Here is a 47,654-nt window from a genome sequence, read left to right as displayed (position 1 = left end):
CCAAGCCGTGCTGGGTGTGGCCTTCTCATTTCTTTATTTTTTGTTTTTTTTTTATTTGTGCCGGGCGCGCGTCCTTCGCCGGGGCGGCCCCCGCGCCCCCCCCCCCCCCCCCCCCCCCCCCCGGGAGGGGTGGGATCGATGAACCGTCGGTCGTGATGGACCGAGCTAGAGTATGATCGCCCCTCTCTTTTCCATGAGGCCTGAACGGATAGCCGGGCATAACGGCCCGGATGACAAGCACGGGACACGGAAAAGATGACGGCAATCATAGCACGAACGCTCGGAATCGACATCTCGAAAGATCGCCTCGACGTCCATCTCCTGCCGGAAGGGACGGAGCGGCAATTCGCCAATGACGCAAACGGCCTGCGCGAGCTGCTGCGCTGGCTGGCTCCGCTTGCCCCCAACCGCATTGTCTACGAAGCGACGGGCGCCTACCACCGGCTGCTCGAGTGCACGTTGGGTGCCAAGGGCCTGCCGCTGGTCAAGATGAACCCGCAGCACACGCGCGCTTTCGCGAAGGCCGCCGGCCGACTGTCCAAGACCGATCGCATCGGCGCCGCCATGCTCGCCCGCTTCGGCGAACTGATGACGCCGCAAATCCGACCAATCCGCGGCGACACCCTTGATACGCTTTGCGAACTCGTCGCAGCGCGCCGCGCATTGGTCAAGGACCGTACCGCCGCCCAGAACAGGCAGAAGAACCTGACCATCCCGCTTTTGAAGCGCCAGGCCGAGCAGCGGCTCAGGCAAATCACCACCCAGATCAATGCGATCGACGCCGAATGTCGTACGCTGGTCGCCCGCGAGCCAGATCTTGTCCGTCGCTTCGACATCCTCACCAGTATCCCAGGCCTTGGCGAAGTCACAGCCTTCGCCATCATCGCCGACATGCCGGAGTTGGGAACCCTTGCCAACAAACAGGTCGCAAGCCTCGCCGGCCTCGCACCGGTCGATCGCCAGTCGGGGCAGTGGAAGGGCAAGTGCTTCATCCGGGGAGGAAGATCGTCGGTCAGGCAGGCGCTCTACATGCCAGCCCTCGTCGCGGTCCGTTTCAATCAGTCACTCAAGACAAAATACCAAGACCTCCGAGACGGCGGAAAACCTGCAAAACTCGCCATAACCGCCATCATGAGAAAGCTCGTCGTTCTCGCTAACGCCCTCATCAGGGACGACCGGAAATGGTCGCCATCCCTTCCTTGACCAAGACGGATACTCTAGCCGAGCCTGAGCGCAACCACCCCGGCAATGATGCTGAACACCGCCGCACCGCGCCAAGCCGTCATCTTCTCGCCGAGCGCGAACACCGAGATCATCATGGCGAACAGGATCGACGTTTCGCGCAACGACGCTACCGAGGCAATCGGCGCCTTGGTCATCGCCCACATCACGATCCAGTAGGCGCCGCCGCTGAGCACGCCGGTGTAAATGCCTGCCTTCCAGTCGCGCGCCAGCACCGGCAGCGCCTGCGGCCCGCGAAAGACGACGCACAACACCAGCGCCCACAGCGCATCGCAGACGAACAGCCACGCCGCATAGCTCGACGCGGTGGCGGCCAGCCGCGCGCCGCTGCCGTCCGACAGCGTATAGCTGGCGATGAAGATCGATGTGCCCAGCGCGAAGCCGACCGCGCGCAGGTTCAATCTCTCCAGATGCGCGCCGCCGCGAAATGACAGCACCAGCGTGCCCGCCGACAACAAAACGATGCCGAGGATGGCGAGCGGGGCCGGCATCTCGGCAACCACCACAATGCCTCCCAAAGCGGCCAGCAATGGCGCGGTGCCGCGCGCCAGCGGATAGGTCTGGGCGAAATCGCCGGCCTTGTAGGCGCCGACCAGGAACGTCCTGTAGCCCATGTGGAAGACAACCGAGGCGAGGATGTATGGCCACACGTCCGCCTTCGGCACCTCGACAAAGGGCAATGCCACCAGCGCAGCGACGCCCATGCCGAGTGTCATCAGCGTGATCGAGAGGAAACGGTCGAGGTGGACCTTGACCAGCGCGTTCCAGATCGCATGCATGGCCGCGGCGGCAAGCACGGCGAAAAAGACAAACAGGCTCATCGGCGGCTCATCCGCCGCCGGTGCCGGTGGCGAGGGCTGTTTCCAGATCGATATCGACCCTTAGCGGAAAATGGTCGGAGGCGATTTGAACGGTATCGGCACTGACCGAGCGCACACGCCCGGCAAACATGCCGCCGACGAAGCAATGGTCGAGCCGGCGCTTTGCCACTTTGCCGTCGATGGTCTTCACATGGGTATGAAAGTCCGCTGTCGGTTTACCGGCGACAATGGCGGCATCGACAAAACCGTCGAGATAGGCGGCACCGCGATGGTAGGGCGTGCTGCCGACGATGCGGCGATATTCGGCGCTGTCCGGCTCCATGTTGAAGTCGCCCATCCAGATCGCCGCCAGCGGGTTTTCCGGCTCCGTCCCATCATTGCTCCAGTTGCGCGCCGGCTCGTCGTCGGCGCCGCTCCACGGGCCGCCCTCGGATAGGGCGCGGCGATGCTCGGCTAGCAGGTAGTCGATCTGCTCCAGCCGCTCCTCGGCCGCGATATGTGCCAGATGCAGCGAGAAGAATCGCACCGGGCCGGCGGGGGTGCGGATCATGCATTCGAGTGCCGCGTTGCGCGTGTTGAGCGGCCGCAGCGTGCGCCTGAGCGGCAGCGTGTGCAGCCGCGACCAGACGATCGGCAGCTTCGACAGCACCATGGTGCCGAATTGCCGCCGCCGGTTGATGACGCGGCCGTCACGCCGTTCGCCGGCATCCATGTCGAAGGCCGGGCCATAGACCCAATGATAATCGGGCAGCAATTGCGAAAGAAGTTCCGGCTGGTCGTCCTCGTTACTGCGCAGCCAGTGTCGTTCCACCTCCTGCAAGGCGATGATGTCGGCGCCGTCAACGACCTTGGCACAGCGCTCAAGGTCGTAGCGGCCATCGCTGCCGAAGCCGTATTGGATGTTGTAGCTGACCAGCTTCATTGCTTATCCGGCTCAATTTTTGTGATGGCTGTAGCGGTTAGGCGATAGCGACGCAATGTACCGGGCAAATGACCGGGGCTAGGCCAGGCGGCAGCTTGCCTGCGCCCTGCCTAAGTCGTCAGCGGCTGGAACCGCCCCGCCGGCGATGCCGCCAGTTCCGACCAGTCGATCTCTTCCTCCAGCCGGTGATAGGCTTCGTCACCGATCGTCCCGTCGCGGCGCAGTTCCTCCAGCGCATCGCGCTGACGCTTGATGGCATAAAGGCGCAACCTGTCATACTCGGTCGCTGCCTGCGCATCCTCTGGATTTTCGGCGATCGCGCGCTGGGCGGCATATTGCTCGCGCACCGCCGCCGCGGCGCTCGATGTCTTGCCGCTCAACACGTCCAGGGCAGCCTGCATGATGGCGACGCGCGCTTGCGCAACCTCACGGTCGATCGTCTCGTCCGGATCGAGGTCAAGCCAGCGCAGCAACGGCTTCAGGCTGATGCCTTGCAGCACCAGCGTGCCGAGGACAACTGTGAAGGCTGCGAGCACGATCGGGTCGCGGCCGGGAAAATCCTGCGGCAAGGCAAACGCCGCGACAAGGGTGACGAGGCCGCGCATGCCGCACCAGCCAATCAGCACGCCACCGCGAAACGAAGGCGCTTCTCTTTGCCGTTCCGCGTCGCCGAAGCGGGCAAACCACCTGATGATTGCGCCGCAGCCCAACACCCAAACCAAACGCGAAACGATGACGACGGCGAGAACCGCTGCGGCAAACACGAACGCTGCGGCTTGCCCCTCCCCCGCAAGTCGGCCGACGATCGATCGGGCCTGCAGGCCCATCAGCACGAAGGCCAGCACGTTGAGCACGAACACCGCCGACTCCCAGACCGAATAGGTGCTGACCCGCCTCCTCGCCGACATCAGGCGCGGTGCGGTGCGCGCGATGGTCATGGCATAGACGACGATGGTGATGATGGCGGAAAGGCCCAGCCTGTCGGCCAGGATCCAGACGCCGAATGTCCCGGCAAATTGCACCACGGTGCTGCTTGCCGCATCCTCGATTCGGGTGAGCGTCAGCAGCGAGAAGCGGCCAAGCAGATAACCGGCGACAAGGCTGCCGATCGTCGACAGCAGGATCGTTGGAACGGCGCTGCTCAGCAGCACCGGGCCGAGCGCTGCCGTCACCGCGATCCGGTAGATCAAAAGCGCGGTGGCGTCGTTGAGCAGGCTTTCGCCTTGCAGGATGGCGGTGATGCGGTGCGGCACCTTGAACTGCCCGAGCACGGCACTCGCCGCGACCGCGTCCGGCGGCGCCACGATGGCGCCAAGGGCGATGGCCGCAGCGATCGGCAGGCCCGCCATTTTCCAGCCGACCAGCGCAACAGTCACGGTGGTGAAGACGACGGCGCCGAGCGCCAGCAACGCAAGCGGAAGCCTGTATCGGTTGAGGTCGCGCAGCGATGTGTCATAGGCAGCATCCAGAAGCACGGGCGCGATGAACAGGGCAAGCGCCAGTTCCGGGTCGATCTCGATCGTCGGCGCGCCAGGCAGGAAGGCAATCCCCGCCCCGACCAGTGCCAGCAGCGAGGGATAAGGAACCTGCAAGCGTCGCGACAGCCCCGTCAGCGCGACGGCTATCAACAGCAGAACAAGGGTCAGTTCGAAAAGCGCCATGCCCTATCGTAGCGGTGAAGCAGGATTATTGGCAGTGGCAAAGTCGCGCCGTATCGAGGCTGTCCCACAGCTTTTCAGCGCCTATTATGCGTCTGTGGCGCAGCCCGGAAATCGGCCGCGCTGACCTCGCTAGGCGCCCGTCCTTAATGCAGCACCAGCATGTCGCCCGACGAGAAGGAAATCTCGGCCTTTTCGCCAACGGCCGGCGGCGGCGTGGCCGGGCTGTTGAACGTGTCGAGCGAGACCGTGCTGCCGCCGATGCCGACGCGCACCCGGATGACCGAGCCGAGGAAATGCACCTCCGCGATCTCGCCCGAAAGGCTGGAATCGCGGCCGGGATGGCGGCCTAGCGAAATCGCCTCGGGCCGCAGCGCCAACGACAGCGTGTCACCCGACTTCGAACCGTTGAGCTTGCCCTTGAGCGAGACCTCTTGCGAGTTGACGCGCACCTTGCCCGAAGCCGCGTCGGTGACCGTGCCTTCCAGCACGTTCAGCGTGCCGACGAAATTGGCGACGAATTTGGTTGCCGGCCGGTTGTAGATCTCGAACGGCGTGCCGACTTGCTCGGCCTTGCCGCCATACATCACAGCGATGCGGTCGGAAATCGACAGCGCCTCTTCCTGGTCGTGGGTGACGAAGATGGTGGTGATGCCGAGCTTCTTCTGGATCGAGCGGATTTCCTCGCGCAGCGACACGCGCACCTTGGCATCGAGCGCCGACAACGGCTCGTCGAGCAGCAGGAGCTTCGGCTTCGGCGCGATGGCCCGCGCCAGCGCGATACGCTGCTGCTGGCCGCCGGAGAGCTGATAGGGATAGCGATCGCCCATCTGCGGCAGCTTGATGAGGTCGAGCATCTCGGCAACGCGCCTGTCGGCATCGGGCTTGGGCATGCCCGCGACCTTCAGCCCGAAGCCGATGTTCTGCGCCACGGTCAGATTCGGAAACAGCGCGTAAGCCTGGAACACCATGCCGACATTGCGCTGGTTGGGCTTGAGCCTTGTGATGTCCTTGCCGGCCACCACGATCTTGCCGGCGCTCGGCTCCTCGAAGCCGGCGACCATGCGCAGCACCGTCGTCTTGCCGCAGCCCGATGGCCCGAGGAAGGAGACGAATTCGCCCGGCTCGACGTCGAGGTTGAAATCCTGCACCACGGTGGTGGCGCCGAAGGATTTTTGCACCTGCTGTATTGAGAGGAATGGCTCGGCCATGACTTTTTCTTTCGATCAGTTCGGGCGGTTTGCCGATTTCGGCGCGAAGCGCGACAGGATCTGGATCAGCGACATGCAGCCCCAGGTGATGGCGAACGAAATGATCGCCAGTGCCGACGGCTCATAGGCACTGTTGGCGCCGATGTTCTGCAGATAGGGGCCGAAGGCTGGGCGATTCAACAGCGAGGCCATGGTGAACTCGCCGATGACGATGGCAAAACTCAGGAACGCGCCGGATAAGACGGCGATCAGTACGTTCGGCAGGATGATGCGGGCGATGATGGTGGTCCAGCCGGCGCCGAGGATTTGTGCGGCTTCGGTGAGCGTTCTGACGTCGATGGTCCTGAGACCGGTATCGACCGCCCGGTACATATAAGGCAGCGCCAGCACTGCATAGCCGATGACCAGCAGAACATCGGTGCCGCGCGCTGTCGCCAGGAAAGGCAGCGTTGAATTCGAACCGAACATTCTGATGTAGCCGAAGACGATGACGATAGCGGGAATAACCAGCGGCAGCAGAGTGATGAACTCTACGAGCGGCCGCAGATTCGGTAGCCGCAGCCGAATCCAGTAGGCCGTCGGGACAACGAGGAGCACGCCTAAAAGAATGGTGAAAACCGCCACAACGACGGAGTAGGTAAATGTCGTCTGGAAATTCGGATCTTCGAAGACTGAGCGGTAGGCGTCAAAGGAGTATTCCCCGCGCCGCTTACGCAAGGAGAATTCAAAGGTCGCCAAAAGCGGCAGGACAAAATAGGCGGTTCCCACGCCAAAAACGAGCCAAGCCCAAAAGCGGCTGCCTTGCTTCATTTCAGCCACCGCTCGGCTCGCCGTTGGAACAAGATATAGAAGAGGTTGGCCAAGCCGGTGATGACTATCATGCCGAATGCAAGCGCGTAGCCTAGATTCGGATTGTAAAGCACGTCGCCGCGAATCTGCGCGAACAGCTGGATGGGCACGATGTTGAGTGACGGCCCCGTCAGTGCATAGGCTGTTGCGACCGCCCCGAACGCGTTGGCAAAGAGGAGGACCGTCGTACCGAGAAAACTCGGCCATAAGACCGGGATGACCACCATGCGCCAATATTGCCAATTGCTTGCGCCGAGCGTGGCGGCAGCTTCACCCCATTCCTTCTTCAGCCCATCGACCGCCGGCGTGATGATGACAATCATCAATGGAATCTGGAAATAAAGGTAGGTGAGGATTAGGCCCCAAAACGAAAAGATACTGAAGCCGAGCGAATAGATGTTGATGCCGAAAATGTCTCGCAACAGGATTGTCGCCACTCCGAGCCGACCTAGCGTCGCGATGAACGAGAATGCCAGCGGCACGCCGGCGAAATTCGAGGCGACGCCCGAGAAGGTCAAGGTCGCCGAGCGTAACCACGACGGCAAACCTCCGCGAACGACTGCCACGGCCATTGCCAGGCCGATCAAGGCGCCAAGGATCGCAGAAACAAAGCTGATCTGAATGGATACCCAATAGGCCGCCGCGAGCTTGGGTTGCGACAACGCTATGATGTTATCGAGCGTATAGTCGCCAGCTGCATTTTTGAACGCGCCCGCGACCAGCCCTACCGTGGGCAAGATCAGAAAGAGCAGCGCGAAAATGAAGAACGGAGTTACGCCTAACCAATGCAGTGGCAGCCGAAGGCGGCTGATCTCCGGCGCGCCAGGACTGACGCTGGCTGTCTGGGACATTGTGGAATCTGCCATGGAGTTCCCGAAGTTGGCATAGGGTGCCGGGCGGCGAACCGCCCAGCGCCCTATGAATTACTTCACGACGGCGCCAACGATGGCATCCCAGTTCGTGCTGATTTCCTTCTTGGCAGCGTTCTGTTCGTCCAAAGTAGGGAAGACCGCGTTTTCATAGTTCTCGGCGGCCGGCAGCTTGTCCAGCATCTCCTTCGGGATCACGCCCTTCTTGGCGAGATCGTTGAAGCGGATCGGGTGGCAGTAGCCCTTCAGCCAACCGAGCTGGCCTTCGTCCGAATAGAGATACTCCATCCACAACTTGGCGGCATTCGGGTGCGGCGCATAGGCACTGATCGCCTGAACGTAGACGCCTGCGACCACCGCTCCCTTTGGCACGACGATTTCAATTTCCGGATTGCCGGCCATCTTGTCGCGCATGGCAAGCAGGTTGTAGTCCCAGTTCATCACGATCGGCGTCGTGCCCTGGGCGACAGCTGCCGCTTCAGCGTCGACCGGCACGAAGTTGCCGGCATCGTTGAGCTGCTTGAAGAATTGCAGACCCTTGGCGGCGGCGTCCTGGCCGCCGGTACCACCAGCCGCGAGGCCCGAGGCGTAGACCGACATGACGGCGTTGTTCGACGTGCGCGGGTCACCGGCGAGCGCCACCGAGTTGGCATATTCCGGCTTCTGCAGGTCAGCCCAGTCCTGTGGCGCGTTCTGCACGACGGCTTTGTTCACGCCGAAGGCGAGCACGCCGTAGTAGTCGCCGGTCCAGAAGCCATCGGCATCCTTGGCGCTGTCAGGGATCGTATCCCAGGTCGACACCTTGTAGGGTTGGATCAGGTTATCTGCCTTGGCGGACGGGCCGAAAGACAGGCCGACGTCGATGACATCAGGCGCCTGCGGGCCTTTATTGTCCTTGTTGGCCTTGATCGCCTCGATCTCGTCGCCGGAGCCGGCATCGGGATTGAGTTCGTTGACGGTGATCCCCGGATATTTTGCCTTGAAGCCGGCGATGACGTCGCCATAGCCGCACCAGCTGTGCGGCAGCGCGATCGTGGTGAGCTGGCCTTCCGCCTTGGCTGCGGCGACCAGTTCATCCATGGACTGGGCCGACGAGATGGCAGAGGTCGCCATCAGGGCGACGGCCGAAAGGGAAAGCAGTTTTCCCGTGAATTTGAACATGTGTTCTCTCCGTTGAACTGACGCCGTTGGACGCCTGCGATGCGGTATCGTTTTCGTGTGACAGCCAGATGAAAGCTTTGTGAAAGCGATGCCCTGCAGTACGAAAAAGTAAACTCTTTTTAACCGGCTGTAGCAATCGCTACGCCGTTATTTTTCCGGCTAACTAGTTTCGGCCTTGCCTTTCATCCTTTCCCCCTTTCTTCGCCTCGTTTTTCCCAAATGGATTTGCAATGCTGAAGTTGCCTCAGACGGCGCCGGCGATGGCGTTTTCCAGCAGCGTCAGCGCCGCCTTCTTGGTCAGCTTGACCGGGTTGCCGCCGGCGGTCGGATCGACCACCGCCATGTCGGCGATCAGGCCCTTGCGCTTCTTGTCCATGTCGAGCCCCTTGATCAGGCCGGGCAGCGCGTGCGGCACCTTGAGCTCCTTGCGCAGCTTGACGATCGCCTTGGCAAAGCCGTTGAAGCCGCCCTTGATGCCGCAATAGGCGGCGAGCCGGGCGATGCGCGGCTCGATCGCCTCGCGGTTGAAGGCCAGCACATAGGGCATGAACACGGCGTTGGTCATGCCGTGGTGGGTGTCGTAAAGCGCGCCGATCGGATGCGACAGCGAATGAATGGCGCCAAGCCCTTTCTGGAAGGCGGCGGCCCCCATGGCGGCGGCACTCATCATATTGGCGCGGGCAACCAGATCCTTACCATTGGCATAGGCTTTCGGCAGGTTTTCGAAGACCAGCCTGATGCCTTCCACGGCGATGCCGTCGGCCATCGGGTGATAGCCCGGCGCGCAATAGGCTTCGAGGCAGTGGGCGAGCGCATCCATGCCGGTGCCGGCGGTGATGAAGCCCGGCATGCCGACCGACAGCTCCGGATCGGCGATGACGATCGCCGGCAAAAGCTTCGGATGGAAGATGACCTTCTTGGTGTGGGTCGCTTCATTGGTGATGACGCCGGCGCGGCCGACCTCCGAACCGGTGCCGGCCGTGGTCGGCACGGCGATGATCGGCGCGATCGCATCGGCATCGGCGCGCGTCCACCAGTCGCCGACATCCTCGAAATCCCAGACCGGTCGCGTCTGCCCTGCCTGGAAGGCGATCAGCTTGCCGAGGTCGAGCGCCGAGCCGCCGCCAAAGGCGATGACGCCGTCATGCTTGCCCTTCTTGAACACGGCAATGCCGGCGGTCAGGTTGGAATCGACCGGGTTCGGCTTGACCTCGGAAAACACGCCATACGGCACCTTGGCGTCGTCGAGGATCTTCAGCGTCGAGGCCACCACCGGCAGCTTGGCCAGTCCCGGGTCGGTGACGAACAGCGGCCGCTTGATGCCGGTCGCCGCCAGCACCTCCGGCAGTTCCTTGATGCGTCCGGCGCCGAAGCGGACGGTCGTAGGGTAATTCCATTTAGAAACGAGTTTTGTCATTTCGACCTTCTGACTGCTTTCATGCTCTCGGATGTCGTTAATTCACAAAGGTATTGGCCACACGGTCTGACCGCATCATGTACGGAATCCAGATGGCTGCGGCCCAGACCGAACGGTAAATGTCGCGCATCGTTTCTTTATCGAACGCATCATCCAGCGTTGGAAAGCTGTCGGGAAAAGCCAGATACCCGGCCCATGAATCGACAACGGAATATATCGGCATCGCGAATGCCCAAATCATGTACCAGCCGGGGAATATCTGCCAGCGCTTGAACATGAAGAACAATAATAGGGCCGGGGCTGTAAGGTTTAGTATGCCGGATATCACCAATTCGGCAACAATCAGCACACCTTGGGACAAACTGAAGGCCTGCCAGTTCTGTAACATGCCGAGATAGTCGGTATTGTGCAATTGTACCAACCCTAGTATCGGGGTGAGCATCAACCCGAGCATCGGCAGGACAAGCCAGCCGCCGATACCCTCGGGACCTTCACGATCCGGCAGCGCCGATTGTTGCGTATCCGCCATTACTCCCTCTCAACAGCGATCGTTGGCTTGCCGATCGCCACCTTAGATCACCTCGCGCAGATGGTATGATTTCGGCCTGGTCAGATTGTCGTAGCCGATGGCCGACAGTGCCGCACCCTTGCCGGTGTCCTTGACGCCGGTCCAGACCAGCGCCGGATCGAGATAGTCGCAGCGGTTCATGAACACGGTGCCGGTCTCGACGCGGTCGCCGATCGCCGCCGCATGGTCCGTGTCGCGCGTCCAGATCGAGGCCGTCAGCCCATAGGGGCTGTCGTTCATCAGCGCGATCGCCTCCTCATCGTTGCGCACCTTCATGATACCGACGATCGGGCCAAAGCTTTCCTCGCGCATCACGCTCATCTGGTGGTCGACCTGGGTAAGCACTTCCGGCGCCAGATAGGGCGAGCCTTGCCTGTCGTTAGCCACCTTCATGTCGATGTGCGCCTTGGCGCCCTTGCGTAGCGCCTCCGCCTTTTGCTCGCGGATCAGGTCGGCGAAGCGCGCCTGCGCCATCGGCCCCATGGTGGTCGCCTGGTCGAGTGGATTGCCGACGACGTAGTTCCTGGTCTCGGCGATGAAGCCTTCGACGAATTCGTCGTAGACCTTCTCGTGGACATAGACGCGCTCGATGCCGCAGCAGCACTGGCCGGAATTGAAGAAGGCGCCGTCGACCAGATTGGCAACGGCATGGTCCATCTTGGCGTCCGGCAGCACATAGGCCGGATCCTTGCCGCCAAGCTCGAGGCCGAGCGTCATGAAGGTGCCCGCCGCCGCCTTTTCGATGGCGCGGCCGCCGGCGACCGAGCCGGTAAAGTTGACATGGTCGATCTTGCCGGAGCCGAGCAGCCTTTCGGTCTGCGCATGGTTCAGAACGAGGTTCTGGAACAGGCCCTTGGGCAGGCCGGCTCTGTCGAACGCCTGCTGAAACCGTTCGCCGACCAACAATGTCTGTGCCGCGTGCTTGAGGATGACGGCGCTGCCCGCCATCAGCGCCGGCACGATCGTGTTGACGGCAGTGAGATAGGGATAGTTCCACGGCGCGATCACCATGACCACGCCGAGCGGCACCTTCTTCACATAGCGGCGAAAGCCGTCCTTCGGGTTGGAGGCCATGACCGGCTTCAGTGCCGCCTCGGCGATCTCGACCATGTAGCTGACGCGTTCCCTGACGCCGCCGAACTCACCGCCATAGCGCACCGGCCGGCCCATCTGCCAGGCGATCTCCGGCACGATCTCGTCGCTCATGGCGACCAGCGCTTCCAGCATGGCAAGCATGTACTTGCCGCGCTCGACGACCGGCGTCTGCGCCCACTTCTCCTGCGCCGCCTTGGCGCGCTCGACCGCGGCACCGATCGCCTGGTCCGTGGCCAGAGGCCGTTCGGCATAGATCGAACCGTCGATGGGGGATTTTATCTTGACCGTTTCGGTCATGCCTTGGGTCCTCGCATTCTACAATAATTCTCGTTGGTCACGCCGCTCTGGAAGGGACGAAACACCGGCGTTGGCCCCGTTCTTCACAGCGAGCGGGTAAAGGTGAGGGACGGGCGGCGCCGACATTGCCAGGTCATTTAATACCGCTCGAACCCCCTGTGCAGTTCCCAGTCCGTAATCCGGCGGTCGTATTCGAACTGTTCCCAGTGTGCCGTGTGGACGTAGTGTTCCAGCACATCGTCGCCGAGTGCCTGCCTCAGCATCTTCGATTCCACCAGCGTCGCGGTAGCGTCGCGCAATGTCTTTGGAATTTCAGGCAACTGCGAGGCCTGGTAGGCGTCGCCGACGAAGGGCTTCTGCAGTTCAAGCTTTTCATCGATGCCGGCAAGCCCGGCCGCGATCAGCGCGGCGAAAGCCAGATAGGGGTTCAAATCGGCACCGCCGATGCGGCATTCCATGCGGATGCCCTTGGTGCCCTCGCCGCAAAGACGGAAACCGGCGGTGCGGTTGTCCTCGCTCCACATGATCTTGGTCGGCGCAAAGGTGCCGGCCTGGAAGCGCTTGTAGGAGTTGATGTAGGGCGCCAGGAACCAGGTGAATTCCTTGGCATATTTGAGCTGGCCGGCTGCCCATTGCTGGCCGAGCGTCGACAGCGTCCACTCGGCATTTTTGTCGTAGAACAACGGCGTCTTGCCGTCGGCGCTCCACAGCGAATTGTGGATGTGGCTGGAATTGCCGGCGAGCCCGTAATTGTACTTGGCCATGAACGAGATCGCCTTGCCTTCGGACTCGGCGATTTCCTTGGCGCCGTTCTTCAGGATGACGTGGCGGTCGGCCATGTCGAGCGCTTCAGCATAGCGAACATTGATCTCTTCCTGGCCGGGACCCCACTCGCCCTTGGAATTCTCGATCGGAATGCCGGCCGCCTCCATTTCGTTGCGCAGCCGGCGCATGACGCCTTCTTCCTTGGTGGTGATGCCGATCTGGTAGTCGCCGATATAGGGCGATGCCGTCTCGAGGCCCTGCCAGTGCTTCCTGCGGGCGGAATCGTAGGTCTCGCTGAACAGGTAGAATTCGAGCTCGGACGCGAAATAGCCGATATAGCCGCGCTCCTGCAGCCGCTTGACCTGCTTCTTCAGCATGGCGCGCGGCGAATGCGCCAGGTCGTCATGGGTGTGGTGGTCGAGCACGTCGCAGATCACCAGCGCCGTCTTCTCCAGCCACGGAATGCGCCGCAGCGTCGCAAAGTCCGGCTTCATGACGAAATCGCCATAACCCTTCGACCAGCTCGCCGCCTTGTAGCCGGGCACCGGTTCCATATCGATATCGGCGGCCAGCAGGTAGTTGCAACCATGCGTCTCGTCATGCGCGGAATCGACGAAGTACCGGGCCAGGAACCGCTTTCCCACAAGCCGCCCCTGCATGTCGACGATGCAGGCCAGCACGGTGTCGACCTCACCGCTGGAAACCGCTTGCTTCAACTGATCGAACGAGAAATTTCCGGCCATTCTTACGGCACTCCAGCGCTTGTCGTTTTGAAAAGGGAATGAAACCATGGCCGGCGCGATGCCGGCCATGGTCATGAGAGAGCGTCAGGCGCCGGCTTCGCCGACAGCTATCTCGGCTGCCTTGATCGCCGCCTGGCGCTTCGCGATCTGGTCGCCGATGGGCGGACCCTGGAAGCGGCGGTTCTCGAAACCGAACCAAAGCACCGCAGTCAGTACAATGAAGCCCAGGGTGATATAGAGCACTTTGTCGTTCGGCGGCTGGATGGCGATGTAGAAGATGATCGCCATGCCGATGACCGACAGGATGCAAAACAGCTTGAACAGGCCGGCACCGAGATTCCATGGGCCGGGATTCGGCCATTTCGCCGTTCCGAAAGCCATCATGCCGAGCGCGATCGGAATGGTGAAGGACAGGAACAGGAACACCAGCGTCGAATTGACGACGATGGTGTAGATGTTGGTGCCGCCGATCGAAATGAACTGGGCAAGAAAGACATAGATGATCTCGAGGATCGCAGCTGTCCAGATGGCATTGACCGGCGTGCGCCAGGTTGGGCTGACTTTGGCGAGCCCGGCCGAACCGACCGGCATGCCGCCGTCGCGAGAGAAGGCAAACAGCATGCGCGAGGCCGAGGTCACCGTAGCGAGGCCGCAGAGGAACTGCGAGATCAGGATGGCCAGATAGAGCAGTGTCTTTAACCATCCTGGCAAGATCGCGTTCATGGTTTCGAAGAACACGGCCCACCCTTGCTTGGCGCCTGCCGCCATATCCGGAATTGCCAGCACGATCGCGCACAGCATCACCCAGCCGATCAGCGACGACCAGAGCACGGATGAAACGATTGCCCGCGGAACCGAGTGCGCCGCCCTCAACGTTTCTTCCGAGGTATGCGCCGACGCATCATAGCCAGTAATGGTGTAAACCGGCAGCAGCAGGCAGAGCAGGAAGAGATACGTCATGGAATCGGACTGCGGGAAAACACCGCCGCCCGCATCGCCCGAATAGTTCGTGAACGTCCACAACCGGGTGATGTCGATCGCTGGAGCAAACACCAGGCAGGCGACGATCAGCACCGCCGTCGCTCCGAGAATCAGGAAGCCGGACGCATCCGTCAGCATGGCGGTCAGCTTGATGCCGAAATGGTTGAACAGCGCCTGAAGGACCGTGATAATGGCAACAAAACCAACGACTTGAGCCGGAGACGCAACACCGTCGGTGGTAAGCCCTGCGCCGAAGGTCCCGTAGAAAAACAAAGACGTTCCGATGTTGATCGCGCCGAGCACGGTGATCAGGCCGAGCAAATTGAGCCATGCGGTAAGCCAGCCAGTGAAACGGTTCCCCAGAATGGATGCCCAGTGATAGAGGCCGCCGGCGGTCGGAAATGCCGAGGCGATCTGGGCCATGGCGAGCGCGAAAAATCCCGAAACCATGCACCCGACGATCCAGCCGATACCAGCGCCGGCGCCACCGATGGACGATGTCGCCTGCGCGAAGGAATTGATGCCGCCTGAGAGGATGCAGATGATCGAGAACGAGATCGCGAAATTCGAGAAGCGGCTCATGCTTCGCGACAGTTCCTGAGCATAGCCCATTCCGTGGAGAACTTTCAGGTCCTCCTTCTTGTCACCTTCGCTGTAACCCGGTGCTACCATTTTGAAGTCCCCTTTTGGTTTCTTAGCTGGCCGATTGAACTGACTTTCCGACTGCGCTTGGTCTGGAGGCCTTGGCCGCTTCGGGCTCCAGATTGAGAAAAATACCCGTGAGCAGATCCGCCCATTTCCGCTGCCCGGCTGCGCCGGAGATCTCGTCGTTGCGGATTTCGATCATTGCGCAGGGCAGCCCGCGCGAGCGGGCATGGCGTTCCAGCGTGAAATAGACGCGGTCGGCCGGCGAATAGGGTTCGTTGACGCCGACGGTGACGCCGGCGACCCGCTGCAGCGCCGCGATCAGCGGCGCCGCCAGCCGGCGGTCCTCGTCGTGGATAACGCCGATATGCCAGGGCCGGCTGCTGCCCTTGTAGACCGGGGTGAAAGAATGGACCGAGACCAGCCGCGTCTCCCGTCCGGCCGCCAGGCGCTCGTCGATGATCGTCGCGATCCGGTCGTGGAACGGCCGCCAAGCGAGCGCGATGCGCGCCTCCCGCTGATCGGCCGAAAGCCCCTGATTGGCCGGGACCACGGTTTTTTCGCTGGCGCTGACCGTCACTATCAGGTCCGGTGCATCGAGCGGGCGGTTGCAGTCGATGACGAGCCGCGAAATGCAGGTCTCGACCAGCGTCGCATCGAGTGCCTCGGCCATGCGGCGCGCCACCGGCAAGGCGCCGGGATCCCAGGCGATGTGGCGGGAAAGCTCCTCGGCGGCAAGTCCGAGCGTTCCGAATTCCGGCGGCAGGAATTTGGAGGCGTGGTCGCAGGTTAGCACGAAAGGACTCAATCCGCCGGGGTTCGTCACCCTTACGGTTTCAGGCGATGCAAGGCTGGCGGGCCGTGCTGTCTCCATTGTCTGCCGTCCCCGGGGAGCGCTGTACCGTATGTTACGTATTTTGCCTCATTGCGTCCCTACGGATGATTTCATACAGTTTGGCCGGCTTTGTCAAACGCGATTTCGATAATGCGGTAACGGCCCGGCCAGGGTGGGGAAAAACATGGTTTCCAGCATTGCCGAACTGATCTCCGACCGCATCGGCACCATGCCGGCCGGCGAGCGGCGCGCAGCGCAAACGCTGATCGCCAGCTATCCGCTGATCGGGCTGAAGACGGTCGCCGAATTCTCGGCTGCCGCCGGCGTATCGTCGCCGACGATCCTGCGTTTCGTCGCCCGGCTCGGCTTCCAGAACTATCCGGAATTCCAGTCGGCGCTGCAGGACGAACTGGCGGCGCAATTGCAGTCGCCGGCCTCGCGCACGCTCAATCCGCCATCGCCGGGCAGCAGCGCCGTGTCGCCGATGCTGGAAGCGACGCTCGACAATATGCGCGAGACCTTCCGGCACCTTTCGGATAAGCAGCTTGCCGACATCGTCGCCAAGCTGGCCGACCGGCGCGGCAAGACATTCCTGATCGGTGGCCGCTTCACCGACCCGCTGGCGCGCTACATGGCCGCCCACCTCGCCATCATCCAGCCCAACGTTTTTCACCTCGGCGGGCAGGAAAGCGTCTGGCGCGACCGGCTGATCGACATGGGTAAACGCGACGTGCTGGTGATCTTCGACATCAGGCGCTACCAGGACAGCCTTGTCCGCTTCGCCGAGACGGCCAACCAGCGTGGCGTGCAGATCGTGCTGTTTACCGACCAGTGGCTGTCGCCGATCGCCCGCTTCGCCCGCCACGTCATCGCCGGGCGCACCGCCGTGCCTTCGGCCTGGGACTCATCCGCCGCACTTTTCGTCGTCGTCGAAACGCTGATCGGCGCCGTCACAAGGCAGCTCGAGGCCGACGGCACCAAACGCATCCGCGAGTTGGAAAGCCTACGGTAGAGCGGCCCTTCGGGCGAACGGTCTTCGTTGGGGTCTAGTCAACCAAAAGGCTGACCATCTGCAGGATCAGGATCAGCAAAAAGACGCCAAAGACAGACGCAAAGACCGCTGCCAACAGGACGATGCGTTGTTTCTTACCCACAGCTCCCTCGGGAAGGCATAGCTCCCCCACGATCACGAACGTCAGTCCTGCCTATCGCTCGGCTACCGTCCCAAGTCCTCAAGATCTGCCTGCGGCTTGGGCGGAGGAGTAATGACGAGTTGCTTCACGCGCGAAATGAACCGCTGGCCAAGGTGCTCGCTTAGGGGGACGGCTGCATCATTCATCCGACCCATGTCACGGCCGAATGACCACCTTGCTGCTGGGGCTTAACCATTTCAGCCGCAAGGCGTGCCATCGCCCCACTCCAGCTACTTTACCCGTGGCAAGGGTGATCGAAGTTCGGCTAGCCTTGGCGACGCGAAGCCGCTCATTGACCCACCATCAAACAGCGGTGAACTGCGCGGAGGAATTCGATGAGCTATCTGGACGAGCTGTTCTCAGTCGCCGGCAAGACGGCGCTGGTCACCGGCGCCGCCACCGGCATCGGCCGCATGGCGGCGACCGCTCTGGTCAGGGCCGGCGCCTCGGTGATGATTGCCTCGCGCAAGGGCGAGGATTGCGCCAAGGTAGCGGACGAGCTGAACGGGCTTGGGGCATCCGGCCGGGCCGAGGGTTTCGCCGGCGACGTCTCCAGCGAGGCCGGCATTGCAGCGCTTGTCGCCGAGGTCAGGGCGCGGACCGAACGGCTGCATATCCTGGTCAACAATGCCGGCATCTCCTGGGGCGCGCCGCTGGAAAGCTTTCCCTATCATGCCTGGGCCAAGGTGTTCGGCGTCAACGTCACTGCGGTCTTCTATGTGACGCGCGAATTGCTGCCTCTGCTCGAGGCTGCTGCCAGCGAGGCCGACCCGGCCCGGGTGATCAATCTCGGATCGGTGATGGGCACGCAGCCTTTGGCCGAAGACGCTTACTCCTACTCGGCCTCGAAGGCTGCGGTTCACCACCTGACACGCATCCTGGCGATCGAGTTGGCCGCCCGACGCATCACCGTCAACGCCTTTGCGCCCGGCCCTTTCCAGAGCCGGATGACGGCCTTCGCCACCGGCACCGAAGACCAGGCAAGACATGTCGGCAACCACGTTCCGATCGGCCGCATCGGCGCGCCGGATGACATTGCCGGCGCAACGCTCTATTTGTGCAGCCGTGCCGGCAGCTATGTCACCGGCGCCATCCTGCCGATCGATGGCGGGCAGTCGGTGCAACACGGGCTGACATTGTTCAAGGAATGAGACGCACGCCATCCGGCGAGTGAAATGCCGGGGGTGAAGATGGAGGACATCAGCGTGGAACCGATCAGTCTCGATGTGCTTCTGGCCAACGTCGGCAAGGAAGTCGGCGTGTCGCCATGGCGGGTGGTCACGCAGCGCATGATCGACCAGTTCGCCGATGCCACCGACGACCATCAGTTCATCCATTGCGATCCGGAGCGCGCCAGGCGCGAGACGCCGTTCGGCGGCACCATCGCGCACGGCTTCCTGTCGCTTTCGCTGTTGTCGGCAATGACCTTCGAAACCATGCCGCCGCTGGAAAACAGCAAGATGGGCGTCAATCACGGCTTCGATTCGCTGCGCTTCCTGGCGCCGGTGAAAACCGGCTCGCGCATCCGCACCCGCTTCGTGCTGGCCGATGTCAAGGTCAGGCCGTCGGGCTGGGTGCAGACTGCGCACGACGTGACGATCGAGATCGAGGGCTCGAAAAAACCGGCGCTGACCGCGCGCTGGCTGACGCTGACGCTGATCGAACGCCAGCCGGAAGCGGTTTGACTGGCATCCGGGCCTGGGAACCTAAATCTATTTGGGTTCGGCCGCGACGTACTTCATGTGGCGGCTCACCTGCAGCGCAATGTAGACGACCAATGAGCAACCGATTGGGAACACGATCTCGTTGAGGCCGGTTGCGATAGCCTGTGGCAGTGCCAGAGCAGCGTCGTTCGCCGCGGCCGTCTCAATCGTCAGCACCGTGATGCCGCCACCGAATACCGCGCCTATCAGGGCGCCTGCCAGCGCGAAATGAAGCGGTCGGGGTTCTTCCTTCGATGCCAGCGACGCCAGTATCCAGCCGAGCAGCCCGTATTCGATCGCCCGCAGGACGCCCAGCGTCGTGAGCGACAGGATGGCCGGCTTTGCCGCCGCGTCGAGCGCGCTGACCATGACCTTTTGCGTCCCCTTGGCGATGCCCATGGCCAGCGGTGCCGAGATCGCGGCGATCAGGCCGCCGAGCGAGGCTCGCACTTTGGCGAGCGCCGTGCCGAGGCTGACGCCGGCGCAGACGAAGAACGACCAGGTCACGCCTTGCGCCAGTTCGATCAGGATCAGCGTCGTCGCCGGGTAGGAACCTGCCGCAAATCTGACGGTCAGAATGAGAGCCTCCATGGCGAAGCCGAGCGCGATCGCCAGCCATGCGACCATGACGACGCGCCTGAGCGCCATCCTGGCGCGATGGGAAAGCGGGTTCACGTCCGGCACGCCGGACGAAAGCTCAGTCAGGGCCATGTTGGCCTCCCAGATCACAATTCTTGCAGAGCCGCGAATTAGCGTTTGTCTGTAACAGTCCGATGTTGCCGGCTTTATTGCCGGGTTACATCGTTTTGTGACGTCAAGCTTCTGCTTCGTGCCACCCTTGCCCGACGTCGTACAGCGTATATATGCTGCATCCAGCCATCAGTTATTAAAGGCAGTCGAACAATTGCAGCTAAGCGTCCAGGAGCGCCGCGAAAAACAAAAGGCCGAACTGCGTTCCGAACTTGTCGACGCCGCGCACAAGCTTGTCCAGGAAGAAGGCTATGACGGCCTCACCATCCGCAAGCTCGCCAAGCGCGTCGGCTATGCGCCGATGTCGGTCTATTCCTATTTCGCCGACAAGCAGGACATCCTGTTCGCGTTGGCCGAAAACGCCTTCGAGACCCTGGCCAGGCACATCGAAAATCATACGGCCGACGACCCGATCGAGGCGCTCAAGGCGGTGCTGGTCGAATATGCCGCCTTCGGGCTCGAGAATCCCAACGAATACCGCACCGTCTTCATGACCGAAAAAGTCAGGCCGCCGGCCGGCAAGACGTTCGCCGAAATGCAGAGCGGCAACCCGGCGATGAAAGTGCTGATCGAGAGGGTCGAGGCCTGCGTTGCCGCCGGCAGGCTCAAGGGCGATCCGCGCGCCATCGCCACCATGCTGTGGGCGGTCGGCCACGGCGCCATCTCGCTGCTGATCACCTTCCCGTTCTACCCGTTCGGCGACCAGACGACGTTCATCACACGGATCGGCAACATCATGCTCGAAGCGATCGCCGCGCACGAGATTGCGCCCCTCGGCCCGCCGGTCAACTGCTGAGGAGCGGCGCTCCTCCCGATCTGTAAAATCTTTCTCCGAACGATCCGCGCTCCGGTGCCGAGCGTCCGGCAATTCCTGCGCCTAATTTCTCCGTACGTGTACGATTTTTGCTTGAACTCCCTCAGCCTTGGGCGTATCTGTACGCAATACCGTACATGTACGAATTCACTAGCTGGAACCGGAGACCGATCATGAAGAAGGCAATTCTCACGCTCGCCGCCCTGCTGGCGCTCTCTGGCGCCGCAATTGCCGGCAGCAATCAGACAGGCAAGCAAGAAGCGGCCTGCATCGACACCAAGACCGATGTGAAGCTCGATTGCGCGCCGACCGGATCGCTTGAAAATGCCGATACCGAGACCCACAAGGCCGGCAGCAAGGGCCCGAGGCTCGGCATCGGCATCGACCCGTGGATCGTGCCCAGCAGCTTCTGAGCCGACCGGCGATAATATGCGGCGATGAACCGAAAGGGCGGCAGCAATTTCCGGCCGCCTATCTTGCCGGCCTCAGCCCTGCTTTATCGCGCCGTGCAGATCACTTCTTACGCTTCTGTCCCGCCACCCTCTTCGCCTTGCCGGGTCTTGCCGGCGCGCCGGGAATGGCCGTTCCGGTGATCGACACCGGATCGCTGGCCGGAAACGTATCCTCGAGGCCTTCCTCGAGTTCCTCTTCGACATCCGCCTCAGTGCGCTGCTCGTGTTCGAAAGAGCGCACGGCCGGCGTCTTGGCCGGCAACTTCGGCGCGGAGTTCGACGGCATTTGCATTCTCCCTCGGCTCGCTGTCGCAGAACTGCTGGGCGCGGCGAACATTGCTATGCTGCCGCGTCGCGCGCTGCCTCCGACAGAAAAGTAAAGACATAGTCGGAGAAGGAACGCCAGCATTCGACGCGGAACGCGTCGGCCGCCGTGCGCAACAGCACGATTTCGACCTTGCCGAGAATGGTGCGCGATGCCGCCCCGATCGGAAAGGCGTCGAGCGACAAATCCTGCGGGCAGCCGGCATTGATCGTCGTCGCGGCAGCCGGTCCGGTGACCGATACGGCGACGTTGCGGTGCGAGATGCCGACCGCCGAATGCAGCGCGGAAATCTTGGCGCAATCGGCGAGTGGATCTTTGCCGCTTTCATCGATGACCAGCCATTCGTCCGGCCCGAGCCACAAGGCGGTCCGTCCAGCCTTTGCCGCCGAGGTTTTCGGCCTTAGCGGCAGGGCGATGCCAAGTGCTTTCGAAAGTGCCGCGATCGAGGCGTCCGGCGCGCGCAGCGATATGCGTTCGGCCGGCGGCAGCACGACAAGTGTGACGCCGGTGGCGGAAAGCGACTGGCCGGCGACAGCCGGACGGCGTTCGACCGACGGCCCGGCGACGGCGGTTTTCACAGCGGCCTTAGCCATTGAGGCGCTCCCCCTTCTCGTCGAAGAACACCATACCGGTGACCTCCACCTCAATCACCCCGTTCGGCATCGGTACATAGAGCGTCTCGCCCATGCGATCGCGGCCGCCGGCGACCAGCCCCAGTGCGATCGAGCGGCCGCAATTTTGCGACCAATAGCTCGACGTGACATGGCCGATCATCTTCATCGGGATTGCCTGCTTCGGGTCCGCGACGATCTGCGCTCCCTCCTCCAGCACCACCTTGGGATCCCTGGTCTTCAGGCCGACAAGCTGCTTGCGGCCCTTGGCGACCAGATCCGGCCGCGCCATGCCGCGAATGCCGACGAAGTCGGCCTTCTTCTTGCCGACCGCCCAGTCGAGCCCGGCGTCGTTCGGCGTCACTGTGCCGTCGGTATCCTGGCCGACGATGATGTAGCCCTTTTCGGCGCGCAGCACATGCATCGACTCGGTGCCGTAGGCACAGGCGCCATGCTTCTGGCCCTCGGCCCATAGCGCTTCCCAGACCGCCTCGCCGTAATCGGCCGGCACATTGACCTCGAAGCCGCGCTCGCCGCTGAACGACATGCGAAACAGCCTGGTCGGTACGCCGCAGATCCGGCCTTCGCGCACCGACATATGCGGCAGCGCCTCATCCGACATGTCGATGCCCTCGACCAGCGGTGCGATGATGTCGCGAGACTTCGGCCCCTGCACGGCAATGACCGCCCACTGCTCGGTGATCGAGGTCAGCCAGACGTTGAGATGCGGGAACTCGGTTTGGAGATAGTCCTCCATATGGTTCATGACGCGCGGCGCGCCGCCGGTCGTCGTCGTCACGTGGAAACGGTCCGCAGCGAGTCTTCCCACCACGCCATCGTCATAGATGAAACCGTCCTCGCGCAGCATGATGCCGTAGCGGCAGCGGCCGGGCTCGAGCTTCTCCCATGGATTGGTGTAGAGCAGTTCCATGAATTTGGCCGCATCCGGCCCGACCACCTCGATCTTGCCCAGCGTTGACGCGTCGAACAGGCCGGCCGTCTTGCGCACCGTGACGCATTCGCGGTCGACGGCCGCATGTATGTCCTCGCCCGGCTTCGGGAAATACCAGGCGCGCTTCCACTGGCCGACATCCTCGAACATCGCGCCTTGACGCTCGGCCCAGGGATGGATCGCCGTCTTGCGGGTCGGGTCGAACAGGGGACCCCGCGCGAGCCCGACGATCGAGCCGAACGTCACCGGCGTATAGGGCGCACGGAACGTCGTCAGCCCTACCTGCGGGATCGGCTTGCCCAACGTCTCGGCGGCAATCGCCAGGCCGTGCATGTTGGAGGTCTTGCCCTGGTCGGTCGCCATGCCGTTGGTGGTGAAGCGCTTGACGTGCTCGATCGAGCGCATGCCCTCATGCACCGCCTGGCGGATGTCCTTGGCGGTGACGTCGTTCTGGAAGTCGACGAACGCCTTTACCGTCGTTTCTGCCCCGGCGCCGGGCGCCGCACCCAGCATGCCGCGCGACCAGCTCTCGCCGGCATCGACTTTCGGCTTGGTGCCCTTGGCTGGCTTGCTGCCGGCTTCCTTGGCCGCCTTGACGCCCGCTGCATAGGCCTCGTCGATCGTCGCCGACAGCCCGTCCGTGCCGTTGCAGGCGCCGACCGAGACGCAATCCTGTGCATAAATGCCGGGCACGAAGCGCTTGGTCTCGTCGTTGAAGGCGACCTTGCCGCGCGATTGCGAGAACAGATGCACCGACGGCGTCCAGCCGGCCGACATCAGGATTGCGTCAACCGGGATGGTGCGTTCGCCGCCGCCATTCTTCGGCTGCACAGTCATCGACGACACCCGCAGCTTGCCGCCGGCGCGGATCACCGCGCGACCGAAATTAACCTCGATGCCAAGCGCCCTCGCCTCGTCGATCGCCGGCCCGGTCGGATTGTCGCGCAGATCGACGATCGCCGCCACGTTGATGCCGGCCTTCTTCAGGTCGATCGCCGCCGCATAGGCGGAATCGTTCGCCGTATAGACGCCGATATTCCTGCCGACCGCGACGCCGTAATGGTTGAGATAGGTGCGCGCCGCCGACGCCAGCATGACGCCGGGACGGTCGTTGTCGGCAAACACCATGTGGCGCTCGATGGCGCCGGTCGCCAACACCACGCGTTTGGCGCGAACCTGCCACTGCCGCTCGCGCGGCAGGTCGCGGCCGGGGCTCTGCAGATGGTCGCTGACGCGCTCAACCAGTCCGACGAAATTCTGCGCGTAATAACCGAAGGCCGTGGTGCGCGGCAGTACGCGGACATTGTCCATCGCGCTCAACTTGGCGAGAGCGGATTGCGCCCAGGAAAAGCCGTCCTGGCCTTCGATCTTCGCCCCGCTCTCGAAGCGAAGGCTGCCGCCGAATTCCGCCTGCTCGTCGGCAAGGATGACGCGCACGCCGGTTTCGGCGGCAGCCAATGCCGCGGCAATACCCGCCGCACCACCGCCAAGCACCAGCACCTCGCAATGGGCGAAGCGCGCCGAATAATGGTCGGGATCCGGCTGGTCGGGGGCGACGCCGAGACCGGCCGCGGCCCGGATCTTAGGCTCGTAGAGGTTCTTCCACGCAGCCTTCGGCCACATGAAGGTCTTGTAGTAGAAGCCGGCCGAAAGCATCGGCGAGGCGATGCTGCTGACCGCACCGATGTCGAAGGCGAGCGACGGCCAGCGGTTCTGCGACTGTGCCGTCAGCCCGTCATAGAGTTCCTGCACCGTGGCGCGGACGTTCGGCGTCTTGCGTGCCGCGTCGCGCTTGATCTCGACCAGCGCGTTCGGCTCTTCGGCGCCGGCCGACAGGAAGCCGCGCGGCCGGTGGTATTTGAACGAGCGGCCGACGAGATGGACGCCATTGGCAAGCAGCGCCGAGGCCAGCGTGTCGCCCTCGATGCCGGTATAGGGGCGGCCGTCGAAGCTGAAGCCAGCTATCTTTGCCTGCTTGAGCCGCCCGGCGCCGGCAATGCGGAACGTCGCGCTCATTTGGCGGCTCCCGGCAGCTTCGCCGGCTTTGGCTCGCCGGCCTTGTAGGTCATCAGGAACCTGTCGCTGACGGTGTCGCGCACGGCGTTGAAGAAGCGCGCGCAGCCATGCATGTGCCGCCACCGCTCATAGATGATCCCCTTGGGATTGGAGCGGATGAAGAAGAACTTTTCGAAGTCGTCGTCGCTCTCGCCGGCGATGTTTGGGGAACGCGCAATATGCGCCTCACCGGCGTTGCGGAATTCGAGCTCGGGACGCTCTTCCTCGCAATAGGGGCAGCGGATGAGAAGCATGGTTGGTCCTACAGTTCGCCGTGGCCGACGCGAGCGCCGGCAGGTTGGTCGCAAAGCCTCTGACCCATCGTGACGAAAGGCGCGACGAGCCGGATGCGCTCCTCGATGCTTGCCGCAGGGCGAAACAGAGCGCGATTGGCCATGTTGCCGATGGTCAGTTGGATTGGATCGGTGGTGACGATGACGCCGCGCGGTTGGAAAGGCTCGTCCGGATCCAGATCGGAAGGACGGGCCTCGAAGAAGAAGACGATCTTTCGCCCGCCGCTCCAGACGCAGGTCAGCATGCCGTCATCGATGGAAAACGGCCAGTCGGCCTCGTTCCCGGCGCGACTGATCGGCTGCGTGCGCACCTCGTCCGGTGACGGAAAATGAAACAGGCCTTGCTCGCCGGCGAGCATCAGCGGCATGGCGACGGCCATCTCGGTCATCATCAGTGCGCCACCGCCGCCGCCGCCGCCTCGTCGATGAGGCGGCCGGTGCGGAAGCGCTCGATGGTGAAGGGTGCGTTGATCGGGTGCGGATCGTCCCTGGCGATCGTATGGGCAAAGACGTGGCCCGAACCCGGCGTCGCCTTGAAGCCGCCCGTGCCCCAGCCGCAATTGACGTAGAGGCCGGGCACCGGCGTCTTGGCCAGGATCGGCGAACGGTCCGGCGTCACGTCGACAATGCCGCCCCATGAGCGCAGCATCTTCATGCGGGTGAAGATCGGGAACATCTCGCAGATCGCGTCGAGCGTGTGCTGCAGGATGTGCAGCCCGCCGGTCTGCGAATAGGAGACATATTGGTCGGTGCCGGCGCCGATGACCAGCTCGCCTTTGTCGGATTGCGAGATATAGGCATGCACCGTGTTCGACATCACCACGCAAGGCACCACCGGCTTGACCGGCTCCGACACCAGCGCCTGCAGCGGATAGCTTTCCAGCGGCATGCGCACGCCGGCCATGTTCATAATCACCGAGGAGTGGCCGGCGGCGACCACGCCGACCTTCCTGGCGCCAATGAAGCCGCGCGTCGTCTCGACACCGGTAACCGCGCCGTTCGGCGCCCGTTTGACGCCGGTGACCTCGCAATTCTGGATGATGTGGACGCCGCGCGCCGAGGCGCCGCGCGCATAGCCCCAGGCGACAGCATCGTGCCGCGCCGTGCCGCCACGGCGCTGCAGCGCGGCACCCATCACGGGATAACGGGCATCGCGCGAAATGTTGAGCGGCGGGCAGAATTCCTTGGCCTGTTCCGGCGTCAGCCATTCATTGTCGATGCCGTTCAGCCGGTTAGCATGGACGTGGCGCTTCAGGACCTGAATGTCGTGGATGTTGTGGGCGAGCATCATGACGCCGCGCGGCGAATACATGACGTTGTAGTTGAGCTCCTGGCTGAGCCCGTCCCACAGCTTCAGCGCATGGTCGTAGATGCTGGCGCTCTCGTCATAGAGATAGTTCGAGCGGATGATGGTGGTATTGCGGCCGGTATTGCCGCCGCCGAGCCAGCCTTTTTCCAATACCGCGACGTTGGTGATGCCATGCACGGTGGCGAGGTAATAGGCTGTGGCCAGGCCGTGGCCGCCGGCGCCGACGATGACGACGTCATACTCCTTCTTCGGCTCCGGCGAGGACCACTGTTCCTCCCAGCCCTTGTGGCCGCGCATGGCCTCGCGGGCGATAGCGAATACCGAGTATTTCTTCAACGTTGCAGGCCTCGCAAATGGCGGCCGGGCAGATCAGCCAACCCCGGCGCGCGAGCTGTATCACTAGCGAAACCGCACTGCCAGCCTTGCACTGTTTGCGACGGCGCTTGCCGTTTTGCGCCGTGCCTTCAACGGCCGCTGTTATGAGTTTCGCCTTTTGACGTTTCAGACGAAGCACGCTTGAAGATGGACGGCCCGATTGCATAGGTCGGCCGCAAATAACCCTCACGGCAATCGCTGGCGATTTTACGAACTTCCGCGTCGTCCGACTGCTCCGCCATGGCCACGAAGCGCTCGATGATCACGTCGCGTGGCCTGATAGCCACTGCCGCTGCAAAGCGCCGCAACACCGCATCCGGATCCTCGAGCAGTCGCCGCCGGTCCTTGGCGCTCGGCATGAAATACCTGCCGTAAGCGTTAACCAGCATCGCGAAAGCAGGGTCTGGACGCAGTGCGGCGGCATTTTCACCCCCGAGCCGCAACTGCCAGCGCTGCGCAAAGCAGATGAACTTGACGACGGACCACCGAACGCCCGCATGCTCATCATCCAGTCGCAGCATCACGCGACCTAGAAAGGCGCCATCTGCAGGTGTGGTACAACTTCTGAGCGTTTGGATCGCATCGAAGCGTATCGTTGAACTTTTGCTGTCGAGCAGGTTGGCTATTTCCGCCACTACACAATTCAGCTCGAAGCCCAACCTAAAGACCGTTTCGACCGTTATAAAGACGGCCGCGGCCTGGGTCTGGACATTGCTGGACACCAACAATTGCCGCAGGTTTTCGAGCGGAAAACCCTTGAGGAATTCCGAACGAAGCGCATTCGCCAATTCGCCGTCGCCCTCGTAGCCGGGCTCCAGCAACTTGCTCATCATGTCTTGGGGGGTCATTGCAAATGGGTGGCGCGTCCACCCGCGATTTTGGATGAGGACCCGTAGCTTGGTGGCCAGCGGGCGTCAAGAAGCGCTGTTGAAAACAGCGCAGGTATCGGGTGGCTCGCGCCGCCCTGATTTGCGACCAAGGATCCCGATTGCCGGCAAGGGCCGGCGCGAAAAAGGATGCAAAAATGTTCGCACTTGCCAACAAAGTTGCCATCGTCACCGGCGCCAGCTCCGGCATCGGCCGCGCCACGGCCAAGGTGTTTGCGGAGGAAGGCGCCAAGGTGGTCGTCGCAGCCCGCCGCCAGGCGGAGCTCGATGCGCTGGTTGCCGAAATCGAAGACGCCGACGGCACCGCCGTCGCTCTTGCCGGCGATGTCCGCGACGAAGCCTACGCAAAAGCCCTCGTCGACCTGGCGGTCGGGAAATTCGGCGGGCTCGACATCGCCTTCAACAATGCCGGCTCGGTCGGTAGGATGGGGCCGGTTTCGGAGCTGTCGCTGGAGGGCTGGCGCGAGACGCTCGATACCAATCTGACCAGCGCCTTTCTCGGCGCGAAATACCAGGTGCCGGCGATGATCGATCGCGGCGGCGGCTCGCTGATCTTCACCTCCACCTTCGTCGGCCACACCGTCGGCATGCCGGGCATGACCAGCTATGCCGCAAGCAAGGCCGGACTGATCGGGTTGACGCAGGTGCTGGCCGCCGAATATGGCGCCAAGGGCATTCGAGTCAACGCGCTGCTGCCGGGCGGCACCGACACGCCTTCGGCGACGTTCAAGACACCTGAATCGCGAGCCTTCGTCGAAAACCTGCATGCCTTGAAGCGCGTCGCCGAGCCTGAGGAGATCGCCCGCTCGGCGCTCTACCTGGCGTCCGACGCATCGAGCTTCACCACCGGCGCGGCGCTGTTCGCCGACGGCGGCGTCTCGATCACCCGGACGTGAGGGTTCGGAGGGCGCAACGCATGCCCGCCAGCCGAAATGTCGCGAACCGGCCCTTGATTTTTTCGGCGATTTGACGATTCCGTCTTCTCCTCGAAGACGGGTTGGAAACATGTTGCTGATCAGGACCTATATCGCTGCAAGCGCAATCGAAGGCGTCGGTGTGTTTGCCGCCGAGCCGATCCGGAAAGGCGCGCAGATCTGGCGGCTCGATCCGGACTTCGACCGGCTGATCCCGAGGGAAAAATACGAGACGGCGCCGCCGCACCTCAAGGAATTGCTCGACAGATATGCCTATCCCAGCCCGGACCGGCCGGGCTTCATGGTCTATGAGGTCGACAATGGCCGCTTCATGAACCATGCCGACAAGCCAAACACCGATTTTTCGCAATATGGCGGGGCCACCGCGACCCGCGATATCGCCGCCGGCGAGGAGATAACCTGCGACTACGGCGAGTTCTTCGAGGGTTTCGAGCAGCTCCACCTGGCCACGGCCCTGGCCACGGCATAGCGGCGCCTATCTGGCCCAAGGCGAATTTTGTTCTTGCTTTGTGCCGGCAGCTATGCTACTAAATTGCCTATGGTGATGATTCACACCAGAGACCCGCCGCCGAGGCGGGTTTTTCGTTTCGGGATCGGCACCGCCTCTCAATCGGCTGTGGACAGCGCCCCTTGATTCTGCTATCAGCCGCCCCAATTCGTGGTGTAACGCGCCGCGGAGGCTTGCGGCTATGGCCGCTTGCCTGTTGATTTCAAACCGAAAGACAGGATTGCACGTGCAGGTACTCGTCCGCGACAACAATGTTGATCAGGCGCTTCGCGCGCTCAAGAAAAAGATGCAGCGTGAAGGCATCTTCCGCGAAATGAAGATGCGCGGACATTACGAGAAGCCTTCCGAGAAGCGCGCCCGTGAAAAGGCGGAAGCCGTGCGCCGCGCCCGCAAGCTGGCCCGCAAGCGCGCCCAGCGCGAAGGCCTTCTGCCGATGACGCCACGTCCGGTCGCGGCCGGTGCTGCCGGCGCCGGTGCTCCGCGTCCGCCGCGGTTCTGACGTCAATTTTTCGTCCTTTTCCAAGGATATCCAAGGTGGCGCGATGCGGAATCGCCGCCACCTTTTTGTTGTGATTTCGACCCGGTTCGAGAGAACCGGTTGGGAGAGATGCCGGTTCGGAGGGGGAACGGACCAGACGGCGCAGTAAGGACAGGGCAGACATGGACGCAATCACCGTAGAGCGCAGAACCGCGTGGCGCGGCCTCGCCCTGACGGCAGCCCTGCTCTCCGGGTTGACGCTTGCCGGCTGCCAGAGCGTTCCGACCGGCGAGTTCAACAACATCGACAAGGCGCAAGCCTCGACCGAGAACATTTCCTCGCTGTCGGCGGTGATCCAGCGCAACCCGCAGGATCCGGAAGCCTACAATGTGCGCGGCTCGGCCTATGGCCGCGGCGGCCAGTACCAGGCAGCGCTGAAGGACTTCAACACTGCCATCCAGCTCAATCCGAATTTCTACCAGGCCTATTCCAACCGGGCGCTCATCCAGCGCTTCCTCGGTGATCAGGCAAGCGCGCTGGCCGACTACAACCGCTCGATCCAGATCAATTCCAACTACGACGCCGCCTATATCGGCCGCGGCAATCTCTACCGCAAGGCAGGCCGGGTCCAGGAGGCGTTCAACGATTTCCAGAAAGCGATCCAGCTCGACACGACTGACGCGCGCGCCTATCACAATCGCGGCCTGATCTACCAGAGCCAGGGCCAGCACGCCTTTGCCATCGAGGATTTCTCGACCGCCATTTCGCTGGCGCCGGATGCTTCCGAGCCTTACAACGGACGCGGCCTCTCCTACCTTGCCATGAACGACGAGGACAATGCCTTCGCCGACTTCAACATGGCCATCAAGCTCGACGGCAAGAACGCCGAGGCCTGGTCCAACCAGGCGCTGATCTACGAGCGGCGCGGCGACAAGGTCAGGGCCGCGAAGTCCTACCGCGAGGCAGTGCACCTCAATCCGACCTACCAACCGGCCAAGGACGGTCTGGCCCGCACCAGCGCCGGCTGACCGGGCCTCCGTTTCCGCACTCCGACAACCCTGCGTTTAGCCTTGCCTTGCTGGCGCCAAGTTTTCGGCGGAACGCTCGGCGTGCTCAGCCGTTGTTCAAAGCCATTTGGAAAGGACCCTCCCATGATCAAGCAACTTGCCTGTGCCGCCGCACTCGCCACGACCGTCGTTGCCGCTCCCGCCAGCGCCGGCAAGCTCCAGCTCGGCGTGCTCGACTGCACCATCGACGGCGGCACGGCCTATCTGGTCACCTCCAACAAGGGTGTTTCCTGTGTCTTTCGTCCGCATCGTGGCGGCCCACCCGAAGTCTATACCGGGGTAATTTCCAAGCTCGGCGTCGACGTCGGCCGGACGCATCAGGGCCAACTGGCATGGGCGGTTCTGGCAGCAACCCGCAACCATGATGAAGGCGACCTTGCCGGCAGCTACTATGGCGTGAATGCCGAGGCGAGCGTGGTCACCGGTGGCGGCGCCAATCTTCTGGTCGGCGGCCTCGGCAGCGCCTTTTCGCTGCAGCCGCTCAGTGTCCAGGCGCAGACCGGCGTCAATCTGGCGGTCGCCGTCACTTCGCTGGACTTGATCCATTCGTTCAAATAGCGGCGTAGCATGGCTCCCCGAGCAGCCGGGCAGCGTAGGTGTCGGCCTGCGAATAGCTGCCGAAAGCTCATGGATTCCGGCAGGCCCGCTCCGCAGAGGATGGGCCGCCCTGATGTTCAAAGTTGCAGCGCTCGAAGATCACGGCATGGATCCTAGGATCCATGCCGTTACCGTGACCGAAGATTGCGGCGATCCAATATTGCTTACATCTTTGGCCTGACTAAGATCTCGACATCTCGTGACTGTCTCGCGCCGCATGATCTTTGGCATCCGCCGCGCTAACGGCGATCAAAAAACCGCTTGAGCTCAACCGCGGTTGAGGTTTTACAAACCGCACGCGAACAAGGCGCGCATCGCGCCTGAAGTGGCAAAGATGCTCTGGCTCGGCAGGAATTCGGGGGTGGACTTGACCAAAACAAGCACAAACAGGGTCGATTGGCGCGCGCTGTGGGCGAGCGGCGATCTGGCGCGCTTCTGCTTCATCAGCCTCGGCATCCTGTTGCACGCCACCAACGAAACCATGGTGGCAACGGTCATGCCGGCCATGGTCGGCGAGCTCGCCGGCGTGCAGCTGGTCGGCTGGTCGCTGGCGATCTACGAGCTCGGCGCCATCGTTGCCGGTGCGGCCGCCGGACGGCTGGTGAGCTATGTCGCGCTGCGCACCAACATGACGGCCGCCGCCCTGCTCTATGCCGCCGGCGCGCTGGTCTGCGCCACCGCGCCGTCGATGCCGCTGTTCCTCTCCGGCCGCCTGATCGAAGGGCTTGGCGGTGGCGCGCTGGTGTCGCTGGCCTTCGTCTCGGTCGAGCGGCTGTTTGCCCGCGCGATCTGGCCGCAGCTTTTCGGCGTTATGTCGGCGATCTGGGGCGTCGCCGCCTTCAGCGGGCCGGTGCTCGGCGCGGTCATGACCGAATTGCTGTCCTGGCGCTGGGCCTTCGGCGTCTTCACCCTCGGCGGCACGGCTATGGCGCTGGCAAGCTTCCTCGTGCTCGATACACCTAAAGCAACAAGGCCGCAGGCGACCGGCGGGTCGGCGCCGCCCTTCCCGTTTGCGGCACTTGGCTGTCTTGCCGTCAGCGTCGTGCTGATCGCCACCGCCGGCGTCGACATCGCCCTGCTGCGCTCGTCGCTGCTGCTCACCCTCGGCATGATCGGCCTGGCGCTGTTCGTCTATATCGACGCGCTGAAGCCGCGCTCGCGGCTGTTCCCGTCGCGGCTGTTTTCATGGCGCTCGCCGGTCGGCGCGGGCATGACCATGGTCGCGGCGTTTTCGGTGGCGACCTGCTCGTTTGCGGTCTACGGGCCACTGCTCCTGACGAGCCTGCACGACATTCCGATCCTCACCACCGGCTACATCATCGCCGCCGAATCGATCGCCTGGTCGATCCTGTCGATCCTCGTCGCCAATGCCCCGCCGGAGTGCGAGCGGCTGATCATCGTCGGCGGGGCGCTGATGATCGCCACGGGCGTCGCGGGTTTCGCCTATACGGTGCCGGCGGGCTCGATCCCGTTGATCCTGCTTTGTGCCTTGCTGCAAGGCGGCGGTTTCGGCATCGCCTGGCCGTTTGTCACGCGTGTCATCGTGGCATCGGCCAAGGAAGGCGAGCAGACGATCGCCTCGGCCGCCGTGCCGACCATGCAGCGCATCGGCTATGCCGTGGGTGCGGCACTGACCGGCATCGTCGCCAACGCCAGCGGCTTTTCCGAAGGCCTGAACCGCGAGGCCGCGGCAAATGTCGCCGCCTGGCTGTTCCTCGCCTTCATCCCGCTCGGCATCCTGGGATGCCTTGCCGCCTTGCGGATTTCGGGCGCGAGCGACGACGCGCGGCTGGCGAAGCTGCCAATCTCCCCCACGAGAGGTGAGATCGGCTAAACACCCGAGGGGAGATCGCTAAACCACGACCGTCTTCAGCCGGCCGGCGATCAGTGCCGCGAGCCGCGTCGCCACCTCTTCCTTGCTCATCTCCGGCCATTCCTCGACGCCGGCCTTCGAGACGATCCGCACCTTGTTGCGGTCGCCGCCCATCACGCCCGGGGAACCATCTTCATGCGAGACATCATTGGCGACGATAAGATCGGCACCCTTTTTCGCAAGCTTGGCCTCGGCATTCCTGACCAGGTCCTGCGTCTCCGCGGCGAAACCGACCACCAGCATCGGCCGCTTTTTGTGATGCCCGACGCCGGCAAGAATATCGGGATTTTCCACCATCTGCAGCGCCGGCGGCCCCTCGCCCGCCACCTTCTTGATCTTTTCCCCGGCCGAACTTTGAGTGCGCCAGTCGGCGACAGCCGCGACGAACACTGCCGCGTCGGCCGGCAGCAGCTGTTCGACCGCATCCTTCATCTCGACGGCCGTTTCGACATGCATCGTGGCGACGCCGGCCGGATCCGCAATGCCGACCGGACCGGAGACGAGACGCACGTCGGCGCCGAGCCTGGCCAGCGCCGCCGCGATGGCATGGCCCTGCTTGCCCGACGAACGGTTGGCGATGTAGCGCACCGGGTCGATCGGTTCATGCGTCGGCCCGGAAGTGACAATGATCTTCCTGCCCGCCAGCGGCTTTGGCCGACTGTCGAGCAGCGCCTCGATCGCGGCGACGATCTCCAGCGGCTCGGCCATGCGGCCCTCGCCCGCCTCGTTGCTTTCGGCCATCTCGCCCTTCGCCGGGCCGACGAATGCGACGCCGTCCTTACTCAGCATCGAGCGGTTGCGCCGGACCGCCGGGTGCGTCCACATTTTCGGGTTCATAGCCGGAGCCATCAAAACCTGCTTGTCGGTGGCGATGAGCACCGTCGAGGCAAGGTCGTTGGCGTGGCCGTTGGCGAGCTTTGCCATCAGGTCGGCGGTGGCCGGCGCCACGACCACAAGGTCGGCCTCGCGCGACAGCCTGATGTGGCCGATGTCGTGCTCGTCCTGCCGGTCGAACAGCTCGGTGAAGACATGATCGGCGGACAGTGCTCCGGCCGACAGCATCGTGACGAATTCCTGCGCCGCGGCGGTCATCACCACGCGCACCGAAGCACCGCGCTCGCGCAGCCGGCGGATCAGGTCGAGCGCCTTGTAGGCGGCGATACCGCCGCCGATGATCAGCAGGATGCGCTTGCCGGAGAGGACACCTCGCGCGACTTGGCTGGGGACCGCGACCACCGGAGCTGCAGGATTCTGCAAGCTTGTCAGTTCGCGCAACGTTTTCTCGATCTGGTCGATGCGGCCGGACGAACCGAGTTGACCTTCGACCGCTGCGCGGATCATGACCCGCGCCTGGTCTTCCATTGACCGGCCATTCTCCGCAGCCAATCGGCGCAGCATATCCTTGACCTCGTCATCAAGGTTGCGGATCGTGATGCTGGCCATGTGATTGCACTTTGCCCGAGATCGCTGCAAGCAATGATATCAATGCAATCAAGCGACAACAAGGCGTTAGAGCAGCTTCCAGGCGATATACAGCAGCGTCAGAGCGATCACCCACAGCGCCAGCCGGCCGGAGCGGGTGTAGCGCGCCTCGGCCTTGCCGATCGCGCGCGCGGTCCTTTCGTCGAAACGCAGGCCGTTTTCGGCCATCAGGTCGATCTCGCGCGACAGCCGCTCGGTGCGTGCGGCGAGGTCCGGCGCCTGGCGGGCCAGCGCCAGCAGCGCACTGGCACCGTCGCGCGCATCGGCCAGCAGGGCGCGCGGGCCGAGGTTGCGGGCAATCCAGCCGCTCACCACCGGCTCCGACGTCTTCCACATGTTGAAGGCCGGGTCGAGCGTGCGGGCGACGCCTTCGACGACGACCATGGTCTTCTGCAGCAGCACCAGCTCGGACCGCGTCGCCATGTCGAAGAGGTCGGTCACTTCGAACAAAAGCGTCAGCAGCTTGGCCATCGAGATTGTCTCGGCAGGCTGGCCGTGGATCGGTTCACCGATCGCCCGGATCGCCTGGGCGAAGGCCGCGACATTGTGCTGGCGCGGCACGTAGCCGGCCTCGAAATGGACCTCGGCGACGCGCTGATAATCGCGCGTGATGAAGCCGTAGAGGATTTCAGCGAGGAACCGGCGCTCCTTCCTGCCGAGCCGGCCGGCAATGCCGAGGTCGACGGCGACGATGGTGCCGTCGGCCTCGACGAACAGGTTGCCCGGATGCATGTCGGCGTGGAAAAAACCGTCACGCAGCGTATGGCGCAGGAACGACTGGACCAGATTGGCGGCGATCGCCTTCAGGTCGTGGCCGGCGGCGGTCAGGCCGACAATATCGTTCATCTTGATGCCGTCGACCCACTCCATGGTCAGCACATCGCGGCCGGTGCGCTCCCAGTCGACCGACGGCACGCGAAAGCCGGGATCGTCCTTGGTGTTTTCGGCGAGCTCCGAAAAAGCCGCCGCCTCCAGCCTCAAATCCATTTCGATCTTGGTGGTCTGGGCCAGCGTCTCGGTCACCTCGACCGGCCGCAGCCGGCGCGACGACGGGATGTATTTTTCCTGCAGCCGGGCGGCGAGGAAATAGCTCTCGAGATCGCGAAAGAAGCGGCGGCGCACGCCCGGCCGGATGACCTTCACCGCCACCCGGGTAACGACGCCGTCCTGCAGGGTTTCGGCGGTATGGACCTGGGCGATCGAGGCGGCGGCGACGGCCTCGCCAAAACTGGCATAGAGCTCGCCGACCTTGCGTCCGAGCGAGGCCTCTATTGCCGCTATGGCTTCGGCCTTCGGAAATGTCTGCATCTTGTCCTGCAGCATGGCGAGATCGAGCGCTATGTCGTTGCCGACGACGTCCGGCCGCGTCGCCAGGAACTGGCCGAGCTTGACGTAGGATGGGCCGAGCCGCACGACCGCCTTGGCCAGCCGGTCGCCGCGCTCGTAGGCAAGCGCGCGGCGGCGGGTGAACAGCCGGGCCATGCGCCAGCCGAATTTCGGCAGGCCGAAGAGTTCGTCGCCGGGCAACGCCGCGATGACACCCTCGCGGACCAGCACCCAGCCGGCCCGCACGAGCCTGAAACCAGCGCCTATGCTGCTCATGGCTGGCTTTGCCTTGCCGGTTTCCTGAACTGGCGAAAGGCACGTCGGGCTATGAAAATGCGGGCCAGCCTCAAAGCTTCCAGCCCGAATGAAGCGCGGCGATGCCGCCGGAATAGTTGCGGAATGAGGCGCGCTCGAAGCCCGCGCGCGAGATCATCGCCGCGAAATTCTGCTGGTTGGGAAATTTGCGGATCGATTCGACCAGATAGGAGTAGGGCTCGCCGTCGCCGGTCACCGCCTTGCCGATCCGCGGGATGGCGTTGAACGACCATGCCTCATAGACCTTGTCGAGCAGCGGCATCTCGACCTCGGAAAATTCAAGGCAGAGAAAGCGCCCGCCAGGCTTCAGCGCGCGATAGGCTTCGGCAAGCGCCACATCGATGCGCGGCACGTTGCGGATGCCGAAAGCAATGGTGTAGGCATCGAAAGTAGCGTCGGCAAAAGGCAGTTCCTCGGCATTGGCCTCGACGAAATCGGTATTTGCCGACAGGCCCTTTTTCTCGGCTCGGTCGCGGCCGACGGCGAGCATCGAGCCGTTGATGTCGAGAACCGTTGCATGGGCGTGCCTGGCGCTCGCCTCAACGATGCGGAAGGCGACGTCGCCGGTGCCGCCGGCAACGTCGAGAACGCGCCAGCCCGGCCGCTTCGGTGGATTGAGCCAGGCGACCATGGCGTCCTTCCACAACCGATGCAACCCGGCCGACATCAGGTCGTTCATCAGGTCGTACCGGTTCGCCACCTTGTGGAAAACATCATTGACCAGGGGCTGCTTGTCGCCTGGCCCTACCCGCTTGAAACCATAGGAGGTTTCCATGCCGCCCGCAGCCGTGGTTCTTTCAACCGACATCGTTTTGATCCGCCATAAAATCGGCGGGACCATAGCCGATCGATGGTGCGGGCGCTATTGTTTAAGGCGCGGTGTTCGGCCGCGCTTCGAAGCAGGTTCCGGAAAAGCGTCGCACGGTTTTCCGACCAGAACCTGCGTCATAAGAAAAAGGCCTGACGGGATAATTGAATGCCTTTGAAAGCAGAACTGCACTGCCACATCGAAGGGGCAGCGGCGCCTGAACTCGTCCTCCGCCAGGCCGAGAAATACGGCAGGGATGCCTCGCCCTATATCCAGAACGGCTCCTTCGTCTGGCACGATTTCACCTCTTTCCTCGCCGCCTACGACTTCTCCTCCGACCTGTTCCGCACCGAAGAAGACTATGCGCGGCTGGCCGATCACTACCTGACCAGCCTCGCCCGCGACGGCGCCATCTATTCCGAGGTTTTCACCTCGCCCGACCATGCCGGCAAGGCCGGGCTGTCGCCGAAGGCCTATACCGATGCGCTCGGCGAAGGCATGGCCCGCGCCAAGGCGAAGACCGGCATCGAAGGCCGCATGATCGTCACCGGCGTGCGCAATTTCGGTGTCGAATCGATCGAGCGGGCGGCGCGTTTCGCCGCCCGCAGCGGGCATCCGCTGGTCACCGGCTTCGGCGTCGCCGGCGACGAGCGGATTGGCGATTTGGAAGATTATGTCAGGGCCTTCGAGATCGCCCGCGAGGCCGGCCTCGGCATCACCGTGCACGCAGGCGAATTGATGGGCTGGGAGAGCGTCGAGGCGGCACTCGACCATATCCGCCCCTCTCGCATCGGCCACGGCGTGCGCGCCATCGAGAACCCCGATCTCGTGCGGCGCATCGCCGACGAAGGCGTCGTGCTCGAATGCTGCCCCGGCTCCAACATCGCCCTGAAAATCTTCGACAGCTTCGCCAACCATCCCTTTCCTGCTTTGAGGGCGGCGGGCTGCAAGGTGACGCTCAACTCCGACGACCCACCCTATTTCTGGACCTCGCTGAAGCGCGAATACGACATCGCCGCCGAACATTTTGCGATGGATGACAAGGCGCTCACCGCCGTCACCAGGACGGCCATCGAGGCAGCTTTCGTCGACAGGAAGACCAGGGCGGCGCTGCTGGGCAGGCTCGGCGCCAAGGGCAGGTGAATGGTGAATTGCGAGCCTGGCGCTTCGGTCCGTCAACCGCGAGTTTTTCCGCGCAACCAAGGACTCGCAAACCAGTTCACTATTCACTATTCACCATACACCATTCACTATTCACCTGCGCAGTTCGGAGAACACCATGAAGGGCGTCACCGTCGTCGACCATCCGCTTGTCCAGCACAAGCTGACCATCATGCGCAAGAAGGAAACCTCGACGGCCGGGTTCCGGCGGCTGCTGCGCGAGATCTCGCTACTGCTCGGCTATGAGGTCACCCGCAACCTCGAACTGACCACGACGACGATCGAGACGCCGATCGAGACGATGGAGGCGCCGACGCTGGAGGGCAAGAAACTCGTCTTCGCCTCCGTGCTGCGCGCCGGCAACGGCTTGCTCGAAGGCCTGCTCGATCTGGTGCCGGCGGCGCGTGTCGCCCATATCGGCCTCTACCGCGACCATGAGACGCTGGAAGCGGTCGAATATTTCTTCAAGGCGCCGGGCGACCTCGCCGACCGGCTGGTGATCGTCGTCGATCCGATGCTGGCGACCGCCAATTCGGCGATCGCGGCGATCGACAAGCTGAAAGGCCGCGGCGCCACCAACATCCGCTTCCTCTGCCTGTTGGCGGCACCAGAGGGCCTCGAGCGTTTTACCCAGGCGCATCCCGATGTTCCGGTCTTCACCGCTTCCATCGACCGCCAACTCAACGAGAAGGGCTACATCATGCCCGGCCTCGGCGATGCCGGCGACCGTATGTACGGCACCAAATAGGTCCGTTTACCGATTGTTTACGCAAACGGCTGGTTTCCGCATTCGTTAAAGCGGCAAACACCTTGTCGGACTAAGGATCGGCAACCACAAAGGCCGGTCCATGCTGCGCAAGCTTCTCATCCTTGGCGTGTTTGCCGGAACGTCGGCATCGCTGCCGATCGTCTATCAGTCGAATCCACAGACGATCGAGCGGCTGTTGAAATCCGCCATCGGAGCCAAGCCGGCCGACACCCAAACCGACCTGAACCTCGCCGCCGTCCCGGACAGGCCGGCGACGCCGCAGCCGCTCGGCCGCAAGGTCGTCGTCACCGCGGACGCGCGCGGGCATTTCATGTCGGTCTTCAAGTTGAACGGCCGCCAGATCGAAGGCATGATCGATACCGGTGCGACGCTCGTCGCCATCAACAGCTCGACCGCGCGCAGGATCGGCATCTCGCTCAATTCGACCGACTTCAGCCATCAGGTCAACACCGCCAACGGTGCGATCAAGGCCGCCGTGGTGACGATCGACCGCCTGCAGATCGGCAGGATCACCGTCGAGGGCGTCGAGGCCGTCGTACTCGACGACAGGGCGCTGCACACCAACCTGATCGGCATGAGCTTTCTGCAGCGGCTCGAAAAATATCAGGTCGAAGACGGCACGCTGCTGCTGGTTCAGTGACTATCAGCGCGGCAGGATCCGCCGGATGACGGTTTTCTCCGCGGCCGGTTTGGAAGTCCCGATCGTATAGGCCGAAAGCACGGCGGCCGCGGCCGCCTCGGCATCCCCGGCATTGCGGGCATGGACCAGCGCCAGCGCCTCGCCGGTCCGCACTTCAGCGCCGACCGGCAGCAGCCTGGTGACGCCGACGGCGTGATCGATCCTGTCGTCCGGCCGCGTCCGCCCGCCGCCAAGCCCGACCACGGCAAGCCCGATCTCGCGGGTTGCTATGCCGGTGACAAAGCCGTTCGCGCTCGCCTTGACGGCGAATTCCGTTGCCGCTTTCGGCAGATATTTTTCCGGATTCTCGATGAAATCGGCGGGACCGCCAAGTGCCGCCACCATGCGCGCGAAGATGGCAGCGGCGCGACCGCCGGCCAGCGTCTCGGCGGCGCGACGCAGGCCGTCCTGGTTGGACGGCACCAGGCCTGCCGATTGCAGCATCTCGGCGGCCAGCGCCAGCGTCACTTCCTCCAGCCGCCGGTCGCGGAAGCGGCCGGTGAGGAAGTCGACGGCGTTGCGCACCTCGACCGCATTGCCGGCAGCGGACGCCAGCGGCTCGTTCATGCCGGTGACCAGCGCCGAGGCCCTAAGGCCGGCGCCATTGGCGACGTCGACCAGGCTGTTGGCCAGCACCGTTGCATCGCGCGATTTCTCCATGAAAGCGCCGTTGCCGACCTTGACGTCGAGCACCAGCGAATTGATGCCGGCCGCCAGCTTCTTCGACAGGATCGAAGCGGTGATCAGCGGCACCGATTCCACCGTTCCCGTCACATCGCGGATGGCGTAGAGCCTGGCGTCGGCGGGTGCGAGGTCGGCGGTCTGGCCGATGATGGCGCAGCCGGTTTCGAGCACGGTCTTGCGGAAGCGTGCAACATCCGGCTGGCTGATGTAGCCGGGGATGGCATCCATCTTGTCCAGCGTGCCGCCGGTATGGCCGAGGCCCCTGCCGGAAATCATCGGCACATAGGCGCCGCAGGCAGCGACGATCGGTGCCAGCATCAAGGAGACATTGTCGCCGACGCCGCCCGTCGAATGCTTGTCGGTGACCGGGCCGGGCAGATCCGACCAGTCGAGCACATCGCCGGAATCGCGCATCGCCATAGTCAGCGCCACCACCTCGTCGCGGCTCATGCCGTTGAAGAACACCGCCATGGCGAAGGCGCCGACCTGCGCGTCGGTAACGGTGCGGGCGGTCAGGCCCTCGATGAAAGCCGATATCTCCTCAGCCGAGAGTTTTTGACCGTCGCGCTTGCGGCGGATGATTTCCTGGGGAAGCATCAGGCGTCTACCCTGTGCTCCGGAAGCCCGTCCTGAAAAACACGCTGCAGAATGGTCGCCAGCCGCGCGCCGCCGACCGGCGCCATGTCCTTGGTCTCCTGGTGCGACAGCTCGGCTCCGGTCATGCCGGCGGCAAGGTTGGTGACGACCGAACAGGCTGCGACGCGCAGCCCGAGGAAGCGGGCGAGAATGACCTCCGGCACCGTCGACATGCCGACCGCGTTGGCGCCCATGATGCGAGCCATGCGGATCTCGGCCGGCGTCTCGAAGCATGGGCCGGAGAACCACATGTAGACGCCCTTGTGCAGCCTGGTACCGGTGGCCTTCGCGGCTTGCTCGATGGCGGAGCGGAGACCGGCGTCGTATGCTTCGGTCAGGCCGACGAAGCGGCGGTCGCTCGGCTCGCCGATCAGCGGGTTGGAGCCTGAGAAATTGATGTGGTCGGTGATCAGCATCACCGAGCCCGGGCCCATCCCGGGATCGACCGAACCGGCGGCGTTGGTGAGGATCAGCCTGGAGATGCCGAGGCCGGCGAGCACCTCGAGTGCAGGCCGCATCGCCGCCGCGTTGCCGTGCTCGTAATAGTGTGCGCGACCGGACAGCATCAGCACCGGCGTGCCGGCAAAGAGCCCCGCCACCACCTCGCCGGCATGGCCGCTGACGCCGCTTCTGGGGAAGCCCTGCAAGTCGGCATAGGAAATGCGCACCGCATTCTCGACCTTGTCGACAAGCCCGCCAAGCCCCGATCCCAGCACCAGCGCAGTGGTCGGCGCCAGCCCGTCCAGCCTTTCGACGAGGTGATCGAGTGCTTCCTTCATTTCAACACATCGCCCTGGAAGCCGTATGGCAGCAACTCGCCCATGGTCACGGTCTCGACCACGCCGCTATCATCGCAGAGATAGAACTTCGTTTCCGGCCGGCAGAATTCGGCCAGCCGCTGCCGGCAGCCACCGCAGGGCGAGCATTTTGCCACGCGTTCGGCGATCACGGCGATTTCCGTGATCTTGCCGCCGCCACCCATGATGTAGTGGCCGAGCGCGGTGGTTTCGGCGCACCAGCCCTCCGGATAGGACGCGATCTCGACATTGGCGCCGGTGAAGACACGGCCGTCCTCGGTGCGCAGCGCCGCGCCGACCGGAAATTTCGAATAGGGCGCATAGGCGTTGGCCATGGCGGCTTTCGCCGCTTCGAACAGATCATGAGCCATGATAGATCAGCGTTCCTTGACATAAGGCACGCCGCCGGCACGCGGCGGGATTGCCTTGCCGATGAAGCCTGCAAGCAGGATGACGGTCAGCACATAGGGCAGCGCCTGCATGAATTGCACCGGCACCTTGCCGATCAGCGGCAGCGGCGTGCCTTGCAGGCGGATCGACGCCGCGTCGAGGAAGCCGAACAGCAGGCAGGCGAACATGGCGTTGACCGGTTTCCATTTGGCGAAGATCAGCGCGGCCAGCGCGATGTAGCCCTTGCCGGCGGTCATGTCCTTCACGAAGCCGCCATTCTGCACCATCGACAGATAGGCACCTGCAATGCCGGTGAGCACGCCGGTGCAGATCAGCGCCCGATAGCGCAGCCAGGCGACCGATATGCCGGCGGTATCGACCGCGGCCGGGTTCTCGCCGACGGCGCGCAGGCGCAAGCCGAAGCGGGTGCGGAACAGCACCCACCAGGTGAACGGCACGGCCAGGAAGGCGAGATAGACCAGCACTGAGTGGCCGGAGATGAGTTCCGAATAGATCGGCCCGAGGATCGGCACGCTCCTGAGCGCATCCGCGCCCGGCCAGATGATTGTCTCGAAGCGCTCGCCGGCGGCCAGCGCCGGCGTGCGCCCGCCTTGCTGGAACCAGGCCTGGCCGAGCATGATCGTCGATCCGGCGGCGATGAAATTGATCGCGACGCCGGAAACGATCTGGTTGCCACGATGGGTGATCGAGGCAAAGCCATGGATCAGCGCGAAGGCGACCGAGATGAGTATGGCCATGCCGAGGCCGACATAAGCCGAGTGGAAGACCGAGGCGGCGGCGGCACCGGCGAAGGCGCCAACCAGCATCTTGCCTTCGAGCCCGATGTCGAAGACGCCGGCCCGCTCTGAATAGAGGCCGGCGAGGCAGGCGAGCAGCAAGGGGACCGACAGACGGATGGTCGAGTCCAGGACCTGTACGATGGCGTTGAAGAAATCCATCTCAGGCGCCCTTCCCCTTGACCGCTTCCATGCCGACCGATCTCGGGCTGAGCGAGGCGAACAGCGCCTGGACATAGGGCCGGAACATATGCTCGAGCGCGCCGGCGAACAGGATGACCAGGCCCTGGATGATGACGATCATGTCGCGGCTGATCGCCGGCATCTCGAAGGCGAGCTCGGCGCCGCCCTGGTAGAGCATGCCGAACAGGATTGCGGCAAGCACGATGCCGACCGGGTGCAGTCGCCCCATCAGCGCCACCGCGATGCCGACGAAACCGGCGCCCGAAACGAATTCGAGCGCGACATTGTGCTGGTCGCCCATCGTCGGGTTGAGCGCCATCATGCCGGCCAGCGCGCCCGAGATCATCATCGCAATGATGATGATGCGGATTTCCGAAATCCCGGCATAGCGCGCCGCTTTCGGGCTGTGGCCGTAGGTACGCATCTCGTAGCCGAGCTTGGTGCGCCAGATCAGGACCCACACCAGAAAGGCCATGGCCAGCGCCAGCAGCGAGCTGACGTTGAACGGCGCCGAACGGATTTTGGCGCCGAACAATTCGATGATCCAGTTGAGCTTCGGCAATTGTGCGCCTTCGAGGAAGGTGCGCGTCTGCGGCGCCATCGAGCCGGGCGGCTTCAGCATGCCCACCAGCGCATAGACCATGACGCTGGCGGCGATGAAATTGAACATGATGGTGGTGATGACGATGTGCGAGCCGCGCTTGGCCTGCAGATAGGCCGGGATCAGCGCCCACAGCGCGCCCATCGCCGCGGCGGCGATAATGGCGATCGGGAAGGTCAGCCACCAAGGCAGCACGCTGTCGAAGGCCAGGCAAACGATGCCGATGCCGAGACCGGCGATATAGCCTTGGCCCTCGCCACCGATGTTGAACAGGCCGCAATGCGCCGCAACCGCCACCGACAGCCCGCTGAAGATGAAGGTGGTGGCATAGAAAAGCGTGAACGCGATGCCTTGGCCGCGACCGAAGGCACCCTCGACCAGGATGACCGCAGCACGCAGCGGGTTCTCGCCGACCAATATGACGACGAAACCGGCAACGACGAAGGCGACGAACAGATTGATCAGCGGGATCAGCACATAATCGGCCCAGGCCGGCAGCTTGGCATAGGGAGTGCTCATTCCGCGGCCTCCCGGTGCTCGACGCCGGCCATCAGCAGGCCGAGTTCGCCCTCGGTCGCGTCGGGGCCGCGCTCGCCGACGATGCGGCCGGCAAACATCACCAGAATGCGGTCGGAAAGCGAGCGGATCTCGTCGAGCTCGACCGAAACCACCAGCACCGCCTTGCCCTGGTCGCGCATCGCGATTAGGCGCTTGTGGATGAATTCGATGGCGCCGACATCGACGCCGCGCGTCGGCTGGCCGACGATCAGCACGCCGGGATCCTGCTCCATTTCCCGCGCCAGCACGATCTTCTGCTGGTTGCCGCCGGAGAAATTGGCGGTCTTGAGGCGGCAGTCCGCCGGTCGGATGTCGTATTTGACGATCTTGTCCCTGGCATCGTTACGGATGGCATCGATGTCGAGAAACGGCCCCTTCAGATAGCGCTCGTCGTCCTGGTAGCCGAGAATCGAATTCTCGTTCTCCTCGAAGGCCAGCACCAGGCCGACATGATGGCGGTCCTCCGGCACATGGGCAAGGCCGCGCTCGCGCAGTTCACCGGGATCGGCGGCGCCGGTGAGGTCGATCGGCTTGCCGTCCAACGTGACCGAACCCGAAACGGCGCGCCTGATGCCGGAAATCGCCTCGAGCAGTTCGGATTGTCCGTTGCCGGCGACGCCGGCAATGCCGACGATCTCGCCGGCATGGATATCGAAGGAGACGTCGTCGACCATGGTGACGCCGCGGGAATCCTTGACCGTCAGGTTCTTGACCGCGAGCTTGACGCCGCCGGCCTTCGCCTCGCCTTTCTCGACGCGCAGCAGCACGCGCCGGCCGACCATCAGCTCGGCCAGCTCCTCGACCGTGGTCTTCCTGGTTTCGCGTGTCGCCACCATGGTGCCCTGGCGCATCACCGAGACCGTGTCGGTGATCGCCATGATCTCGCGCAGCTTGTGGGTGATCAGCACGATCGTCTTGCCCTGCTCCTTCAACTGCCTGAGGATGCGGAACAGATGGTCGGCTTCGGCCGGCGTCAGCACGCCGGTCGGCTCGTCGAGGATCAGGATCTCGGCGCCGCGATAGAGCGCCTTGAGGATTTCGACGCGCTGCTGCAGGCCGACCGGCAACTCCTCGATGATCGCGTCCGGATCGACTTCGAGCCCGTATTCGCGCTCGAGCCGCTCCAGCTCGGAACGCGCCTTGGCGATGCTTTTCTTCAGCAGCGCATCGCTTTCGGCGCCGAGAATGACATTTTCCAGCACCGAGAAATTGTCGACCAGCATGAAGTGCTGATGCACCATGCCGATGCCGAGCGCGATCGCATCGTTCGGTGTCTTGATCGATGCCGGCTGGCCGCCGACACGGATTTCGCCGCTGTCGGCCTGGTAGAAGCCGTAAAGGATCGACATCAGCGTCGACTTGCCGGCGCCGTTTTCGCCGACGATGCCATGGATGGTGCCGCGCGTAATTTCCAGATTGATGTCGCGGTTGGCGCGCACGGCGCCAAAGCTCTTGTCGATGCCGATCAGCTCGATTGCGGCTTGCGCCATGCAGCCTGTTCCCACTGTTATTTTTTTACCGCTTGGTCAAACGCCTAGCATGACGCCCAGTCTGTGCCAATTGGGTCTGTGCCAATTGGCCGGAGCACGGTTCACTCTCGACAAATCCCGTCATGCTTGTCAATTTCCAACGTGGCCGCACCCTGCACAATCGCCTGATCGAGGATTTCAAATGACCATGCCCGACGACCGGCTGACGACGCTGGAAATCCGCGCCGCCGAGCAGGAGAAGACCATCGAGGAACTGTCCGGCCAGATCGCCGAGCAGTGGAAGGTGATCGAGCGCATGCAGCGCAAGCTCGACGCGCTGGCCGAGCGCTTCCTGGCGCTGGAGGAACAGGCCGCACCCGACGTGCCGGTGACTAAGCCGCCGCACTGGTGAGCGGCCTGACAATGCAAAACCGCCGGGCTTTCACCCGGCGGCTCGTCAGCTCAGCAATGTCTGTCGATCAATACGGGCAGGCATTGTCCGACATGTAGTCGTGCACCTTGATGGTGCCGGCGATGATGTCGGCCTTGGCCTTTTCGACCGCTGCCTTCATCGCATCGTCGACAAGCGCCTTGTTGTTGTCGTCCATGGCGTAGTCGACGCCGCCTTCCTTGAGGCCGAGATCGTTGATGCCGGCCGTGAACTTGCCGTCCTTGGCATCCATGAAGGTGTTGTAGACGGCAACGTCGACACGCTTGACCATGGAGGTCAGCACCTTGCCGGGCTGCAAGCCGTTCTGGTTGGAATCGACACCGATGCCGAGCTTGCCCGCGTCGGCCGCCGCCTGCAGCACACCGACACCGGTGCCGCCAGCCGCAGCATAGATCACGTCGGCGCCCTGGTCGATCTGCGTCTTGGCGATCTCGCCGCCCTTGGCGGGATCGTTCCAGGCTGCGGGCGTATCGCCGGTCATGTTCTGGATGACGTCGGTGGCGCCGGCCGCTTTGGCGCCGCCGACAAAGCCGCAGCCGAATCTGCGGATCAGCGGAATATCCATGCCGCCGATAAAGCCGACCTTCTTCGACTTCGAAGCCATCGCCGCCATCACGCCGACGAGATAGGAGCCTTCCTGCTCTTTGTAGACGAGGGAGCGGACATTGGGCTTGTCGACGACCATGTCGATGATGGCGAATTTGGTCTCGGGGAATTCCGTGGCAATCTTGTCAAGCGCATCCGACCAGGAGAAGCCCGCCATGACGATCGGATTGCGGCCGTCCTCGGCGAAACGGCGCAGCGCCTGCTCGCGCTGGGTGGCGTTGCTGACCTCGAATTCCACATAGGGGATGCCGGTCTCGGTCTTGAACTTTTCGGCGCCGTGGAAGGACGCCTCGTTGAACGACTTGTCGAACTTGCCGCCGAGATCATAGAGAAGCGCGGGTTGAATGTCCGCGGCGAAGGCCGGAAGAACCATTGCAGCTGCGGCCATGAGGCCGAGTACGATACGTTTCATGTGATCCACACCCCTGTCGGTTATTTGTCCATTATGCACCGCATGCCGGCCCGGTTCTCCGGCAGGCATTCGGCGTCAGGCAGGAGTGTCTTCCTCCCGCTTCGGGCCAATCTGGCACGGCCCGAAACAAAATTCACGTGGAATTTTGACCCTTTGGAAAAGCGTGGGCCCCCCAAGCCCCGCCACACAAAAATAAAATGGTGAAGGGCGCCAAAAAACCACGGAGACGCCCGCCCAAAAGGCGAGGCGTCCCCCCTGACAGGAAGCACCCAAA

47 protein-coding genes are annotated in these 47,654 nt (G+C 63.3%); 16 read left to right on the top strand and 31 right to left on the bottom strand.

The window, feature by feature from the left end:
* Positions 1-255 precede the first annotated feature (255 nt).
* Entirely contained in the window at positions 256-1,203 is a 948-nt protein-coding gene (locus tag NKI50_RS28475) for an IS110 family RNA-guided transposase (protein WP_352718306.1), read from the top strand.
* A 14-nt stretch (positions 1,204-1,217) separates the two neighbouring features.
* Here NKI50_RS28475 and NKI50_RS28470 read toward each other — a convergent pair whose 3' ends face one another.
* The 13 genes from NKI50_RS28470 to NKI50_RS28410 all read right to left on the bottom strand — a co-directional run bounded on the left by NKI50_RS28470 (position 1,218) and on the right by NKI50_RS28410 (position 16,118).
* Positions 1,218-2,063: an EamA family transporter gene (locus tag NKI50_RS28470; protein WP_352642891.1), complete on the bottom strand. Its 846-nt coding sequence runs from the start codon at positions 2,061-2,063 to the stop codon at positions 1,218-1,220.
* A gap of 7 nt (positions 2,064-2,070) precedes the next feature.
* Positions 2,071-2,985, bottom strand: a complete 915-nt coding sequence (locus tag NKI50_RS28465) for an endonuclease/exonuclease/phosphatase family protein (RefSeq protein WP_352484616.1) — start codon at positions 2,983-2,985, stop codon at positions 2,071-2,073.
* Positions 2,986-3,095: 110 nt separating this feature from the next.
* Positions 3,096-4,646 (bottom strand): cation:proton antiporter, encoded by a 1,551-nt coding sequence (locus NKI50_RS28460; protein WP_352484618.1) that lies wholly within the window; start codon positions 4,644-4,646, stop codon positions 3,096-3,098.
* Between the two features lie 143 nt (positions 4,647-4,789).
* Complete coding sequence (locus NKI50_RS28455; RefSeq protein ID WP_023719045.1) at positions 4,790-5,854, bottom strand: ABC transporter ATP-binding protein; 1,065 nt, start codon at positions 5,852-5,854, stop codon at positions 4,790-4,792.
* A gap of 15 nt (positions 5,855-5,869) precedes the next feature.
* Positions 5,870-6,664, bottom strand: coding sequence for an ABC transporter permease (locus tag NKI50_RS28450; RefSeq protein WP_352484656.1), 795 nt, complete (start codon positions 6,662-6,664; stop codon positions 5,870-5,872).
* The gene (locus NKI50_RS28445) at positions 6,661-7,554 is read right to left on the bottom strand and encodes an ABC transporter permease (RefSeq protein ID WP_352494690.1); all 894 of its coding nucleotides are present in this window, start codon (positions 7,552-7,554) and stop codon (positions 6,661-6,663) included. Before NKI50_RS28445 ends, NKI50_RS28450 begins: the two co-directional genes overlap by 4 nt.
* Before the next feature lie 72 nt (positions 7,555-7,626).
* Positions 7,627-8,733, bottom strand: a complete 1,107-nt coding sequence (locus tag NKI50_RS28440; RefSeq protein WP_352642888.1) for an ABC transporter substrate-binding protein — start codon at positions 8,731-8,733, stop codon at positions 7,627-7,629.
* Positions 8,734-8,977: 244 nt separating this feature from the next.
* Positions 8,978-10,150, bottom strand: a complete 1,173-nt coding sequence (locus NKI50_RS28435; protein ID WP_352590548.1) for an iron-containing alcohol dehydrogenase — start codon at positions 10,148-10,150, stop codon at positions 8,978-8,980.
* A gap of 37 nt (positions 10,151-10,187) precedes the next feature.
* Complete coding sequence (locus NKI50_RS28430) at positions 10,188-10,679, bottom strand: DUF2569 domain-containing protein (protein WP_352590545.1); 492 nt, start codon at positions 10,677-10,679, stop codon at positions 10,188-10,190.
* 42 nt (positions 10,680-10,721) lie between these two features.
* Positions 10,722-12,110: an aldehyde dehydrogenase family protein gene (locus NKI50_RS28425; RefSeq protein WP_352642886.1), complete on the bottom strand. Its 1,389-nt coding sequence runs from the start codon at positions 12,108-12,110 to the stop codon at positions 10,722-10,724.
* Positions 12,111-12,247: 137 nt separating this feature from the next.
* Positions 12,248-13,618 carry a glutamine synthetase family protein gene (locus NKI50_RS28420; RefSeq protein ID WP_352642882.1) on the bottom strand — a complete coding sequence of 457 codons (1,371 nt, stop codon included), beginning with the start codon at positions 13,616-13,618 and terminating at the stop codon, positions 12,248-12,250.
* Positions 13,619-13,702: 84 nt separating this feature from the next.
* Positions 13,703-15,271, bottom strand: coding sequence for an amino acid permease (locus NKI50_RS28415; protein ID WP_352484627.1), 1,569 nt, complete (start codon positions 15,269-15,271; stop codon positions 13,703-13,705).
* 22 nt (positions 15,272-15,293) lie between these two features.
* Positions 15,294-16,118, bottom strand: coding sequence for an N-formylglutamate amidohydrolase (locus NKI50_RS28410; protein ID WP_352642878.1), 825 nt, complete (start codon positions 16,116-16,118; stop codon positions 15,294-15,296).
* Between the two features lie 145 nt (positions 16,119-16,263).
* On the opposite strand from NKI50_RS28410, the gene NKI50_RS28405 reads away from it, so the two are divergent.
* The 3 genes from NKI50_RS28405 (at position 16,264) to NKI50_RS28395 (ending at position 18,957) form a co-directional block, all read left to right on the top strand.
* A complete protein-coding gene (locus NKI50_RS28405) occupies positions 16,264-17,091 on the top strand; it encodes a MurR/RpiR family transcriptional regulator (RefSeq protein ID WP_023719035.1) in 828 nt (275 codons plus the stop codon).
* Positions 17,092-17,607: 516 nt separating this feature from the next.
* Positions 17,608-18,423 carry an SDR family oxidoreductase gene (locus NKI50_RS28400; protein ID WP_023719033.1) on the top strand — a complete coding sequence of 272 codons (816 nt, stop codon included), beginning with the start codon at positions 17,608-17,610 and terminating at the stop codon, positions 18,421-18,423.
* A gap of 39 nt (positions 18,424-18,462) precedes the next feature.
* The gene (locus NKI50_RS28395; protein ID WP_031194015.1) at positions 18,463-18,957 is read left to right on the top strand and encodes a MaoC family dehydratase; all 495 of its coding nucleotides are present in this window, start codon (positions 18,463-18,465) and stop codon (positions 18,955-18,957) included.
* Between the two features lie 27 nt (positions 18,958-18,984).
* On the opposite strand, the gene NKI50_RS28390 is transcribed toward NKI50_RS28395, so the two are convergent.
* Positions 18,985-19,686 carry a hypothetical protein gene (locus NKI50_RS28390; protein WP_352642875.1) on the bottom strand — a complete coding sequence of 234 codons (702 nt, stop codon included), beginning with the start codon at positions 19,684-19,686 and terminating at the stop codon, positions 18,985-18,987.
* 193 nt (positions 19,687-19,879) lie between these two features.
* Between NKI50_RS28390 and NKI50_RS28385 the strand changes: the two genes are divergently transcribed.
* Both NKI50_RS28385 and NKI50_RS28380 read left to right on the top strand, forming a co-directional pair.
* Positions 19,880-20,521, top strand: a complete 642-nt coding sequence (locus NKI50_RS28385) for a TetR/AcrR family transcriptional regulator (RefSeq protein ID WP_352590534.1) — start codon at positions 19,880-19,882, stop codon at positions 20,519-20,521.
* Between the two features lie 191 nt (positions 20,522-20,712).
* Entirely contained in the window at positions 20,713-20,952 is a 240-nt protein-coding gene (locus NKI50_RS28380; protein WP_352484636.1) for a DUF680 domain-containing protein, read from the top strand.
* Between the two features lie 100 nt (positions 20,953-21,052).
* Here the strand turns inward: NKI50_RS28380 and NKI50_RS28375 are convergent, their stop codons facing one another.
* From NKI50_RS28375 to NKI50_RS28345, 7 genes are all read right to left on the bottom strand, one after another.
* Entirely contained in the window at positions 21,053-21,277 is a 225-nt protein-coding gene (locus tag NKI50_RS28375; RefSeq protein ID WP_023719028.1) for a hypothetical protein, read from the bottom strand.
* Between the two features lie 53 nt (positions 21,278-21,330).
* Complete coding sequence (locus NKI50_RS28370; protein ID WP_023719027.1) at positions 21,331-21,909, bottom strand: sarcosine oxidase subunit gamma; 579 nt, start codon at positions 21,907-21,909, stop codon at positions 21,331-21,333.
* Positions 21,902-24,895 (bottom strand): sarcosine oxidase subunit alpha, encoded by a 2,994-nt coding sequence (locus NKI50_RS28365; protein ID WP_352718300.1) that lies wholly within the window; start codon positions 24,893-24,895, stop codon positions 21,902-21,904. The genes NKI50_RS28370 and NKI50_RS28365 overlap by 8 nt, the downstream gene beginning before the upstream one ends.
* Positions 24,892-25,188: a sarcosine oxidase subunit delta gene (locus NKI50_RS28360; RefSeq protein ID WP_023719025.1), complete on the bottom strand. Its 297-nt coding sequence runs from the start codon at positions 25,186-25,188 to the stop codon at positions 24,892-24,894. The genes NKI50_RS28365 and NKI50_RS28360 overlap by 4 nt, the downstream gene beginning before the upstream one ends.
* An 8-nt stretch (positions 25,189-25,196) precedes the next feature.
* Complete coding sequence (locus NKI50_RS28355; protein ID WP_023719024.1) at positions 25,197-25,619, bottom strand: hypothetical protein; 423 nt, start codon at positions 25,617-25,619, stop codon at positions 25,197-25,199.
* On the bottom strand, positions 25,619-26,872 hold the full coding sequence (locus NKI50_RS28350) for a sarcosine oxidase subunit beta (protein ID WP_352642870.1): 1,254 nt from the start codon (positions 26,870-26,872) through the stop codon (positions 25,619-25,621). The genes NKI50_RS28355 and NKI50_RS28350 overlap by 1 nt, the downstream gene beginning before the upstream one ends.
* Positions 26,873-27,000: 128 nt before the next feature.
* A complete protein-coding gene (locus tag NKI50_RS28345; protein ID WP_352718298.1) occupies positions 27,001-27,744 on the bottom strand; it encodes a hypothetical protein in 744 nt (247 codons plus the stop codon).
* 191 nt (positions 27,745-27,935) lie between these two features.
* On the opposite strand from NKI50_RS28345, the gene NKI50_RS28340 reads away from it, so the two are divergent.
* The 6 genes from NKI50_RS28340 to NKI50_RS28315 all read left to right on the top strand — a co-directional run bounded on the left by NKI50_RS28340 (position 27,936) and on the right by NKI50_RS28315 (position 33,217).
* Positions 27,936-28,694, top strand: coding sequence for an SDR family oxidoreductase (locus NKI50_RS28340; protein ID WP_352494680.1), 759 nt, complete (start codon positions 27,936-27,938; stop codon positions 28,692-28,694).
* 109 nt (positions 28,695-28,803) lie between these two features.
* Positions 28,804-29,202: an SET domain-containing protein gene (locus tag NKI50_RS28335; protein WP_352494679.1), complete on the top strand. Its 399-nt coding sequence runs from the start codon at positions 28,804-28,806 to the stop codon at positions 29,200-29,202.
* Between the two features lie 265 nt (positions 29,203-29,467).
* Positions 29,468-29,740, top strand: coding sequence for a 30S ribosomal protein S21 (rpsU, locus tag NKI50_RS28330; protein WP_023675331.1), 273 nt, complete (start codon positions 29,468-29,470; stop codon positions 29,738-29,740).
* Positions 29,741-29,901: 161 nt separating this feature from the next.
* A complete protein-coding gene (locus tag NKI50_RS28325) occupies positions 29,902-30,747 on the top strand; it encodes a tetratricopeptide repeat protein (protein WP_352494678.1) in 846 nt (281 codons plus the stop codon).
* A gap of 123 nt (positions 30,748-30,870) precedes the next feature.
* Positions 30,871-31,344, top strand: a complete 474-nt coding sequence (locus tag NKI50_RS28320; protein ID WP_023719019.1) for a DUF992 domain-containing protein — start codon at positions 30,871-30,873, stop codon at positions 31,342-31,344.
* Positions 31,345-31,717: 373 nt separating this feature from the next.
* Complete coding sequence (locus NKI50_RS28315; RefSeq protein ID WP_502900394.1) at positions 31,718-33,217, top strand: MFS transporter; 1,500 nt, start codon at positions 31,718-31,720, stop codon at positions 33,215-33,217.
* A gap of 18 nt (positions 33,218-33,235) precedes the next feature.
* Here NKI50_RS28315 and coaBC read toward each other — a convergent pair whose 3' ends face one another.
* The 3 genes from coaBC to ubiE all read right to left on the bottom strand — a co-directional run bounded on the left by coaBC (position 33,236) and on the right by ubiE (position 37,187).
* Positions 33,236-34,699 carry a bifunctional phosphopantothenoylcysteine decarboxylase/phosphopantothenate--cysteine ligase CoaBC gene (gene coaBC / locus NKI50_RS28310; RefSeq protein WP_352494676.1) on the bottom strand — a complete coding sequence of 488 codons (1,464 nt, stop codon included), beginning with the start codon at positions 34,697-34,699 and terminating at the stop codon, positions 33,236-33,238.
* A 66-nt stretch (positions 34,700-34,765) separates the two neighbouring features.
* On the bottom strand, positions 34,766-36,340 hold the full coding sequence (gene ubiB, locus NKI50_RS28305) for a 2-polyprenylphenol 6-hydroxylase (RefSeq protein WP_352494675.1): 1,575 nt from the start codon (positions 36,338-36,340) through the stop codon (positions 34,766-34,768).
* A 70-nt stretch (positions 36,341-36,410) separates the two neighbouring features.
* Entirely contained in the window at positions 36,411-37,187 is a 777-nt protein-coding gene (gene ubiE / locus NKI50_RS28300) for a bifunctional demethylmenaquinone methyltransferase/2-methoxy-6-polyprenyl-1,4-benzoquinol methylase UbiE (protein WP_352484649.1), read from the bottom strand.
* Positions 37,188-37,355: 168 nt separating this feature from the next.
* Between ubiE and NKI50_RS28295 the strand changes: the two genes are divergently transcribed.
* From NKI50_RS28295 to NKI50_RS28285, 3 genes are all read left to right on the top strand, one after another.
* Positions 37,356-38,330 (top strand): adenosine deaminase, encoded by a 975-nt coding sequence (locus NKI50_RS28295; RefSeq protein ID WP_352484651.1) that lies wholly within the window; start codon positions 37,356-37,358, stop codon positions 38,328-38,330.
* A 136-nt stretch (positions 38,331-38,466) separates the two neighbouring features.
* Positions 38,467-39,096 (top strand): uracil phosphoribosyltransferase, encoded by a 630-nt coding sequence (gene upp, locus NKI50_RS28290; RefSeq protein ID WP_023675320.1) that lies wholly within the window; start codon positions 38,467-38,469, stop codon positions 39,094-39,096.
* A gap of 100 nt (positions 39,097-39,196) precedes the next feature.
* Positions 39,197-39,757: a TIGR02281 family clan AA aspartic protease gene (locus NKI50_RS28285; RefSeq protein ID WP_023719011.1), complete on the top strand. Its 561-nt coding sequence runs from the start codon at positions 39,197-39,199 to the stop codon at positions 39,755-39,757.
* Between the two features lie 3 nt (positions 39,758-39,760).
* Here NKI50_RS28285 and deoA read toward each other — a convergent pair whose 3' ends face one another.
* Genes deoA through NKI50_RS28255 form a run of 6 tightly spaced genes read right to left on the bottom strand, consistent with a single transcriptional unit; the run spans position 39,761 to position 45,932 of the window.
* Positions 39,761-41,077, bottom strand: a complete 1,317-nt coding sequence (gene deoA / locus NKI50_RS28280) for a thymidine phosphorylase (RefSeq protein ID WP_023719010.1) — start codon at positions 41,075-41,077, stop codon at positions 39,761-39,763.
* Positions 41,077-41,895, bottom strand: a complete 819-nt coding sequence (locus NKI50_RS28275) for a purine-nucleoside phosphorylase (RefSeq protein ID WP_352718294.1) — start codon at positions 41,893-41,895, stop codon at positions 41,077-41,079. Before NKI50_RS28275 ends, deoA begins: the two co-directional genes overlap by 1 nt.
* On the bottom strand, positions 41,892-42,284 hold the full coding sequence (gene cdd / locus NKI50_RS28270; protein WP_352642860.1) for a cytidine deaminase: 393 nt from the start codon (positions 42,282-42,284) through the stop codon (positions 41,892-41,894). The genes NKI50_RS28275 and cdd overlap by 4 nt, the downstream gene beginning before the upstream one ends.
* 6 nt (positions 42,285-42,290) lie before the next feature.
* Positions 42,291-43,262: an ABC transporter permease gene (locus NKI50_RS28265; RefSeq protein ID WP_023719007.1), complete on the bottom strand. Its 972-nt coding sequence runs from the start codon at positions 43,260-43,262 to the stop codon at positions 42,291-42,293.
* Position 43,263: 1 nt separating this feature from the next.
* Positions 43,264-44,403: an ABC transporter permease gene (locus NKI50_RS28260; protein ID WP_352484653.1), complete on the bottom strand. Its 1,140-nt coding sequence runs from the start codon at positions 44,401-44,403 to the stop codon at positions 43,264-43,266.
* Positions 44,400-45,932, bottom strand: a complete 1,533-nt coding sequence (locus NKI50_RS28255; RefSeq protein ID WP_023719006.1) for an ABC transporter ATP-binding protein — start codon at positions 45,930-45,932, stop codon at positions 44,400-44,402. Before NKI50_RS28255 ends, NKI50_RS28260 begins: the two co-directional genes overlap by 4 nt.
* A gap of 181 nt (positions 45,933-46,113) precedes the next feature.
* On the opposite strand from NKI50_RS28255, the gene NKI50_RS28250 reads away from it, so the two are divergent.
* On the top strand, positions 46,114-46,323 hold the full coding sequence (locus NKI50_RS28250; RefSeq protein WP_031194007.1) for a SlyX family protein: 210 nt from the start codon (positions 46,114-46,116) through the stop codon (positions 46,321-46,323).
* A 67-nt stretch (positions 46,324-46,390) separates the two neighbouring features.
* On the opposite strand, the gene NKI50_RS28245 is transcribed toward NKI50_RS28250, so the two are convergent.
* Entirely contained in the window at positions 46,391-47,380 is a 990-nt protein-coding gene (locus NKI50_RS28245) for a BMP family lipoprotein (RefSeq protein WP_023719004.1), read from the bottom strand.
* Positions 47,381-47,654 lie beyond the last annotated feature (274 nt).

The organism is Mesorhizobium sp. M0563 (genome assembly GCF_040321065.1).
Classification (GTDB): domain Bacteria; phylum Pseudomonadota; class Alphaproteobacteria; order Rhizobiales; family Rhizobiaceae; genus Mesorhizobium.
This window is presented reverse-complemented; position numbering and strand designations above follow the sequence as displayed.

Coding starts and splice junctions, on each gene's coding strand:
- NKI50_RS28475 (WP_352718306.1), top strand. CDS start 256: ATGACGGCAATCATAGCACGAACGCTCGGAATCGACATCTCGAAAGAT.
- NKI50_RS28470 (WP_352642891.1), bottom strand. CDS start 2,063: ATGAGCCTGTTTGTCTTTTTCGCCGTGCTTGCCGCCGCGGCCATGCAT.
- NKI50_RS28465 (WP_352484616.1), bottom strand. CDS start 2,985: ATGAAGCTGGTCAGCTACAACATCCAATACGGCTTCGGCAGCGATGGC.
- NKI50_RS28460 (WP_352484618.1), bottom strand. CDS start 4,646: ATGGCGCTTTTCGAACTGACCCTTGTTCTGCTGTTGATAGCCGTCGCG.
- NKI50_RS28455 (WP_023719045.1), bottom strand. CDS start 5,854: ATGGCCGAGCCATTCCTCTCAATACAGCAGGTGCAAAAATCCTTCGGC.
- NKI50_RS28450 (WP_352484656.1), bottom strand. CDS start 6,664: ATGAAGCAAGGCAGCCGCTTTTGGGCTTGGCTCGTTTTTGGCGTGGGA.
- NKI50_RS28445 (WP_352494690.1), bottom strand. CDS start 7,554: ATGTCCCAGACAGCCAGCGTCAGTCCTGGCGCGCCGGAGATCAGCCGC.
- NKI50_RS28440 (WP_352642888.1), bottom strand. CDS start 8,733: ATGTTCAAATTCACGGGAAAACTGCTTTCCCTTTCGGCCGTCGCCCTG.
- NKI50_RS28435 (WP_352590548.1), bottom strand. CDS start 10,150: ATGACAAAACTCGTTTCTAAATGGAATTACCCTACGACCGTCCGCTTC.
- NKI50_RS28430 (WP_352590545.1), bottom strand. CDS start 10,679: ATGGCGGATACGCAACAATCGGCGCTGCCGGATCGTGAAGGTCCCGAG.
- NKI50_RS28425 (WP_352642886.1), bottom strand. CDS start 12,110: ATGACCGAAACGGTCAAGATAAAATCCCCCATCGACGGTTCGATCTAT.
- NKI50_RS28420 (WP_352642882.1), bottom strand. CDS start 13,618: ATGGCCGGAAATTTCTCGTTCGATCAGTTGAAGCAAGCGGTTTCCAGC.
- NKI50_RS28415 (WP_352484627.1), bottom strand. CDS start 15,271: ATGGTAGCACCGGGTTACAGCGAAGGTGACAAGAAGGAGGACCTGAAA.
- NKI50_RS28410 (WP_352642878.1), bottom strand. CDS start 16,118: ATGGAGACAGCACGGCCCGCCAGCCTTGCATCGCCTGAAACCGTAAGG.
- NKI50_RS28405 (WP_023719035.1), top strand. CDS start 16,264: ATGGTTTCCAGCATTGCCGAACTGATCTCCGACCGCATCGGCACCATG.
- NKI50_RS28400 (WP_023719033.1), top strand. CDS start 17,608: ATGAGCTATCTGGACGAGCTGTTCTCAGTCGCCGGCAAGACGGCGCTG.
- NKI50_RS28395 (WP_031194015.1), top strand. CDS start 18,463: ATGGAGGACATCAGCGTGGAACCGATCAGTCTCGATGTGCTTCTGGCC.
- NKI50_RS28390 (WP_352642875.1), bottom strand. CDS start 19,686: ATGGCCCTGACTGAGCTTTCGTCCGGCGTGCCGGACGTGAACCCGCTT.
- NKI50_RS28380 (WP_352484636.1), top strand. CDS start 20,713: ATGAAGAAGGCAATTCTCACGCTCGCCGCCCTGCTGGCGCTCTCTGGC.
- NKI50_RS28375 (WP_023719028.1), bottom strand. CDS start 21,277: ATGCCGTCGAACTCCGCGCCGAAGTTGCCGGCCAAGACGCCGGCCGTG.
- NKI50_RS28370 (WP_023719027.1), bottom strand. CDS start 21,909: ATGGCTAAGGCCGCTGTGAAAACCGCCGTCGCCGGGCCGTCGGTCGAA.
- NKI50_RS28365 (WP_352718300.1), bottom strand. CDS start 24,895: ATGAGCGCGACGTTCCGCATTGCCGGCGCCGGGCGGCTCAAGCAGGCA.
- NKI50_RS28360 (WP_023719025.1), bottom strand. CDS start 25,188: ATGCTTCTCATCCGCTGCCCCTATTGCGAGGAAGAGCGTCCCGAGCTC.
- NKI50_RS28355 (WP_023719024.1), bottom strand. CDS start 25,619: ATGATGACCGAGATGGCCGTCGCCATGCCGCTGATGCTCGCCGGCGAG.
- NKI50_RS28345 (WP_352718298.1), bottom strand. CDS start 27,744: ATGATGAGCAAGTTGCTGGAGCCCGGCTACGAGGGCGACGGCGAATTG.
- NKI50_RS28340 (WP_352494680.1), top strand. CDS start 27,936: ATGTTCGCACTTGCCAACAAAGTTGCCATCGTCACCGGCGCCAGCTCC.
- NKI50_RS28335 (WP_352494679.1), top strand. CDS start 28,804: ATGTTGCTGATCAGGACCTATATCGCTGCAAGCGCAATCGAAGGCGTC.
- NKI50_RS28325 (WP_352494678.1), top strand. CDS start 29,902: ATGGACGCAATCACCGTAGAGCGCAGAACCGCGTGGCGCGGCCTCGCC.
- NKI50_RS28320 (WP_023719019.1), top strand. CDS start 30,871: ATGATCAAGCAACTTGCCTGTGCCGCCGCACTCGCCACGACCGTCGTT.
- NKI50_RS28315 (WP_502900394.1), top strand. CDS start 31,718: ATGCTCTGGCTCGGCAGGAATTCGGGGGTGGACTTGACCAAAACAAGC.
- coaBC (WP_352494676.1), bottom strand. CDS start 34,699: ATGGCCAGCATCACGATCCGCAACCTTGATGACGAGGTCAAGGATATG.
- ubiB (WP_352494675.1), bottom strand. CDS start 36,340: ATGAGCAGCATAGGCGCTGGTTTCAGGCTCGTGCGGGCCGGCTGGGTG.
- ubiE (WP_352484649.1), bottom strand. CDS start 37,187: ATGTCGGTTGAAAGAACCACGGCTGCGGGCGGCATGGAAACCTCCTAT.
- NKI50_RS28295 (WP_352484651.1), top strand. CDS start 37,356: ATGCCTTTGAAAGCAGAACTGCACTGCCACATCGAAGGGGCAGCGGCG.
- upp (WP_023675320.1), top strand. CDS start 38,467: ATGAAGGGCGTCACCGTCGTCGACCATCCGCTTGTCCAGCACAAGCTG.
- NKI50_RS28285 (WP_023719011.1), top strand. CDS start 39,197: ATGCTGCGCAAGCTTCTCATCCTTGGCGTGTTTGCCGGAACGTCGGCA.
- deoA (WP_023719010.1), bottom strand. CDS start 41,077: ATGCTTCCCCAGGAAATCATCCGCCGCAAGCGCGACGGTCAAAAACTC.
- NKI50_RS28275 (WP_352718294.1), bottom strand. CDS start 41,895: ATGAAGGAAGCACTCGATCACCTCGTCGAAAGGCTGGACGGGCTGGCG.
- cdd (WP_352642860.1), bottom strand. CDS start 42,284: ATGGCTCATGATCTGTTCGAAGCGGCGAAAGCCGCCATGGCCAACGCC.
- NKI50_RS28265 (WP_023719007.1), bottom strand. CDS start 43,262: ATGGATTTCTTCAACGCCATCGTACAGGTCCTGGACTCGACCATCCGT.
- NKI50_RS28260 (WP_352484653.1), bottom strand. CDS start 44,403: ATGAGCACTCCCTATGCCAAGCTGCCGGCCTGGGCCGATTATGTGCTG.
- NKI50_RS28255 (WP_023719006.1), bottom strand. CDS start 45,932: ATGGCGCAAGCCGCAATCGAGCTGATCGGCATCGACAAGAGCTTTGGC.
- NKI50_RS28250 (WP_031194007.1), top strand. CDS start 46,114: ATGACCATGCCCGACGACCGGCTGACGACGCTGGAAATCCGCGCCGCC.
- NKI50_RS28245 (WP_023719004.1), bottom strand. CDS start 47,380: ATGAAACGTATCGTACTCGGCCTCATGGCCGCAGCTGCAATGGTTCTT.